56 protein-coding genes (1 of these 56 running past the window's edge) are annotated in these 56,495 nt (G+C 69.9%); 34 read left to right on the forward strand and 22 right to left on the reverse strand.

The genetic code is table 11. The features are described 5' to 3' along the window. The coding region (locus IEY60_RS30260) for an SRPBCC domain-containing protein (RefSeq protein ID WP_229740264.1) at positions 1-573 on the forward strand (573 nt) is incomplete at its 5' end. A 21-nt stretch (positions 574-594) separates the two neighbouring features. Here the strand turns inward: IEY60_RS30260 and IEY60_RS30265 are convergent. Genes IEY60_RS30265 through IEY60_RS30275 form a run of 3 tightly spaced genes read right to left on the reverse strand, consistent with a single transcriptional unit; the run spans position 595 to position 3,574 of the window. Then, complete coding sequence (locus IEY60_RS30265; RefSeq protein ID WP_189034118.1) at positions 595-1,626, reverse strand: ABC transporter substrate-binding protein; 1,032 nt, start codon at positions 1,624-1,626, stop codon at positions 595-597. Further along, entirely contained in the window at positions 1,626-2,546 is a 921-nt protein-coding gene (locus IEY60_RS30270; RefSeq protein WP_229740265.1) for an ABC transporter ATP-binding protein, read from the reverse strand. The genes IEY60_RS30265 and IEY60_RS30270 overlap by 1 nt, the downstream gene beginning before the upstream one ends. Beyond that, the gene (locus IEY60_RS30275) at positions 2,543-3,574 is read right to left on the reverse strand and encodes a FecCD family ABC transporter permease (protein ID WP_189033938.1); all 1,032 of its coding nucleotides are present in this window, start codon (positions 3,572-3,574) and stop codon (positions 2,543-2,545) included. Before IEY60_RS30275 ends, IEY60_RS30270 begins: the two co-directional genes overlap by 4 nt. A gap of 271 nt (positions 3,575-3,845) precedes the next feature. Here IEY60_RS30275 and IEY60_RS30280 point away from each other — a divergent pair, with 271 nt between their 5' ends. From IEY60_RS30280 to IEY60_RS30305, 6 genes are all read left to right on the forward strand, one after another. Next, a complete protein-coding gene (locus IEY60_RS30280; protein WP_189034120.1) occupies positions 3,846-4,937 on the forward strand; it encodes an ABC transporter substrate-binding protein in 1,092 nt (363 codons plus the stop codon). Beyond that, entirely contained in the window at positions 4,937-5,800 is an 864-nt protein-coding gene (locus tag IEY60_RS30285) for an ABC transporter permease (protein WP_189033939.1), read from the forward strand. The genes IEY60_RS30280 and IEY60_RS30285 overlap by 1 nt, the downstream gene beginning before the upstream one ends. Beyond that, entirely contained in the window at positions 5,776-6,537 is a 762-nt protein-coding gene (locus tag IEY60_RS30290; protein WP_189033940.1) for an ABC transporter ATP-binding protein, read from the forward strand. Before IEY60_RS30285 ends, IEY60_RS30290 begins: the two co-directional genes overlap by 25 nt. Next, positions 6,534-7,883, forward strand: coding sequence for an LLM class flavin-dependent oxidoreductase (locus tag IEY60_RS30295; protein WP_189033941.1), 1,350 nt, complete (start codon positions 6,534-6,536; stop codon positions 7,881-7,883). Before IEY60_RS30290 ends, IEY60_RS30295 begins: the two co-directional genes overlap by 4 nt. A 76-nt stretch (positions 7,884-7,959) precedes the next feature. Next, positions 7,960-9,177, forward strand: coding sequence for an MFS transporter (locus tag IEY60_RS30300; RefSeq protein ID WP_189033942.1), 1,218 nt, complete (start codon positions 7,960-7,962; stop codon positions 9,175-9,177). Positions 9,178-9,234: 57 nt separating this feature from the next. Next, positions 9,235-10,380, forward strand: a complete 1,146-nt coding sequence (locus IEY60_RS30305) for an alpha/beta hydrolase (protein ID WP_189033943.1) — start codon at positions 9,235-9,237, stop codon at positions 10,378-10,380. 1 nt (position 10,381) lies between these two features. On the opposite strand, the gene IEY60_RS30310 is transcribed toward IEY60_RS30305, so the two are convergent. Next, the gene (locus IEY60_RS30310; RefSeq protein ID WP_189033944.1) at positions 10,382-10,966 is read right to left on the reverse strand and encodes a TetR/AcrR family transcriptional regulator C-terminal domain-containing protein; all 585 of its coding nucleotides are present in this window, start codon (positions 10,964-10,966) and stop codon (positions 10,382-10,384) included. A 150-nt stretch (positions 10,967-11,116) separates the two neighbouring features. On the opposite strand from IEY60_RS30310, the gene bioB reads away from it, so the two are divergent. The 5 genes from bioB to IEY60_RS30335 all read left to right on the forward strand — a co-directional run bounded on the left by bioB (position 11,117) and on the right by IEY60_RS30335 (position 14,855). Beyond that, a complete protein-coding gene (gene bioB / locus IEY60_RS30315) occupies positions 11,117-12,130 on the forward strand; it encodes a biotin synthase BioB (RefSeq protein ID WP_019046302.1) in 1,014 nt (337 codons plus the stop codon). Between the two features lie 26 nt (positions 12,131-12,156). Then, positions 12,157-12,366 carry a biotin synthase auxiliary protein BsaP gene (gene bsaP, locus IEY60_RS30320; protein WP_189033945.1) on the forward strand — a complete coding sequence of 70 codons (210 nt, stop codon included), beginning with the start codon at positions 12,157-12,159 and terminating at the stop codon, positions 12,364-12,366. Then, the gene (locus IEY60_RS30325) at positions 12,366-13,013 is read left to right on the forward strand and encodes a DUF2567 domain-containing protein (protein WP_189033946.1); all 648 of its coding nucleotides are present in this window, start codon (positions 12,366-12,368) and stop codon (positions 13,011-13,013) included. The genes bsaP and IEY60_RS30325 overlap by 1 nt, the downstream gene beginning before the upstream one ends. Before the next feature lie 71 nt (positions 13,014-13,084). Continuing rightward, positions 13,085-13,618 carry a DUF1353 domain-containing protein gene (locus IEY60_RS30330; protein WP_189033947.1) on the forward strand — a complete coding sequence of 178 codons (534 nt, stop codon included), beginning with the start codon at positions 13,085-13,087 and terminating at the stop codon, positions 13,616-13,618. A gap of 124 nt (positions 13,619-13,742) precedes the next feature. After that, the gene (locus IEY60_RS30335) at positions 13,743-14,855 is read left to right on the forward strand and encodes an AI-2E family transporter (protein ID WP_189033948.1); all 1,113 of its coding nucleotides are present in this window, start codon (positions 13,743-13,745) and stop codon (positions 14,853-14,855) included. A 267-nt stretch (positions 14,856-15,122) separates the two neighbouring features. Here IEY60_RS30335 and IEY60_RS30340 read toward each other — a convergent pair whose 3' ends face one another. From IEY60_RS30340 to IEY60_RS30350, 3 genes are read right to left on the reverse strand one after another with little or no spacing between them, the layout of a single operon-like run. Then, positions 15,123-15,614, reverse strand: coding sequence for a nitroreductase/quinone reductase family protein (locus IEY60_RS30340; RefSeq protein ID WP_189033949.1), 492 nt, complete (start codon positions 15,612-15,614; stop codon positions 15,123-15,125). 34 nt (positions 15,615-15,648) lie between these two features. Beyond that, complete coding sequence (locus tag IEY60_RS30345; RefSeq protein WP_189033950.1) at positions 15,649-16,455, reverse strand: ABC transporter permease; 807 nt, start codon at positions 16,453-16,455, stop codon at positions 15,649-15,651. Further along, positions 16,452-17,405 carry an ATP-binding cassette domain-containing protein gene (locus tag IEY60_RS30350; protein ID WP_189033951.1) on the reverse strand — a complete coding sequence of 318 codons (954 nt, stop codon included), beginning with the start codon at positions 17,403-17,405 and terminating at the stop codon, positions 16,452-16,454. Before IEY60_RS30350 ends, IEY60_RS30345 begins: the two co-directional genes overlap by 4 nt. Before the next feature lie 95 nt (positions 17,406-17,500). Between IEY60_RS30350 and IEY60_RS30355 the strand changes: the two genes are divergently transcribed. Beyond that, positions 17,501-18,175 carry a TetR/AcrR family transcriptional regulator gene (locus IEY60_RS30355; protein ID WP_229740267.1) on the forward strand — a complete coding sequence of 225 codons (675 nt, stop codon included), beginning with the start codon at positions 17,501-17,503 and terminating at the stop codon, positions 18,173-18,175. 10 nt (positions 18,176-18,185) lie between these two features. On the opposite strand, the gene IEY60_RS30360 is transcribed toward IEY60_RS30355, so the two are convergent. Next, positions 18,186-18,914: an NUDIX hydrolase gene (locus IEY60_RS30360; protein ID WP_189033953.1), complete on the reverse strand. Its 729-nt coding sequence runs from the start codon at positions 18,912-18,914 to the stop codon at positions 18,186-18,188. A gap of 78 nt (positions 18,915-18,992) precedes the next feature. On the opposite strand from IEY60_RS30360, the gene nadA reads away from it, so the two are divergent. From nadA to IEY60_RS30380, 4 genes are all read left to right on the forward strand, one after another. Then, complete coding sequence (nadA, locus tag IEY60_RS30365) at positions 18,993-20,030, forward strand: quinolinate synthase NadA (protein ID WP_189033954.1); 1,038 nt, start codon at positions 18,993-18,995, stop codon at positions 20,028-20,030. 37 nt (positions 20,031-20,067) lie between these two features. Continuing rightward, positions 20,068-21,756, forward strand: coding sequence for an L-aspartate oxidase (locus IEY60_RS30370; RefSeq protein WP_189033955.1), 1,689 nt, complete (start codon positions 20,068-20,070; stop codon positions 21,754-21,756). Positions 21,757-21,853: 97 nt separating this feature from the next. Further along, positions 21,854-22,714 (forward strand): carboxylating nicotinate-nucleotide diphosphorylase, encoded by an 861-nt coding sequence (nadC, locus tag IEY60_RS30375; protein ID WP_189033956.1) that lies wholly within the window; start codon positions 21,854-21,856, stop codon positions 22,712-22,714. Between the two features lie 47 nt (positions 22,715-22,761). Next, on the forward strand, positions 22,762-23,559 hold the full coding sequence (locus IEY60_RS30380; protein ID WP_189033957.1) for a phosphotransferase: 798 nt from the start codon (positions 22,762-22,764) through the stop codon (positions 23,557-23,559). A gap of 93 nt (positions 23,560-23,652) precedes the next feature. Here the strand turns inward: IEY60_RS30380 and IEY60_RS30385 are convergent, their stop codons facing one another. After that, on the reverse strand, positions 23,653-24,831 hold the full coding sequence (locus tag IEY60_RS30385; protein ID WP_189034121.1) for a winged helix DNA-binding domain-containing protein: 1,179 nt from the start codon (positions 24,829-24,831) through the stop codon (positions 23,653-23,655). A 157-nt stretch (positions 24,832-24,988) separates the two neighbouring features. On the opposite strand from IEY60_RS30385, the gene IEY60_RS30390 reads away from it, so the two are divergent. The 10 genes from IEY60_RS30390 (at position 24,989) to hisH (ending at position 38,655) form a co-directional block, all read left to right on the forward strand. Then, complete coding sequence (locus IEY60_RS30390; protein WP_189033958.1) at positions 24,989-27,115, forward strand: TRAP transporter permease; 2,127 nt, start codon at positions 24,989-24,991, stop codon at positions 27,113-27,115. 34 nt (positions 27,116-27,149) lie between these two features. Next, positions 27,150-28,139, forward strand: a complete 990-nt coding sequence (locus tag IEY60_RS30395; RefSeq protein WP_189033959.1) for a TAXI family TRAP transporter solute-binding subunit — start codon at positions 27,150-27,152, stop codon at positions 28,137-28,139. Between the two features lie 82 nt (positions 28,140-28,221). Beyond that, entirely contained in the window at positions 28,222-29,085 is an 864-nt protein-coding gene (locus tag IEY60_RS30400; protein ID WP_189033960.1) for an arylamine N-acetyltransferase family protein, read from the forward strand. Positions 29,086-29,216: 131 nt separating this feature from the next. Next, positions 29,217-31,298: an acyltransferase family protein gene (locus tag IEY60_RS30405; protein WP_308426143.1), complete on the forward strand. Its 2,082-nt coding sequence runs from the start codon at positions 29,217-29,219 to the stop codon at positions 31,296-31,298. Positions 31,299-31,306: 8 nt separating this feature from the next. Beyond that, complete coding sequence (locus IEY60_RS30410; RefSeq protein WP_229740268.1) at positions 31,307-33,088, forward strand: penicillin-binding transpeptidase domain-containing protein; 1,782 nt, start codon at positions 31,307-31,309, stop codon at positions 33,086-33,088. An 88-nt stretch (positions 33,089-33,176) separates the two neighbouring features. Then, positions 33,177-34,775, forward strand: a complete 1,599-nt coding sequence (locus IEY60_RS30415; RefSeq protein WP_229740269.1) for a serine/threonine-protein kinase — start codon at positions 33,177-33,179, stop codon at positions 34,773-34,775. Between the two features lie 153 nt (positions 34,776-34,928). Next, on the forward strand, positions 34,929-36,266 hold the full coding sequence (hisD, locus tag IEY60_RS30420) for a histidinol dehydrogenase (protein ID WP_189033961.1): 1,338 nt from the start codon (positions 34,929-34,931) through the stop codon (positions 36,264-36,266). Next, positions 36,263-37,390 carry a histidinol-phosphate transaminase gene (locus tag IEY60_RS30425; RefSeq protein WP_189033962.1) on the forward strand — a complete coding sequence of 376 codons (1,128 nt, stop codon included), beginning with the start codon at positions 36,263-36,265 and terminating at the stop codon, positions 37,388-37,390. Before hisD ends, IEY60_RS30425 begins: the two co-directional genes overlap by 4 nt. An 18-nt stretch (positions 37,391-37,408) precedes the next feature. Further along, complete coding sequence (gene hisB, locus IEY60_RS30430) at positions 37,409-38,023, forward strand: imidazoleglycerol-phosphate dehydratase HisB (RefSeq protein ID WP_189033963.1); 615 nt, start codon at positions 37,409-37,411, stop codon at positions 38,021-38,023. Next, positions 38,020-38,655, forward strand: coding sequence for an imidazole glycerol phosphate synthase subunit HisH (gene hisH, locus IEY60_RS30435; RefSeq protein ID WP_189033964.1), 636 nt, complete (start codon positions 38,020-38,022; stop codon positions 38,653-38,655). Before hisB ends, hisH begins: the two co-directional genes overlap by 4 nt. Positions 38,656-39,421: 766 nt before the next feature. On the opposite strand, the gene IEY60_RS30440 is transcribed toward hisH, so the two are convergent. Beyond that, positions 39,422-40,660 (reverse strand): DUF2786 domain-containing protein, encoded by a 1,239-nt coding sequence (locus tag IEY60_RS30440; protein WP_189033965.1) that lies wholly within the window; start codon positions 40,658-40,660, stop codon positions 39,422-39,424. Between the two features lie 222 nt (positions 40,661-40,882). Here IEY60_RS30440 and IEY60_RS30445 point away from each other — a divergent pair, with 222 nt between their 5' ends. The 4 genes from IEY60_RS30445 (at position 40,883) to hisF (ending at position 43,946) form a co-directional block, all read left to right on the forward strand. After that, the gene (locus IEY60_RS30445; RefSeq protein ID WP_229740270.1) at positions 40,883-41,485 is read left to right on the forward strand and encodes a maleylpyruvate isomerase family mycothiol-dependent enzyme; all 603 of its coding nucleotides are present in this window, start codon (positions 40,883-40,885) and stop codon (positions 41,483-41,485) included. 78 nt (positions 41,486-41,563) lie between these two features. After that, a complete protein-coding gene (priA, locus tag IEY60_RS30450) occupies positions 41,564-42,295 on the forward strand; it encodes a bifunctional 1-(5-phosphoribosyl)-5-((5-phosphoribosylamino)methylideneamino)imidazole-4-carboxamide isomerase/phosphoribosylanthranilate isomerase PriA (protein ID WP_189033966.1) in 732 nt (243 codons plus the stop codon). A gap of 8 nt (positions 42,296-42,303) precedes the next feature. Then, positions 42,304-43,125 carry an inositol monophosphatase family protein gene (locus tag IEY60_RS30455; protein ID WP_189033967.1) on the forward strand — a complete coding sequence of 274 codons (822 nt, stop codon included), beginning with the start codon at positions 42,304-42,306 and terminating at the stop codon, positions 43,123-43,125. Positions 43,126-43,130: 5 nt separating this feature from the next. Further along, entirely contained in the window at positions 43,131-43,946 is an 816-nt protein-coding gene (hisF, locus tag IEY60_RS30460) for an imidazole glycerol phosphate synthase subunit HisF (protein ID WP_189033968.1), read from the forward strand. 6 nt (positions 43,947-43,952) lie between these two features. Here hisF and IEY60_RS30465 read toward each other — a convergent pair whose 3' ends face one another. The 8 genes from IEY60_RS30465 to IEY60_RS30500 form a co-directional block, all read right to left on the reverse strand. Beyond that, a complete protein-coding gene (locus IEY60_RS30465) occupies positions 43,953-44,495 on the reverse strand; it encodes a YcxB family protein (protein WP_189033969.1) in 543 nt (180 codons plus the stop codon). Between the two features lie 60 nt (positions 44,496-44,555). After that, the gene (locus IEY60_RS30470; protein ID WP_189033970.1) at positions 44,556-45,713 is read right to left on the reverse strand and encodes an acyl-CoA dehydrogenase family protein; all 1,158 of its coding nucleotides are present in this window, start codon (positions 45,711-45,713) and stop codon (positions 44,556-44,558) included. A gap of 83 nt (positions 45,714-45,796) precedes the next feature. Next, complete coding sequence (locus IEY60_RS30475; protein WP_189033971.1) at positions 45,797-46,549, reverse strand: DUF8020 domain-containing protein; 753 nt, start codon at positions 46,547-46,549, stop codon at positions 45,797-45,799. A gap of 66 nt (positions 46,550-46,615) precedes the next feature. Beyond that, positions 46,616-47,866, reverse strand: coding sequence for an ABC transporter substrate-binding protein (locus IEY60_RS30480; protein ID WP_189033972.1), 1,251 nt, complete (start codon positions 47,864-47,866; stop codon positions 46,616-46,618). Next, positions 47,856-48,833 (reverse strand): branched-chain amino acid ABC transporter permease, encoded by a 978-nt coding sequence (locus IEY60_RS30485; protein WP_229740271.1) that lies wholly within the window; start codon positions 48,831-48,833, stop codon positions 47,856-47,858. Before IEY60_RS30485 ends, IEY60_RS30480 begins: the two co-directional genes overlap by 11 nt. A 56-nt stretch (positions 48,834-48,889) precedes the next feature. Beyond that, positions 48,890-49,768, reverse strand: a complete 879-nt coding sequence (locus IEY60_RS30490) for a branched-chain amino acid ABC transporter permease (RefSeq protein ID WP_189033973.1) — start codon at positions 49,766-49,768, stop codon at positions 48,890-48,892. Then, entirely contained in the window at positions 49,765-50,490 is a 726-nt protein-coding gene (locus IEY60_RS30495; protein WP_189033974.1) for an ABC transporter ATP-binding protein, read from the reverse strand. Before IEY60_RS30495 ends, IEY60_RS30490 begins: the two co-directional genes overlap by 4 nt. Then, positions 50,487-51,245 carry an ABC transporter ATP-binding protein gene (locus IEY60_RS30500; protein WP_189033975.1) on the reverse strand — a complete coding sequence of 253 codons (759 nt, stop codon included), beginning with the start codon at positions 51,243-51,245 and terminating at the stop codon, positions 50,487-50,489. Before IEY60_RS30500 ends, IEY60_RS30495 begins: the two co-directional genes overlap by 4 nt. A gap of 202 nt (positions 51,246-51,447) precedes the next feature. On the opposite strand from IEY60_RS30500, the gene IEY60_RS30505 reads away from it, so the two are divergent. Both IEY60_RS30505 and hisI read left to right on the forward strand, forming a co-directional pair. After that, a complete protein-coding gene (locus IEY60_RS30505) occupies positions 51,448-52,755 on the forward strand; it encodes a PucR family transcriptional regulator (RefSeq protein WP_229740272.1) in 1,308 nt (435 codons plus the stop codon). Further along, positions 52,752-53,096, forward strand: a complete 345-nt coding sequence (gene hisI, locus IEY60_RS30510) for a phosphoribosyl-AMP cyclohydrolase (protein WP_189033976.1) — start codon at positions 52,752-52,754, stop codon at positions 53,094-53,096. The genes IEY60_RS30505 and hisI overlap by 4 nt, the downstream gene beginning before the upstream one ends. Here the strand turns inward: hisI and IEY60_RS30515 are convergent. The 4 genes from IEY60_RS30515 to IEY60_RS30530 form a co-directional block, all read right to left on the reverse strand. After that, the gene (locus IEY60_RS30515; RefSeq protein WP_189033977.1) at positions 53,093-53,560 is read right to left on the reverse strand and encodes a MarR family winged helix-turn-helix transcriptional regulator; all 468 of its coding nucleotides are present in this window, start codon (positions 53,558-53,560) and stop codon (positions 53,093-53,095) included. The two genes, hisI and IEY60_RS30515, sit on opposite strands and share 4 nt — an antisense overlap. 171 nt (positions 53,561-53,731) lie before the next feature. Further along, the gene (locus tag IEY60_RS30520; protein WP_189033978.1) at positions 53,732-54,295 is read right to left on the reverse strand and encodes a permease; all 564 of its coding nucleotides are present in this window, start codon (positions 54,293-54,295) and stop codon (positions 53,732-53,734) included. Between the two features lie 67 nt (positions 54,296-54,362). Further along, positions 54,363-54,833, reverse strand: coding sequence for a peroxiredoxin (locus tag IEY60_RS30525; RefSeq protein ID WP_189033979.1), 471 nt, complete (start codon positions 54,831-54,833; stop codon positions 54,363-54,365). A 119-nt stretch (positions 54,834-54,952) separates the two neighbouring features. Then, on the reverse strand, positions 54,953-55,228 hold the full coding sequence (locus IEY60_RS30530) for a hypothetical protein (protein ID WP_189033980.1): 276 nt from the start codon (positions 55,226-55,228) through the stop codon (positions 54,953-54,955). A 133-nt stretch (positions 55,229-55,361) separates the two neighbouring features. On the opposite strand from IEY60_RS30530, the gene IEY60_RS30535 reads away from it, so the two are divergent. Beyond that, a protein-coding gene (locus tag IEY60_RS30535; protein ID WP_189033981.1) for an anthranilate synthase component I crosses the window boundary here: on the forward strand, positions 55,362-56,495 show its 5' portion. Its footprint extends 405 nt past the window's final position; only the first 1,134 of its 1,539 coding nucleotides appear in the window; it begins with the start codon at positions 55,362-55,364; its stop codon lies beyond the right edge, outside the window.

Genomic DNA, 56,495 nt, shown 5'->3' on the forward strand with positions numbered 1-56,495 from the left:
CCGCCGGAACATCATTGCGAAAGGCCCTCCAACCTATGGTTGGAGGGCCTTTTTGCGTTCGTGCCATACCGACCACTCGGCGGGTTCTGGGGCTACCGTGGAGCTATGGCGACCACGAAGATCGGCACGCACATCAATGCGCCCCGCGCGACCGTGTATCGGCTGCTGGTCGATCCCGATTCCGTCAAAGCCTGGATGGTGCCCGACGGGATGGTCAGCGAGGTGCATCGGTTCGAGCCCGAGGAGGGCGGGGTCTTCTCGATCACCGTCACCAAAGACGAGACGTCCGATGCGGCGAAGACGGTGCCGCCGCACCATGCCTACTACGGGCGGTTCCTGACACTCATCCCGGATGAGCGGGTGCGGGAGGTCCTGGAGTTCGTCACCGAGACACCGGATATGGCGGGCGAGCAGACCATGACCTTCGTGTTGGCCGACGCAGCAGGAGGGACCGATCTCGAAGTGCTGCACGAGGGTGTGCCGCCGGGCATGACCCTCGACGAGAACACCAGGGCCTGGCAGGTGGCGCTCGCGAAGATCGTCGCGCTGGCCGAGCGCGGCACGGTCGACTGACCGGCCGCACCCGGCGCCGGGTCAGCGCACCGCGTCGTCGGCGCGGGGCGTGATAGTCGATGCGGGCACGAGGTTCCATGCCTCGAGCTGCTTGCGGATCTGCTCGGCGGCGTCGATATTGAGCGGGCCGCTGGTCCACAGCGCGTACGGCAGGTTGAAGAACCGGCCGTCGCGGACCGCGCGCAGGCCGTTGATGCCCGGTTTGGTGCGCAGCAGCTCGACCTTCTGGGCGTAGGACTGCCCGGGGTAGTCGACGAACATGATGGCGTCCGGGTCGGCGGCGGCGAGCCGCTCCCAGGAGACCTTGGTCCAGGTGTCGGCGACGTCGTCGAGGATGTTGCGGGCGCCCGCGGCTTCGAGGATCGCCTGCGGCGCACCGAATTTCCCGCTGGAGTAGATGGTGTCGGTGCCGCTGTCGAACAGGAACACGGTCGGCGCCTTCGCCGGTTTCGGTGCCGCGGACAGGGCGGCGAGCCTGCTGTCGAGGTCGGCGGTGACCTCCGCTGCGCGGCCGGGTCGGCCGGTGATCGCGCCGAGATCGGTCAGGTCGGTGCGCAGCGCGGTCCACGGTTCGACCGTGCCGCGGGCGGCGGCGCCGTCCTGCTGACGGCAGCTCTCGGTGAGGATGTAGGCCGCGACGCCGTCCTTCTGCAGGGAGGCGGGAGTGAGGTTGCTAGCCTCGTCGTAGCCGTAGCTCCAGCCCGCCACCATGACGTCCGGGCGCTGCGCGAGCACGGTTTCGCGGGACGGGTATTCGGGGGCGACGGATTTCAGCCCGTCGACGACGGCGGCGCCGTAGTGCTTGCGCAGGGTGTCGGCGTCGCGCTGGATGCTCGACACGGCGGTCACCTGGTCCTGCGCGCCGAGGGCAAGCACCATCGAGATGAGGTTGCCGTCGTTGACGAACAGCCGCTGCGCCGGCGCGGGGAACGGAGTGTCCTTGCCGCAGTTGCGCACGCTGATCGTCGTCGCGGTGTCTGCCGTGGTGCCGGTGCAGGCCGCCAGGACGGCGGCGAGTGCGGTGGTGGCCAGGATCCGGCCGGTGTTCTTCATCATCGCGCCTTTCGCGGGGTGATCAACAGATGGTCTTCGCCGGTCGCCGGATGTTTGACGCGGGTGGCGTCGACACCGAACACCTCGGCGAGGACCTCGGGGGTCAGTGCTTGCGCGGGCGGTGCCGGTGGTCGGGTGGAGCCGTTGTGCAGCACGATGATCCGATCGCAGTAGCGGTCGGCCAGCGACAGATCGTGCAGGGCGGCGACGACGGTGCGCCGCAGTCCGCGCACCAGGTCGAGGAGCGCGAGCTGGTGGGTGACGTCGAGGTGGTTGGTCGGCTCGTCGAGGAGCAGCACCGGGGTGTCCTGGAGCAGCGCGCGGGCCAGCAGTACTCGCTGCCGCTCGCCACCCGACAACTGCTGCACCGGCCGGTCGGCGAAGCCCGAAAGGTCCACTGTTGCCAGTGCTTCCCTCACCTGCTTCTGCTCGCGCGGGGCACCGAGCCCCCACGGCGGTAGATACGGAGTCAGGCCGAGGGCAACCGCCTCGCCGACGAGCATGTCGGCGGGTGGGCTCTCGTCCTGGGCCACCAAGGCCACCGCGGTTGCCCGCTGTCGTGGCCGTAGCCCGTGCAGCATCCGGCCGTCGACGAGCACGCGGCCCCGCGCGGGTTTCCGGATACCGGCCAGAGTTCGGAGCAGCGTCGTTTTGCCGCTGCCGTTGGGCCCGACAATGCCCACGGTCTCGCCGGGTTCGATCGAGAAGTCCGCGCCGACAACGATGTTCCGTCGGCCGGCGGAACACGTCAGCTCGACCGCCCGCACCGCCCCGGACGGCGCGGCGCTCGATCGGGCCGCGCTGTCGACGGTCGCGTGGGCTTCAGCACTGCCGACATCGCCGTGCTCGGTGCCGTTCGCCCGGTCGTCGAGGGGATCGTCCGGCGCAGGACGACGTGCAGTGTGTTCGTGCGCGGTCACGAGGTGCCGAACTGGTAGCGCCGTCTGCCCATCAACAACAGGAAGGTCGGTGCGCCGATCAGACCGGTGAGGACGCCGACGGGGATCTCGGTGGGCCGCACCAGGACCCGGGTCGCGGCGTCGGCGACGACGAGAAACAGCGCGCCGCACAGGGCGCAGGCGGGGAGCAGGTTGCGGTGGCGTGGACCGACGATCATGCGCGCGGCGTGGGGGACGACCAGCCCGACGAAGCCGATCCCGCCCGACACCGCGACCAGCACGCCGACGAGGACCGCCAGCAGGACGAACAAGCCGATGCGCAGTTCCTTCACCGGAACACCGATCGACGACGCGGTGGTCGCGCCGAGCGTGAGCGCGTCGAGCCACCCGGCGATGGTCATCAAGACGGCACCCGCGACCAGCACGACGACCAGTGGCACCGCGAGTGTCGTCCAGTCCGCTCCGGCCAGGCTGCCGAGCAGCCAGAACAGCACGGACTGCGCGGCGGCCGGGTCGGTACTGCGGAACACCAGATAGCTGCTGAACGCAGCGAAGGCCGAGCCGAGCACGGTGCCGGTGAGGACCAATCGCAGTGGCGTCAGACCGCCCTGGGCGAAGGCGACGAGGAAGACGAGGGTGGCCGCGCCGAACGCACCGGCCAGCGCGCCACCCGAGAGCGCCCAGATGCCCGCGCCGGCGAACAGGCCCGAGGTGATCACCGCGGCCGCACCAACGCCCGCGCCGGAGGAGACACCGAGCAGGTAGGGATCGGCGAGTGGATTGCGCACCAGTGTCTGCATGGCCGCGCCCGCCAGCGCGAGGCCGGCGCCGACCACGGCGGCCAGGACCGTGCGTGGCACCCGGAGCTGCCAGACGATGGTGTCGATGCCCAGGTCGGTGGGTGTCGTGCCGGTCAGGCGGCTGCCGAGGGTGTCGAGCACCGCGGACACGGGGACGATCTCGGCGCCGAATCCGGTCGCGCCGAGCATGGCGATCAGCAACAGCGCCCCGAGCAGGGGCAGGGCGAGCGAGATCCGAGCACGGATCATCGCGGATTCTCCACAGGCAAGGCGCGGCCCTTTCAGAGGGTGCCCGGCGAGGGAGGTCTGACTCTCGCCGTGAGGCGATCACAGTGGCGCGACCGTCCCGGAATTGCACCGGATTCCCGCACCCGCCGGGGATGACACATCGACTCTAGCGCGGCACCCGGTGCCACAGAGCTACCGGGGACGGCGGCGGATGGCGACGCGCCCGGCCCGGTTTCCAATCACGGTAAGGCTAAAGCTGTTCGGCGAATCGCCCGATTGCTTCAATCCGTACATGCACCGACCGAACACCTTCCTGCCCGGCCTGCGTGGCCGAGCCACCGCCGCGCTCCTCGCGGTGGCAACCGTGGCGACGCTCGGCCTGAGCGGCTGCTCGAACGGCAGCGACGCACCGGTCGGCACACCCGACGCGCCGCTGCCGACCGAGGTGCCGCCGGGCACCACCCTCATCGTCGCCGATCAGCAGGAGCGGTTGCAGTCGGCCCTGCGGCTGTCCGGGGAGCTGGACAAGCTGCCGTTCAAGATCGAGTTCGCCAACTTCATCGGCGGGCCGGCCATTCTCGAGGCGTTCCGGGCCGGCGCCGCCGATGTGGGCCAGGTGGGTGACGTCCCGCCGATCCACGCGCTGGCCGCCGGGCAGGACGTGCCGATCATCGGCTCGTACCAGACCAATCCGCAGGCGCTGAAACTCGCTGTCGCGCCGGGACGCGCGATCACGAAGCTCACGGATCTGAAGGGCAAGAAGATCGCCTACGCCGAGGGCACCGCGCAGCAGGCGGCGGTGCTCAAGGCGCTGACCAAGGCGGGGCTGAAGCCGGCCGACGTGCAGCTGGTCCGGTTGCAGCTGGCGGAATTCCTCGACGCCGTGCGCACCGGTCAGGTCGACGTGGCTCCGCTGATCGAACCCAATGTCACCCGCCTGCTGCGCACCCAGGGCACGTCGCTGATCCCGGACTCGGAGACCACCGGCATCTACAGCGGTCTGGCCTACCTGTACGCGCGCCGCGCGGTGGTGCAGGATCCGGCGAAGGCGGCGGCCACCCGTGCCCTCGTCGGCGCGTTCGTGCGGGCCTGGAACTGGACCAACACCCATCGCGAGGAATGGGCGACCAAGTACTACGTGGAGATTCAGAAGGTCAGCGCCGACGACGCGAAGCGGATCATCGACTCGCTGGGCACCTACACGTTCCCGCACCTGGATCAGCAGTTGATCGCCCGCCAGCAGACCACCATCGACGCGATCGACGCCGTCGGCGAGCTGCCGAAGAAGATCAAGGCCGCCGACGGCTTCGATCTGCGCTTCGACGCCGCGGTCACCGAGGCTGTCACCGCCGGCGGGGCGGCGTTCGCGCCGGCGACGAGCTGATGGCCACCATCGACGCGGGTGTGCTGCGACGCATCCGCACCGGCACCGCCGCCCCGGTCGAAGCGCTCGCACCGCGCGGGCGGGGCAGGCGCAGGCTCGGGCCGGGTAAGCCGATTCCGTTCGGGTTCGCGCTGGGACCGGCATTGCTCATCGGCGCGTGGGTGCTCGGATCGGCCACGGGCGCACTGGAGCCGGAGACGCTGCCCGCGCCGTGGACGGTCGCGCAGACCGCGGGTGACCTGATCGCCGACGGCCGCTTGCAGTCCAACCTGCTGACCTCGCTACAGCGCGCGGCGATCGGGCTCGGACTCGGTGTGGTGATCGGCGTGGTCCTCGCGCTGGTGGCGGGGTTGAGCCGGATCGGGGAGGCGGTCGTCGACGGCCCGGTGCAGATCAAGCGCTCGATTCCGACGTTGGCGCTGATCCCGCTGTTCATCGTCTGGTTCGGCATCGGCGAGGAAATGAAGCTGATCGTCATCACGACCAGCGTGCTGATCCCGGTCTACATCAACACCCACGCCTATCTGCGCAGCGTGGATGCCCGGTATGTGGAGCTCGCCGAGACGGTCGGGCTGTCGCGATGGGAATTCCTGCGGCGGATCGCGCTACCAGGGTCGCTGCCCGGCTTCTTCCTCGGGCTGCGGCTGGCGGTGACCATCTCGTGGCTGGCGCTGGTCGTGGTCGAACAGGTCAACGCGACCAGCGGCATCGGCTATCTGATGACGCAGGCGCGCACCTACGGACAGATCGACGTGATCGTCGTCGGTCTGGTGATCTACGGACTCCTCGGGCTCTTCGGCGACCTCGCCGTGCGGGCGGCGGAACGGAAGGCGCTGGCATGGCGACAGACACTGGGCGATTGAACGAAGAGCGGATCGTGGTGCGCACCGGCGCACTCACCCGTGGCTTCGGGGATCGAATCGTGTTGAACGGCATCGACATCGAGATCCGGCGCGGCGAGTTCGTCGCTCTGCTCGGCCGTAGCGGTTCGGGCAAGAGCACGCTGCTGCGGGCGCTGGCCGAACTCGACGCCGACGTGCCGGGTTCCGGCGAGCTGACCGTGCCGACCCAGCGGGCGGTGGTGTTCCAGGATTCGCGACTGCTGCCCTGGGCGCGGGTGCTCGATAATGTGGTGCTCGGGCTCACCGGGCGCGACGCCGCCGAACGGGGGCGCTCGGCGCTGGCCGAAGTCGGGCTGGCCGGACGCGAGAAGGCATGGCCGCGTGAGCTTTCCGGTGGCGAGCAGCAGCGGGTGGCGCTGGCCAGATCGTTGGTCCGCGAGCCGGAACTGCTGCTGGCCGACGAACCGTTCGGCGCGCTCGACGCACTGACCCGGATCCGCATGCACGCCCTGTTGCAGGCGCTGTGCGAGCGGCACCGGCCCGCCGTCCTGCTGGTGACCCACGACGTGGACGAGGCCGTGTTGCTCGCCGACCGCGTGCTGGTCCTGGACGAGGGCCGGATCGCCATCGATCAGCGCATCGACACGCCGCGCCCGCGCAGGCACGCGCACCCGGAGTTCGTCCGGCTGCGCGAGGTCCTGCTGGCCGGGCTCGGCGTGGACACCACCGAATTCGAGGAAGTGAAAGCAGCGTCATGAGTGCACCGCGGCAACTGAGTCTCAACGCGTTCATCTATCCGTCGGGGCACCACGAGGCCGCCTGGCGGCATCCCGACAGCAGGCCCGAGCGCATCTACGACGTCACCTACTACCAGGAGATCGGGCGCACCGCCGAGGCGGCGAAGCTGGACGCGGTGTTCTTCGCCGACGGGCCCGCCCTGCGCACCGATGTGCGCCACAATGCGGCGCCGGGACTGGAGCCGATCACGCTGCTGACCGCGATCGCGGCGGCCACAACACATCTCGGCCTCATCGCGACCGCATCGACCACCTACTACGAGCCCTACAACCTGGCTCGCCTGTTCTCCTCGCTCGACCACATCTCCGGTGGGCGGGCGGGCTGGAACATCGTCACCACGGGAACCGACCTGGCGGCGGCCAACTTCGGGCTCGACCGGCACCCCGATCACGCCGAACGATATGCCCGCGCCCGGGAATTCGTCGACGCGGTGGTTGCCCTGTGGGACAGCTGGGAGGACGACGCGATCCTGCTCGACCGGGCGGCGGGCATCTACGCCGACCCGGACAAGATCCATCCGATCGACTTCGTCGGCGAACATCTGCGCGTGCGTGGGCCGTTCAATGCCGCGCGGACGCCACAGGGTCATCCGGTGCTGGTGCAGGCGGGCGCCTCCAATGAGGGGCGGGCCTTCGCGGGCAAGTACGCCGAGGCCATCTTCACCGCGCACCAACGGCTTTCGGATGCGCAGACCTTCTACGCCGATATCAAAGCCAAGGCCGCGGAGTACGGGCGCGATGCCGACGAGGTGAAGATCCTGCCGGGGATCAGCCCGTTCATCGCCGACACCGAGGCCGCCGCGCTGCGGCTGGAGCGGGAGTTCAACGAGCTGACCGTGCCCGAGTACGGGATCAAGCAGCTGGAATCGATCACCGGCACCTCGCTGCGCGCCCTCGCGCTCGACGAACCGGTGCCGGTGGAGGTCTTCGCCGGGGCCGGTGATGTCACCGACAATGCGCGCAGCAGGTTGCAGGTGGTGGCGGGCATCGTCGAACGGGAACGGCCGACCCTGCGTGGGCTGCTGCACCGGCTGGCGGGCGCCCGCGGACACCGGGTCTTCGCCGGTACGCCGGAGCAGGTCGCGGACACGATCGAGGAATGGTTCACCCAGGGCGCGGCCGACGGTTTCAATGTGATGCCGCCGTACTACCCCGGCGGGCTCGAGGTGTTCACCGAGACGGTGGTGCCGATCCTGCAGGAGCGCGGGCTGTTCCGCACCGAGTACACGGGAACCACCCTGCGCGACCACTTCGGCCTCGCCCGTCCGCGGAGCCGGTTCGCGCCGGAACCCGTGACCGTCGGATGAGGGTGCCGGACGACGAAAACTGTTGTACTGCTCGGCGACTGGATAGCCGTCGGCGGGCCTGTATCGGGCAGGCACGATGACCGCGGAGGTGGTCGATCCCGGTCCGGTGCTACTGCGGTCGCTGGTGTGGCCGGTCTTCGCGCCGATGGCGCTGTACGGCATCGGGGTGGGGGCCGCCGCGCCGATGTACGCGCTGCGTGCGCTGGATCTCGATGCGTCCGCGGGTGCGGCGGGGTTGATCGTCGCCCTGGGTGGGCTCGGGATGGTGCTGACCGATCTGCCTGCGGGGCGGATCGTCGCGCGGATCGGGGAGCGGGCGGCGGTCGGGGTCGGCAGTGTGCTCGGCACGGTCGGGGTGCTGGCGGCGATCTTCGCGCCGAATCTCGGTGTGCTGGCAGTGGGTTTGCTGCTCAACGGGGCGGCGGGTGCGGTGTGGGGATTGGCGCGGCAGACCTATCTGGTGTCGGTGGTCGCGCCGGAGCAGCGGGGCCGGGCCATGTCGACGTTGGCGGGTGCGCATCGGCTCGGGTTCTTCTGCGGGCCGTTTCTCGGTGCGGCGCTGGTGCACGGGTTCGGGCCGGTGGGCGCGTTGTGGCTGCAATTGGTCACCACGCTGCTGGCCAGTGCGGCGATGGTGACGATCCGCTCCGGTGAGATCGGCCAGGCGACGCTGCGCCCGCTGCACACCGTGCTCTCCGAAAACCGCAGGGCGCTGGGCACTCTCGGGCTCGCCGCGGTGGCGGTCGGTGCGGCGCGGGCGTCGCGTTCGGCGCTGTTGCCGCTGTGGGCGGCGCATCTGGGTATCGACGCCGCGACCACCAGTCTGCTGTTCGGCCTGGCGGGCGCGGTCGATGTGCTCATGTCGTATCCGGCCGGGGTGTGGCTGGACCGGGCGGGCAGCCGCGTCACCGGCATCGCCTGCGGCATCTGCTTCGCCGCCGGTTACGCGGTGCTGCCGTTCACCTACTCGGCGCTCACCATGGGCGCGGCGACCATGCTGCTCGGCCTGGCCAACGGGCTGAGCAACGGTCTGATCATGACCGTCGGCGCCTTCGCGGCACCGGAGGACCGCCGCGCGGAATTCCTCGGCGCCTGGCGGCTGACCCACGACGTGGGCATGTTCGCCGGTCCGGTCGCGGTCGGTCTGGTCGGCGCGTTCGCCGGGCTGGCCGCCGCCGGAGCGTTGCTCGCGTGCGGCGTCGGCCTCGGCACGATCGCGATGTATCGCTGGTTCCCTGGCCCGGTACACCGACGGAAGTCCCGGTCCCTCTGCGGTGAACCGCCGACGCGGTGACCCTCCGTCACCGGATCGACACGAGCCGGGGCGAATCCGCGCTCCTACAGTGGAGGAATGTCGTCGATCGACAGACATCCGTCCACCGTCGCGGACTTCGACGATGCGCGACGGCGGACCCGGCTACGCGAAACCCGCCTGGGACACGGCTGGCGGCGGTGGCGCCGAACCAGACTGGTGGCGCTGCGAACCCTCGGAGTGCTGCTGGTCGCGCTGATGCTCTTCGTGCAGTACTGGGTGCACGACGTGTCGCCCGAACGCGAACGCCTGGCCCAGACCGATCCGGCCTTGCTGCCGGCCCACCTGCCCGCCGACGCGCGCGACTGGGACACCGCGGTCGTCGACCTGGTCGGGCTCGGCGGCCTGGACGCGGGGCCGACGGCCCGGGCACTGCCCTCGCTGAGCCGTTTCGGCGTGGTCTGGGCTGTGCGGTACGACAACGCGGGTATCGACACCAAGGTGATCGCCGAGATGATCGTGCGGGCCGCCAGATACGGCAACGTACGCAACATCGTGCTGGTCGGCCACAGCATGGGCGGGGTGATCGCGCTCGAGGTGGCACGACACATTCATCTGGGCAGCGACCGTCGCCTCGTCGCGGTGATGCTGGACTGCACGCCGATGGATCTGAACGCGGTCCGGCCCGAAAGCCGCAGCCGCGGTGCCGATCTGGCACGGTTGATGGGCTGGTTGCCGGGGGCCAGGGAGAGCAGGCTGTTACGTTTCGCCGTCGAGGTCGCCGCGCGGCGTGAACGCTTCGCGCACCGGGGTGCGCTCGTTCCCGACATCGACTATTCCACGCTGCGCGAGGTGGCCTCGGAGGTGTTGCGCGACAAGATCTTCTCGAAGGACGCCGCAAGCAACGGATTGATCGAGGCGCAGTTCCTCGCGATCGTCGCGGGCGGCAGCACTGCGGATCTGCGTGCCCTGTCCCGGCCGCACCCGGACAAAGAGCGTCCGGCCATCGTGTTTCTCCGGCCGCGTGAGGCCTGGCGCGATCGGATCGTCGACGTGGAGTATTCGCACGAGGTGCTGATCGAGCACGCCGGTGGGGTCGACGGCACCTTGCTGGTGGTGATGCCCCGCCGGACCGAGCACGCGAATCCGATCCAGCGACCCGCGGAATACAACGCGATCATCGAATCCCAGGTGTTGCCGTTCGTGCGCCGCTACCAGGAGCAGATCCGGAATCAACCGCCGTGAATCAGCGCACCCGCGTGCCGAGAATGGTGCGCACGCCCGCGAGGAACAACTGCAGACCGAAGTCGAAACGCGCGGTGGGGTCGGGGGTGTCGTGCAGGGGAGAGGCGTCCTCGGGCAGCGCGCCGACGGAGTCCATCTGCATGCGGGACTGCTCGTCGACGGTCTGGCCGAGCACGTAGTAGAGCAGGGTGTAGGCCGTGAGTTCGGCTTCCTCCCTTGTCATTCCGGCCCGGATGACGATGCCCGCGAGGCGTTCGCGCGCCTTGCTGGTGGTCAGGCGCGAGGCATAGGTGGCCGAGACCAGTTCGGCGCCGTCGCGGTAGGCGAGCAGGCAGTTGCGCAGGCGATGGGCGAGTTCGGTGAGCTGCTCCGGCCATCCGGTGGCCGTGATCGGCTCGTCCATCGGCGCCAGGATCCGGTCGGCGACCGCGCCGAGCAGCGACTGCTTGTCCTTGACGTGCCAGTACAGCGCGCCCGGCTGCACCTGCAGTGCACCGGCGAGCCTGCGCATCGTCAGATCGGCGAGTCCGTACCGGTCGAGAATGTCGACGGCGGCATCGACCACATCCGTCTTCCGCAGCTGCACGCGCGTCCTTCCGTTCGAATTCACCGACCCGGGTGTCGTGTCTCACCCTTAGCAGCTACCCTAGCCTGAACACCGTTCAAGTTGCACGGCTACGCCGGGTGGATCACACCCGTGCCACGTGCACGTACCCCGTCGAAGGGACATCACGTCGTGACACAGGCACCCGTCCAGACCGACATTCTGGCCATCGCCCGTGAGCAGGTGCTCGAGCGCGGCGAAGGCCTCACCGAGGCGCAGACCGTCGAGGTGCTGCGTCTGGGCGACGATCGCCTGGAAGCGCTGCTCGAGCTCGCCCACGAGGTGCGGATGAAGTGGTGCGGCCCCGAGGTCGAGGTCGAGGGCATCATCAGCCTCAAGACCGGCGGCTGCCCCGAGGACTGCCACTTCTGCTCGCAGTCGGGCCTGTTCCAGTCGCCCGTGCGCGCGGCCTGGCTCGACATCCCCAGCCTGGTCGAGGCGGCCAAGCAGACCGCCAAGACCGGCGCCACCGAGTTCTGCATCGTCGCCGCCGTCCGTGGTCCGGACGAGCGCCTGATGGCGCAGGTCGCCGCGGGTGTCGAGGCCATCCGCAACGAGGTCGACATCCAGGTCGCCTGCTCGCTGGGCATGCTGAACCAGGAGCAGGTCGACCAGCTCGCCGCGATGGGCGTGCACCGCTACAACCACAACCTCGAGACCGCCAAGTCGCACTTCCCGAAGGTCGTCACCACGCACACCTACGAGGAGCGCTGGGACACGCTGCGGATGGTGCGCGAGGCGGGCATGGAGGTCTGCTGCGGTGGCATCCTCGGGATGGGCGAGACCATCGAGCAGCGCGCCGAATTCGCCGCGCAGCTGGCCTCGCTCGAGCCCGACGAGGTGCCGCTGAACTTCCTCAACCCGCGTCCCGGCACCCCCTTCGGTGACCTCGAGGTGCTGCCCGCCGCCGACGCGCTGCGCGCCATCGCCGCGTTCCGCCTCGCGCTGCCGCGCACGATCCTGCGCTTCGCCGGTGGCCGCGAGATCACCCTCGGTGACCTCGGCGCCAAGCAGGGCATGCTCGGCGGCATCAACGCCGTCATCGTCGGCAACTACCTGACGACTCTCGGCCGTCCCGCCGAATCGGATCTCGATCTGCTGGGTGAGCTGAAGATGCCGATCAAGGCGCTCAACGAAACCCTCTGAGGCATCGGCACAGTAGGGTGACTGACATGGACGAGCGCTATAACCCGTTCACCGGCAAGCGGATCGTGCCCGGACTCGACGACGCGATGCCCGCGGCCGCCGCGCTCGGGCTCGAGCCGCCGCGGTTCTGCGAGCAGTGCGGCCGGCGGATGATCGTGCAGGTGAGCCCCGACGGCTGGTGGGCCAAGTGCTCCCGGCACGGGGTCATCGAATCGGCGCAGCTGGAACGCCGGTAGTGGTCGCCGAGGTCGGTGCCGCTCCGCGCCCCGAGGTCCTGCGCCGTGAACTGATCGGCGTCGGTGTCGTCGCGGCCGTCGTGCTCGCGGTGAGCGCGGCGGCGGGCGTGGCCTGGGGACTGCTCGCGCCGACCGAACGGCTGCGGGTCACCCAGCCCGGTCGTGCCGCCGTGCTCACCGGCGAGAGCCTGCACCTGTTCGATGCCGTCGGGATGTTCCTGTGCCTGGGTGCGGTGGTCGCGGTGCTCAGCGCGGTCGCCGCCTGGCGGGTGCGGATCGTGCGCGGCCCGTTGCTGGTCGTCGGAATCCTGCTCGCCTCGGGTCTCGGTGCCGCGGTGATGATGTGGGTGGGTGAAGGGTTCGCCGAGCTCAGGCATCCGCGTCCGGACGATCCCGCGGTCGGGCAGATCGTCGCGTTGCCCGCCGAGGTGGGCACCGATCTCGCGCTGCTGGTGCAACCGTTCCTGGCCGCGCTCGTGCTGTTGTTCCTCGCCGCGCTGCACCCGCGCACCGATCTCGGTTCCGGCACTGCGGGTTTGCTCGGCGACCTGCGCCCGGCCGAGATCGACGACTATCCGCTGCCGGTCCAGGCCACGGAGTATCGGCCCAGCGGCGATTTCGATTCGAGTCCGCAACCGCGCGCCTGAGCGCGATTCCGCTTCGTCCCGACCTCTACCATCGTCTATAACGGCAGGTAGACGGCTCGAGAGGGGCGGTCGTGGCATTCATCGGTGGTGGTCCGGTCGTCGAGGAACTGGACGCGAAATTCTGGCGACTCACCGAGCCGCTCACGTATCAGGGTGCGGTCCAAACCTTTACGATCCCCGCCGGTTTCCGCACCGACTTCGCGTCGGTGCCACGTTCGCTGGTCTGGCTGATCCCGCGCTACGGCGCCTACACCCGGGCCGCGATCCTGCACGACTACCTGTGCCGCTCGGACACGATCAGCCGCGCCGACGCCGACGGTATCTTCCGTCGCTGCCTGCACGAGTTCGCGGTCTCGACGCCGCGGCGCTGGATGATGTGGGCCGCAGTGCGTCTGGGTAGCAGGCTGCGTGGCGCGACACCCGGTGACATCGCGCGCTGGGTCGTGATCGCGGTGCCGTCGGTGGTGTTCCTGACGGTGCCCGTCGTGGTGGTGACGTTGTCGCTGTGGCTGTTCTGGGCGGTGGAGCTGGCCTTCTGGGCCGTCGGCAGACTCGGCAAGCGGACGACTGAGCCGCCGCCCACCCCGCAGATGAAGACGGCCTAGCCGAACTTCACCCAGAACGGGCGATGCGCGACGCCCGCGACCTCCCTAGCGTCGGTCCCTGGAGGACTGGGCGGCATTGCGCGAAGTCCTCTCCGGCTGTGTTCACCAGACCGAGGGAGTGTCGATGTCCGAGCCGAGCACGAGCGCCGCAGCGCCGCCGTCCTGGTCGATTCCCCGCGGACTGATCGTCTTGTTGTCGCTGGCCGCGGGTGTGGTCGCGATCGCGGGACTGAAAGTCTTCTCGGGCATCGTCGGGCCGTTCTTTCTCGCCCTCATGCTCACCATCGCGGTGCAGCCGTTGCAGGGCTGGGCGCAGCGCCGCGGGTGGTCCGCGTGGGTGGGGATGGTCATCGCCCTGTTGGCGGTGGTGGGGATTCTGCTCGGGATCGGCCTGGCACTGGCGGTCTCGGCCTGGCAGCTGGCCTCGCTGCTCCCGGAATACGGCGACAAGCTGAACGCGCTGCTCGACAATGCCCGCGGGCTGCTCTCGGATCTGGGCATCAGCTCCGACCAGATCCAGAAGGTGCTCGACGGCATCGATGTCGGCAAGGTGGCCGAGTTCGTCGAGCAGCTGCTCGGCGGGGTGCTCGGAGTGTTCTCGAATCTGTTCTTCGTCCTCGCACTGCTGCTGTTCATGGCCGTCGACGGGATGACGATGGACAAGCGGATGACCGTGGTGCAGGGGCAGCGGCCCGCCATCGCGGGCGCGCTGCTCTCCTTCGCCGAGGGCACCCGCAAATACCTCGTCGTGTCCACCGTGTTCGGCGCGATCGTGGCGGTGATCGACGGTGGCGCACTGTGGTTGATGGGGGTGCCGCTGCCGATCCTGTGGGCGCTGCTGTCGTTCATCACCAACTACATCCCGAACATCGGCTTCGTCATCGGTGTCATCCCGCCGGCGCTGCTGGCCCTGCTCGACAGCGGGCCGGTGCTGATGATCTGGGTGATCGTGGTCTATTCGGTGATCAACTTCGTCATCCAGTCGATCATCCAGCCCAAATTCGTCGGTGACGCCGTCGGTTTGAGCGTGACCGTCACCTTCCTGTCCCTGGTGTTCTGGGCATGGGTGATCGGCGCGCTCGGTGCCCTGCTCGCGATCCCGCTGACCCTGCTGGTCAAGGCGCTGCTGCTCGATATCGATCCGTCGACGCGCTGGGCCGATGTGCTGATCGGCGCGCCGCTGCCGAAGAAGGTGCCGGAAGAACAGGCGCGGGAGCGAGAAGCAGAGCGACCATGACGACGTGCTGCGGCGCCCCCGGAAAACCTGTGGCGCCCACCGGCGCGGCTCGCCTACCGTCGACACCTCAGATCCACACCGGGGGAGGAACGGCCGTGCGCGCCACCGAGAAGACCGAGACCCAAGCACCGACCGAGCGACCCGATCTCGCCGCGTGGCGCCGCCGCCACGCATTGCGCAGTTCGTCCGCCGCCACCGCGGTACCCAGCGGACGGACGTATCGGCGATCGTCGAAGCATCGCGATCGCCGATACGAATCCTGAGCTCCTACTCGGTGTTTCGGGTCAGCACCACCAGCGGCAGCGGTTTGTCGACCTTGGCCTGATACTCGGCCAGCAGTGGGTTCTCCGCCAGCGCCCAGGCGGCGAACTCGTCGTACCTGGCGCCGGTGAGCACCTCGGCCGTCGCCGCGAACTTCTCCCCGCCCAACTCGATCGTCACCCGCGGGTCGGCCTTGGCGTTGTGGACCCAGGCCGGATACCGATCCTCGATGAACGAGCTCACGTACAAGACGTCGCCGCGATACAGGGCACCAAGTGGAACCACATGCTGCTTACCGCTTTTGGCGCCGGTGGTCGTCAACAGCAGCAGCGTTGCCCCCGCGTAGTCGCCACCGACCTGACCGTTGTTCTCCCGGAATTCCCGGACGACGCCGTCGTTCCACCCGGCCATCTCCTCGGCCGAGTACTCCCGGTTCCACGGTGCGTCCGGGTCGTCGTACGAAGTGATCTCTTTCGCGTCCGCCGCGTTGTTGTCCATGCGAGCAGTGTGACAGCGACCACCGACAACCAGCTCAGGCCGAACTCGCGTAGCGGCGGATCGCGAGGGGTGCGGACAGGGCGAACAGAGCCGCGATCCACAGCCATGCGGCCAGGACCGGATGCTGGGTCCGCCACGCGCCCGCCGACGCGGCCGGATCGGACCCGAGCAGCGTGCGCAGTGCTGCGACGATGGCGCTGACCGGATTCCACTCGGCGATGGTCGCGACGCCGGTGGGCATGGTGGCAGCGGGGACGAAGACGTTGGAGAACATCAGCGCGCCGAAGATCATCGGCGCCGCCTGCTGCAGCGCTTGTTCGTCCTTGATCGCCGTGCCGAGCGCGATGCCGAGCCAGGCCAGGACCCAGCGGAACGCCAGCAGCAGTGCGATCGCCGCCGCGACCTCGCCGAGCGTGGCGTCCACCCGCCAGCCGAGCAGGTATCCCGCGCCGGACATCAGCGCGAGCGCGAGCACACCGACCACGGTCTCGGCCAGCGCGAACCCGGCCGGTGCGGCGGCAGGCGACAGCGGCAGCGCGCGGAGCCGGTCGGTGAATCCGCTGTGCAGGTCGGCGTTCACGGTCGACGCGGTGGAGGTCAGTCCCATGGCCGCGACCAGGACCAGCACACCGGGTACCAGGTAGGCGCGGTAGGCCGTGGCGTCGCCGCCGCCGGCGAGCGCGCCGCCGAAGACGAAGCCGAACAGCAGCATCATGCCCAGCGGCGCCGCCAGGGTGATCGCGAACAGGCCGGGGGAGTTGCGGTAGTTCGTCAGCACCCGCCCGAACAGGATCGACGCACCGGCGTAGACGGACACCTCGCGGGTGTCGGTCGCGCTCATGCCGCGATCCGATCGTGACCGGTGAGCGCGAGGAACGCGTCGTCGAGAGTGGTCGCGCGGGTGCCGATATCGCGGACGGTGATATCGGCTGCGTCGAGCGCGCGCAGGACCGTGAGCAGACCGGGGGCCTCGCCGGTGAACGTGAAAGACAGTTCCAGTGGCGAATCAGGTTGTGCTGGTAGGGGATCCACCGGCGAGCCGCCGAAGCTGCCGAGGATCGCCAGCACCTCGTCGTGGCGGCGCGGATCGGCGACGACCAGGTCGAGGCCGGCGGGCACGGCCGCGAGGATCTGCTCCGGTGTTCCGGTCGCAATCACCTTCCCGGCTTCCAGGATGGTGATCGCGTCGGCCAGGCGCTGCGCCTCGTCGAGGTACTGGGTGGTGAGCAGCACGGTGGTGCCCTCGGCGACGAAATCGCGGACGTAGGTGTAGATCTCGTTGCGGCTGTGCGGATCGAGTCCGGTCGTCGGCTCGTCGAGGAACAGCACGGCGGGGCGCACGATCATGCCCGCGATGATGTCGAGCCTGCGGCGCATGCCGCCGGAATAGGTGCCTGCCGTGCGATCGGCGGCCCCGGCCAGTTCGAATCGATCCAGCAATTCCGCCGCGTGACGGCGGGCCGCGACGGCGCGGAAGCCGTTGAGGCGGGCCAGCAGCACGAGATTCTGCCGTCCCGTCAGGCGCGGGTCGACGGCGTGGAACTGGCCGACCAGGCCGAGCTGCCGCTTCGCGTCGTCGGCCTGGCCGACGGTGTCGAAACCGCGGATCGCGGCCCGGCCCGACGTGGGGCGCGCCAGGGTCGCCAGCATGCGCACAGTGGTGGTTTTGCCCGAGCCGTTCGGGCCGAGCAGGGCGTGCACCTGGCCGGTCGGCACCCGCAGATCCACCCCGTCTACCACGGTGTTCTTGCCGTATGTCCTGGTCAGTGCAGTGGCTTCGATGGCGTGCACGGCGTTCTCCCTCCATTGCTAACAGCGTTCGCAATTGCAGGATACGCATCTGCTAACACTGTTCGCAACTGGCGTTCTGCGGCATGCTGGCACCTATGACGCACACCGGATCCTCGTTGTGGTCGCGCGGCGGTGCGCCCCGCCCTGGGCCGCGCCCGGCGTACACGCTCGACCAGCTCGCCGACGCCTGCGTGCGGCGCGCCGACGCGGGCGGACTGCGGGCTGTCTCGATGCGCGGGGTCGCCGACGAACTCGGCACCGCCGCCGCCTCGCTGTATCGCTACGTCGACGGCAAGGATGACCTGATCGCGCTCATGGTCGACCGGGTGGCGGGCGAATACGACTACCCGGCCACCACCGGCGATGTGCGCACCGACGTGCTCGCCCTCGCCGAACAGTCCCGCGCGCTACACCGCAGGCATCCATGGCTGGCGCAGGCGGGCCCGACGGCCATGGGCCCCAATTCGGTGCGCTACCTGGACCGGATGGCCGGTGCGCTGGCCCCCGCCGGGCTCGCCGCAGGCGCGACCATGATGGGCATCGCCCTGCTGTCCGGCTGGGGCGCGACCTTCGCGGCGCAGGAAGCAGCCGGTCTGTCCGCCGCGCAACTCGGTGCGGGCCTGACCGCACCGCCGGGCGATTTTCCGCACCTCGCAGCGTTGTTCGCGACCGAGCCCGCCTCCGCGCAGGGCCCGATCACCAACGACGAGGTGTTCGTCGCCGGCGTCGACGCCCTGCTGTTCGGCATCCTCGCCGACACCGGGAGATGAACGGCGCCGATCAGGTCGGCGGGCGCAGGGCGGCGAATTCGTCGGTGACGCGGAGGCCGGAGTCGGTGAAGCGGTAGAGGGCGGCGGGGCGGCCGCCAGCGCGGCCGGAGGGGGCGGTGTCGCCGGTGGGCGTGATCACCTTGCGGCGGGAGAGGACTCGTTGGAGGTTGGTGGTGTCCACGTCGTAACCCAGTGCCGCGCAGTAGATTTCGCGGAGTGTGGACATGGTGAAGGTGTCGGGGGCCAGGGCGTAGGCGATGTTGGTGTAGGAGAGTTTGGCGGCCAGGCGGGTGCGGGCGTGGTCGACGACGGTGCGGTGGTCGAAGGACATGTCCGGGAGTGCCGAGACCGGGTGCCAGGTGGTGTCGGGGGGTAGTTCGGGTTCGGTGGTCAGGGGGACCAGGCCGAGGTAGGCCGAGGCGATGCGGCGCGGGGCCGGGACGCGGTCGGGGTCGCTGAACACCGAGAGCTGTTCCAGGTGGGCTAGCTCGCGGACGTCGACCTTCTCGGCGAGCTGGCGCCGGGCCGAGGCGTCGAGGTCCTCGTCGTCGCGGAGCCGGCCGCCGGGTAGCGACCAGGTGCCCTTCTGTGGGTCGAGTGCCCGCTCCCACAGCAGCACCGCCAGTTCCGGGTGCCTCGAACGGCCCGCGGCGCCGCTACCTGCGGAAACCTCGGCGGGGAAGCGGCGAACCTGGAACACCGCGGTGAGCGATTCGTGGATGGTGTTACTATGGGGCACGTTTTCGATTCTAAGTCGAAAACCTGGTTTGGTGCGAATCGAGGCGATGGCGCCGTTCGCACGAGGAAGGGAGCCACCATGGCGACGACGACTACACAGCCGACGCTGATGGGTTCGGTCTTCGACGGACCCACGGGGTACACGGGTGTCGAAGCGACGCCGGAGTGGGCGCAGGAGGTGCGGCGGCTGGCGCGTGAGCGCAACGCCACGATCCTCGCGCACAACTACCAGCTGCCCGAGATCCAGGACGTGGCCGACCACGTCGGCGACTCGCTGGCACTGTCGCGAATCGCGGCCGAGGCCGAAGAAGACACCATCGTGTTCTGCGGCGTGCACTTCATGGCCGAGACCGCCAAGATTCTCAGCCCCGCCAAGACGGTGCTGATCCCGGATCAGCGCGCGGGCTGCTCGCTGGCCGATTCCATCTCCGCCGAGGAGTTGCGGGCCTGGAAGGCCGAGCACCCCGACGCGATGGTGGTGTCGTATGTGAACACCACCGCCGAGGTGAAGGCGCTCACCGACATCTGCTGCACGTCGTCGAACGCCGTGGACGTGGTCGCTTCGATCGACCCCGATCGCGAGGTGCTGTTCCTGCCCGACCAGTTCCTGGGCGCGCACGTCAAGCGTGAGACCGGCCGGGAGAACATGTACATCTGGGCGGGCGAGTGCCACGTGCACGCGGGCATCAACGGTGACGAGCTCACCGAGCAGGCGCGCACCCACCCCGACGCCGAGCTGTTCGTGCACCCGGAATGCGGCTGCGCCACCTCGGCGCTGTACCTGGCCGGCGAGGGCGCGTTCCCGGCCGAGCGGGTACACATCCTGTCCACCGGCGGCATGATCGACGCGGCCAAGGCCTCGACGTCGAACCAGGTGCTGGTGGCGACCGAGGTCGGCATGCTGCACCAGCTGCGCAAGGCGGCGCCCGGCATCGACTTCCAGGCCGTCAACGATCGCGCCTCCTGCAAGTACATGAAGATGATCACCCCGGCCGCGCTGCTGCGCTGCCTGGTCGAGGGCGCCGACGAGGTGCATGTCGACCTGGCGATGGCCGAGGCAGGTCGCGCCTCGGTGCAGCGGATGATCGCGATCGGCAACCCCGGCGGTGGGGAGTGACCGCGCCCTTCGCCGCGCGGTCGAGCCGGTAACGACCATGACGGCGACGGTTCCGGTCTCCTGGGAGGCCGAGGTCGACCTGGTGGTCATCGGTGGTGGCGTCGCGGGGCTGACGGCCGCGCGCACGGCGTCGCTGCGTGGGCTGCGGGTGCTCATCCTCAGCAAGGGCGGGCCCACCGACACCTCCACGCAGTACGCGCAAGGTGGCATCGCCGTCGTTGCGCCACAGGGCGATTCGGTCGATTCGCACGTGCATGACACCGTCGAGGCCGGTGCCGGGCTGTGCGAGATCGACGCGGTGCGTTCGATCGTGGCGGGCGGGCAGGCGGCGGTGGCCGCGCTGACCGACCTCGGCGCGGTCTTCGATCTCGGTCGCGACGGCCAGATCTCGCGTACCCGCGAGGGTGGGCACAGCACCCGCCGCATCATCCACGCCGGTGGTGACGCCACCGGGGCCGAGGTGCAGCGGGCGCTCAACGCGGCCGGGCTGCCGGTGCTGTTCGGTGCCGCCGCGTTGCGGGTGATGACCGGGCCCGACGGTGTGCGTGGCGTTGTCGCGGTGTCGGACAACGGTTTCGGTGTCGTGCGCACGCCCGCGGTGCTGCTGGCTACCGGTGGGCTCGGACAGCTCTACGCCTCGAGTACCAATCCGCCCGGCGCGACCGGCGACGGTGTGGCGCTGGCCCTGTGGGCCGGGGCGGCGGTGGCCGATCTCGAGTTCGTGCAGTTCCATCCGACGGTGCTCTACACGCCCGGCGGAGTGGGCAGGCGGCCGCTGATCAGCGAGGCAGTGCGCGGTGAAGGCGCGATTCTTGTCGATACCGAGGGCGACTCGGTGATGGCGGGCGTGCATCCGCGGGGTGATCTGGCGCCGCGGGATGTGGTGTCGCGGGCCATCGCGGAGCGGATGCGGGCGACGGGGACCGATCACGTCTTCCTCGACGCGCGCCGGATCGACGGCTTCGCCCAGCGGTTCCCGACGATCACCGCTTCGTGTCTATCAGCCGGGATCGACCCTGTGGCGCAACTGATTCCGGTCGCTCCTGGCGCGCACTACCAGTGCGGTGGGGTGCTGACCGACACCCACGGCCGGACCGGCGTTCCCGGGCTCTATGCCGCGGGCGAGGTCGCCAGGACCGGGCTGCACGGTGCGAATCGGTTGGCCTCCAACAGTTTGCTCGAGGGTCTGGTGGTGGGCGGACGGGCCGGTGTGGCTGCGGCCGAACGGCTCGATGTGCGCGCGCGGATCGAGGAGATCCCGTCGTGGGCGGTGGAATTCGCCGACCGGGCGGTGGTTCAGCAGGCGATGACCGAGCACGCGTCCGTCGTGCGTGACGGTGCCGGGCTCGGTGGCGCACTGGCGCGGATCGAGGCGGCTAGGTCGGTGGCATCGCCACTGGACACCGCGGGGGGCGCAGCGGCCAGGTCGGTGTCGTCGCCACTCGACGCCGTCTCAGGTGCTGCGCAGTCTGACCAAACCGGTTCCGGTCCAGGAATTTTCAGTGCCACCCTGCGCCGGATCGAGGATGCCGCGCTGACGCTGACCGCCCGTGCGCTGCTGGTCGCGGCCGCCGACCGCGCCGAGAGCCGGGGCTGCCATACGCGGTCGGAGTATCCGGGCCCGACCGAGGACCGACGGCACAGCACCGCGGTGCGGCTGGGCGCCGACGGCACGGTCGAATTGTCCACCGTCGATGTCGTCGCGGTGCCGGTCTGTGCGCGATGAACACCGGGCACAGTCGCCTGAGCAAGACCGGCGGACGGATCATGTCCTCCGCCCAATCGAACCGGCGCACGGTGCGCCCGAGAACAGGAGTGCAGTGATGGCTCTGGATGCCGCCTTGGATCGTGACGAGCTGCTGGCGCTGATCCGCACCGCCCTCGACGAGGACCTGCGGTACGGGCCCGACGTCACCACGGTCGCGACCGTGCCCGCCGATGCGGTGAGCAAGGCTTCGGTGGTGTCGCGTCAGGACGGCACCGTGGCCGGGCTCGATGTCGGGCTGCTGGTGCTCGACGAGGTGATCGGTGCCGGGAACTACACCGTCACCGATCGGGTCGCCGACGGTACCCGGGTGGAGCCCGGCACCTCCGTCCTGAGCATCGAGGCGCCGACGCGTGGCCTGCTCACCGCCGAACGGACCATGCTGAACCTGGTGTGCCACCTGTCCGGTATCGCCACCGCCACCGCGGCCTGGGTCGACGAGGTCGACGGCACCGATTGCAAGATCCGCGACAGCCGCAAGACCCTGCCCGGGCTGCGTGCGCTGCAGAAGTACGCGGTGCGCGTCGGTGGCGGTGTGAATCACCGGATGGGACTGGGCGACGCGGCGCTGATCAAGGACAACCACGTCGTCGCCGCGGGCTCGGTCGTGAACGCCCTGCGCGCCGTCCGCGAGCTCGCTCCCGATATCGCCTGCGAGGTCGAGGTGGACAGCCTCGAACAGCTCGACGCGGTGCTGGCCGAGAACGTCGAGCTGGTCCTGCTCGACAACTTCCCGCTGTGGCAGACCCAGGCCGCCGTCCAGCGCCGCGACACCAGCGCCCCCGAGACGAAACTCGAGTCCTCGGGCGGTCTTTCGCTCGAACAGGCCGCCGACTACGCCCGCACCGGCGTCGACTACCTCGCCATCGGCGCCCTCACTCACTCGGTCCGCGTGCTCGACCTCGGCCTCGATATGTGACCAGGCGACCTGAGCTGCGGCGATCGCCGGTGTTCTACGGTGTGGTCGTGGAGTTCTCCGAAGGGTGGGACAGCGTCGCGGTGCTGGTCGACGGTCACTGGGTCGAGCGGCGACCGCGCCGTCCGGAGGTTGCCGATCAACTGCGGTGCGAAACCCGGTTGCTGCCCTGGCTGGCACCGTTGCTGCCGTTGGCGGTGCCGGTTCCACGGATCGTGGCGGAGGCGCCGCTGGTCGTGCGGCATGCTCTCGTGCCCGGCCAGGCGATCGAATCGCCTGATGCCGAGGACGGTCTCGCGATCGGGACGTTTCTCCGTGCACTGCATGACATTCCCGCGGCCGCGGCGGTCGGGCACGGATTGCCGCCGGCGGCGGAGGCCAGGAACGAACGGACAGCGACGATCAGCCGTTTCCGGGCCGAGGTTGTGCCGCTGATTCCCGTCCCGCGGCAAGATTCGGCGCTGGCGATCCTCGACGCCGCAGGGGGACTCCCCGCGGACACCCTCGTCCACGGCGACCTCGGGCCCGAACACATCCTGGTGGACGAAGGTCGTGTCAGCGGCGTGATCGATTTCGGCGATACTCATCTCGGCGATGCCGCGATCGACTTGGCGTGGCCACTGTTCGGTGCAGGGGTCGACTTCGCTGACGCGATCGCCGCCGCCTACGGCCTCACCGACGACCTACGCCGCCGCGCGCTGGTATGGCAACAACTCGGACCCTGGTACGAAGTGACCCACGGCTTGGACATCGGTGACGCCGAGACGGTCCGCAGCGGTCTCACCGGCGTGCTCGACAGGCTGGACAGTTCCGCAGCTGATGGTCCGGCGCACGGGTGGCCGACATGATGTCGAGCCGGAAGGCATGACACCGGTGTGCTGGGAATCCGGCCGCTGAAGTGCGGTGCGGTCAGGTCGATCCGCCGGACGGTGGTCCGATGTCTACGCGGTGAGTTCGCGTTGTAGCGGCGTCCGGAAGCGGGGGATGGTGCGGACGTCGCCGAACCAGGTTGTGGTGCGGTCTGTTTCGGCGTCGATCAGCTTCCGGGTGTCGGTGCCCACGTCCTCGAGGAGGCGGGTCACCACTTCGCCGTCGGGGCGTTGGGCCCAGCCGCCGACGATGCGGCCGTCGGCCCAGATGGTGGGGCCGATATTGCCGTTGCGGTCGAACAGGGCCTCGGCGTGCGGGCCCAGGAACCAGTCGCGGGACTGCCAGCCCATGGGAGTCGGGTCAAGGGCGGGAAGCAGGGCGGCCCAGGGCTCGGGGGCGGGGACCGGGTCGAGGTCGTCGGCGAGGAGGATGCCGGTGACTCCGTTCAGGTCGACCTCGACGGTTTCCAGGTGCGCCAAGGCTTTTCGGACCTCGCCGAGGGTCCAGCCGGTCCACCACTTCAGGTCGGTGACAGGGGCGGGGCCGAAGGCGCGCAGCCACTGCCGCACCAGTTCGACCCGGGCCTGCTCGGCCGGAAGGGGGGAGAACCCTTGTGGCAGCCAGGTTTCGACCGGCGCCCAGGTGTACTGGCTGCTGGCCCAGCTGCCGTTCGGTCGCCCGCGCACGATCCGGCCCTCGGCGCCGAGCACCACCAGGACCCAGGTGGTGATGCTGGTCGGCTTCGAATACGACTTGCCTGGCGACGTGTCGATCTGGGTGCGCAGGCGCGGCACGTCCTTGCTCAACTGCACGCCGGTCGCCGCCCCGCGGGCGAGCAGCGCGGCGTGCGTCTCGGCCTCGACATCGCTGAGCCAGGACTGGATGTCGCCGTCGACGACCCCGGCCTGTTCGATATAGCGGCCGTAGGCGCGGCGCTGCTTGTGGGCCAGCGCGTCGCAGGTGGAGGCCTGCAGGACCGGCAGCAACTCGGTCGGCGCGACGAACATGGTGCGGCGCATGGCGAGTAGCCGCAGCAGGGTTCGGTCGTCGTAGAGCGCCCTCTCGACATCCGCCGGGGTGAGATCGATGCCGCGGGCGCCGACCGACAGGTACACCGTCGCCGGATCGGTGGCGTGCAGCACGACCATCGAGCGGGCGATGTCGACGGGGTCGGTCGAGCGGGCCGAAGGCGCGAGGCGATGCCGGGTCGCCAGGCGTGCGCGTCGCTGCGCGACGTCGATCGAGAGCATGTCCGGATCGTAGGCGGGGGCACCGACGAACTTGCCGTGCGCGGGTTCGAGGCGCTGATCGACAGCCGAATCCACCGGCGCGAAATGTCCATTTTGTGCAGACCGTGCGGTCGTCGTTTTCGCTCCGACGCGCGAATCCCGTTGCTATGGTCCGCTCATGAGCGCAGCGCCACCGGTCGTCACTGCCGCTGATCTGGGTGTGGACGACGAGGAGCGGCCCGCGCGGGTGCTCTCGGGGTTCGCGGGGCGGTTGGTCGGCGTCGTCGCGCTCGGGCTGGCGCTGCTGGCGGTGTGGCAGGTGTTCCGGCCGCTGGCCCAAGGCAGTCAGTACTACCTGGTGGTGTTTCTCGCGGTCGCGCTGCCGCTGGTGTATCTGAGCTACCGGTCGTGGTGGGGCAGGCTCGATCGCGCCGACGGTCCCGCCGTGCTCGACTGGGTGCTGGCCGCGGTCGCGCTGCTGGTGTGCCTGTATCCGATCCTGCCGCTGCGCATCGGTGACGCGGGTGGCGGCTACAACGCGTTCCTCGACCGGCAGGGGATGCTGGCGCCACTGGATGTGGTGATGGGCGGGTTGCTGCTGGTACTGGTGCTCGAGGCATGCCGGCGCACCACCGGGATCATCCTGCCCGCGGTGTGCCTGGTGTTCCTCGCCTACGGCTACTACGGCGGACTGCTGCCGCAGGACTGGGCGATCGCGCACGCCGGACTCGACGTCGACCAGATCGTGGACGCCCTGTACAACTCCGGCAGCGGCTTCTACGGCACACCGCTGGACGTGGCGGCCAGCTACATCGTGTTGTTCACCCTCTATGGCGCCGTCCTCGAATTCTCCGGTGCCGCACGGTTCTTCGTCGATCTGTCGGTCTCGCTGTTCCGTCGCTCGCACAGTGCGGCGGGACGGACAGCGGTGGTGTCGGGGTTCCTGCTCGGCACGGTCTCCGGGTCGGGCACCGCGACCGCGGTGAGCACCGGCGCGGTCACCTGGCCGATCCTGCGCCGGGCTGGCTACCGGCCCGAACAGGCTGGCGGCATGCTCGCGGCGGCCGGTGTCGGCGCGATTCTGTCGCCGCCCACGCTGGGCGTCGCGGCGTTCATCGTCGCCGAATATCTCGACGTGTCGTATGTGACGGTGCTCGGCTGGGCATTGATCCCGACGCTGCTCTACTACCTCGGCATCCTGCTGTCGGTCGAGATCGACGCCCGCCGCATCCACGCCGAGGGACGCGCCCCGGCCGATCTCGCCGACGGACCGCTGCCGACGCCGTGGTGGAAACTGCTGGGGCGCTTCGGGTATCACTTCTCCTCGCTGATCGTGATCGTCGTGCTGCTGCTGGCCGGGATGAGCGCGACCCGCGCCGTCGTCTACGCCACGGTGCTCGCCCTGATCCTGGCCGTGCCGGATCGGATGCTGCGCGCGCGAGCGGAAGCTGCCGACGAACCGACGAAAGAGCCTGGCGAACACACTGTTCCGAGCGCCGACAGGCAGCGGTGGTCGAGCGAGGAGGTCGGGCAGTTCACGCTCGAGGCCCTGCGCGCGCTGTCGCTCGGCATGCGCTCGGCGCTGCCCGTGGTCGCGGTGTGTGCGGCGGCGGGCGTGATCACGGCGATGACCACCAAGACCGGCCTCGGCGCGCAACTGGCGTCGCTGCTGGTGCGGGCCGGTTCGGTGCTGTCCGACGACCCCGCTGTCGTCCTGGCGACCACCGCGGTGCTGGCGGCCATCGCGCTGTCGCTGCTGGGCCTGGCGGTGCCGGTGACGGCGTCGTTCGTCATCGGCTGGGTGATCATCGGGCCCGCCCTGCTAGACCTGGACGTCGCCGCGCCCGCGGCAGCGATGTTCGTCTTCTACTTCTCGGTGCTCTCGGAGGTGACGCCGCCGACCGCGCTGGCCGCCGTCGGCGCGGCCGCGGTCACCGGGGCGAAAGCCATGCCGACCATGTGGGCGGCGCTGCGGTACGCGCTGCCCGCGTTCCTGGTGCCGCTGATGTTCGTGCTCACCGACTCCGGCCAGCACCTGCTCGGCCGCGGCGCCCTGCTCGACGTGCTGTGGGTGAGCGCGGCCGCCTGTGTCGGCGTGGCGGCGCTGGCGGCGGCGACGGGCGGCTGGCTGTTCGGCATCGGCGCGGTCGGGCCGATCCCACGCGGGCTGGCCGCGGCGGCCGGTTTGACCTTGCTCTACCCGAATCCGGTCGCGACCGCCATCGGACTCGTGTTGCTGCTCGTCGCCGTGCTCGCGGGCGTCGTCGACCGGCTGCGACGCCGAACAGCCACGGACACACCGTGATCCGTGGACATCAGCTCCGACGAGAGGGGACCTCATGGTCAGAACAGTTGTCGCCGTGGTCGCGGTATCCGCCGCGGCCGCTTTGCTCACCGGATGCGGCGGGCGGCAGGACACCCCGACCGCCGACGCCGGTGGCGAGGTGACCTGTGAAGTGAAGCAGGACACCAGGATCGGCATCGCCACCGGCAATGCGACCGGCGTCTACTTCGCGCTGGGCAATGCCTACGCCGAGCAGATCTCGGCCGCCACCGGCGGCACGGTCAAGGCGACCGCCGCCGAAACCGGTGCGTCGGTGCAGAACATCCAGCAGGTCGTCGGCGGCACCTACCAGGTGGGCTTCTCGCTGGCCGACTCCGCCGCCGACGCCGTCCAGGGCAAGGGCAGCTTCACCAGCCCGCAGCCGGTGCGCGCGCTGGCCCGGCTCTACGACAACTACACCCAGGTGATCGTGCGCGCCGACGCGGGCATCAACTCGCTCGCCGATCTCCGCGGCAAGCGGGTGTCCACCGGATCGCCCAAGTCCGGCACCGAGGTCATCGCGCAGCGCGTGCTGCAAGCCGCAGGTCTCGACCCCGACAGCGATGTCTCCGCGCAGCGGCTCGACCTGACCAAGACGGTCGACGGGCTCAAGGACGGCTCCATCGACGCGATGTTCTGGTCGGGTGGCCTGCCGACGCCCGGCATCACCGACCTGTTCACCACCGCCAGGGACAAGGTCCGCTTCCTCGACATCACCGGGGTGCTGCCCAAGCTGAAGGAGATCAACCCGGTGTACGAGACGGCGGCCATCCCCGCCGCCACCTACGGCCTCGCCGCCGACGTGCCCACCATCGTGGTGCCCAACCTGCTCGTCGTCCGCGACGACCTCGACGCGAACCTGGCCTGCGTGCTCACCAAGACACTGCTCGACCGTAAGCCGCAGCTGGAGCAGGCGAATCCGGCCGCGAAGGGCATCAATGCCGACACCGCGAGCAAGACCGCGCCGGTGCAGCTGCACCGCGGGTCGGAGGTCGCGCTGGGCTGAGTGCGGGACCGTCGCGTCCGCGGGTGCGGTCGCGACGGTCACGGCCGGGAACAAGGGTCGCCGCCGCGCGGTTGTGCGAGGCATGACCGAGGCTACTGTGCGACGCGACGACCGCTGGCTGGGCGAGGACCTGGACCTGGACGCCTACCTGGACCGGATCGGCTACGACGGACCGCGCACCGCCTCCGTCGAGACGCTCCGCGCACTGGTTCACGGCCACACCACGACGATCCCGTTCGAGAATCTCGAGATCATCCTCGGCCGTGGGATCCCGCTCGAGCTGGAGGCGTTGCAGGACAAACTGATCCGGCGCCGCCGGGGCGGCTACTGCTTCGAGAACGTCGGCGTGTTCGCCGCCGTGCTGGAACGTTTCGGTTTCGGGGTCACCGGGCTGAGCGGCCGTGTCACCTACGGCGCGCTCGCCGACGGGGCGATCCGGCCCGCCACCCACGCCCTGCTGCGGGTGACGACACCCGACGACGATCGCGTCTGGATCTGCGATGTCGGCTTCGGCTTCGGCCCGCTCGAACCCTTCGAATTGGTCGACGGGCGTGGCGAATTCACTCTCGGCGACTGGCGCTTCCGGCTCGAGCGCCGCGTCGGCGACCTGTGGGTGCTGTTCCAGTTCGGCCGTGACGGCTGGATCGATCGCTACACGTTCACCGAGAACCCGCAGTACCGGATCGACTACGCCGTCGGCAACCATTTCGTCTCGACGTCGCCGCGATCCCCGTTCACCACCCGGCCCTTCCTGCAGCGGTTCCTGCCCGAGGTCCATCACGTGCTCGACGATATGACGCTGACCACCGAATATCCCGACGGCACCGGGCACTCGCGGGAACTCGAACCGGGCGAACTGCCCAAGGTGCTGACCGAGGTATTCGACATCGACCTCGACGAATCCGACGCGGCAGCCCTGGTGACGATGCCCTGGCGAAGGGACTAGCGGCCCACATCGCGGGCCTCCACCACGGCTCGGCGGTTTGCTTCCCACGTGACGCTACGGCAAATTGATGGTTACTTGCCGGGAAACAACCCCCGCTGCGTGCTGTGGGGTCCGAATCGTTGGGGTCGTTCGTGCCGAAAGTTCAGCCCGCGTCCGCGGTTGCGCCGGAGACGGCGATCCTTCGTCGACCCGTCGTCGCCTCGTCCGGGCGGCGGCAGGACCTGGACGGGTTGCGTGGCGTCGCGATCGCGCTGGTCGTGGCGTTCCACGTGTGGGCGGGCCGGGTCTCCGGCGGGGTCGACGTGTTTCTCGTGCTGTCGGGGTTCTTCTTCACCGGCGCGGTGGTCCGCGGGGTCGAACGTCGTGGGGGTGTGTCCGCCCGGGTGACCGCGCGGCGAACCGTGCGCCGGTTGATGCCCTCGCTGGTGGTGGTGCTGGCGGCCATCGTGCTCGCCACGGTCGCCCTGCGGCCCTACACCCAGCTGGGTGAGACGGCGGCGCAGACGCTGGCCTCGATGTTCTATGTCCAGAACTGGTATCTCGCGACCGCCGAACTCGACTACCTGGCGCCCGACCCGTCGGTCAGCCCGTTGCAGCACCTGTGGTCGATGTCGGTGCAGGGCCAGTTCTATCTGGTGATCCTCGCGGTCCTGGCCGGGTGGGCGTGGCTGCGACGGCGCGGCGCGGCAGGTCGGCCCGCGTTGCTGATGGTGCTGACCGGGGTGGGACTGCTCTCGTTCTGGTACGCCGCGTCCGGCTCCGCGCAGCATCAGGCGTGGACCTACTACGACAGCTTCGCGCGCGGCTGGGAACTGCTGGCCGGTGCGGCGCTGGCCGTGGCCGCGCCGTGGCTGCGGTTGCCGCGACGGATGCGTGGACTCGCCGCCGCGGTGGGTCTGCTGATGGTGCTGTCGTGCGGTCCGATCTTCGACGGCGCCATCCAGTTTCCCGGGGAGGCGGCGCTGTGGCCGGTGGCCGCGGCCTGCCTGGTGATCGCCTCCGGATTCGGTGTCGCGGGGGTGGCGGCGTGGCCGAACCGGGTACTGGCCGGGCGCGTCTGCACCGAACTCGGCGCCATCGCCTACCCGCTGTATCTGTGGCACTGGCCGATTCTCATCTTCTATCTGGCCGAATCCGGCCGCGCGCACGCCGGATTGGCCGACGGGCTGATCGTGATCGGTGTCTCGCTGGTGCTGGCGTACGCCACCACCCGCCTGGTCGAGACGCCGCTGCGGGTGCCACCCACCGGTCAGGACAGCCCGGTCGTCCGGCAGCGGCCGACGGGGGTGCTGGTCAACGCGCTGGCCGTCGCCGTGCTCGCCTCGGCGCTGGGCTGGCAGCTGGTGCTGCGGGCCAATCCGGCGGTGCCGCCGCAGGCACTCGACGTCGACCGGTATCCGGGGGCGGCCGCCCTGCTGTCGGGCGCGGAGTACTCGCCGGAACCGATGCGCCCTACCGTGTTCGAAGGGCAGGCCGACTCGCCGCCGCCGACGACCGACGGCTGCATCACCCCCAACCGCGAGGTCCGCACCTGCGTCTACGGCGACCACACCGCGACCCGCTCGATCGCGGTGGTCGGCGGATCGCACTCCGAGCACTGGATTCCCGCGCTGGAACTGCTCGGCGTCGAGCACGGCATCCGGGTGGTCTCCTATCTCAAGGAGGGGTGCCCGGTCACCCTCGCCGATCAGCCGTCGTATGGCGAATGGCCGTTCCCCGAATGTCACGAATGGTCGGTGGAGGTGCTCGACCGCCTGGCCGCCGAGCCGCCGGACTGGGTGCCCACGCTGTCGACGCGGTATCGCACGGACGGTCTGGGTGACGAAGTGCCCGGTGAGTATCTCGAGGTGTGGTCGGCGATGCAGGACCGCGGCCTGAATGTGCTGGCGCTGCGCGATACTCCGCGACTGCGCCGCGACGGGGTCCTCTACCGCGCCACCGACTGCCTGGCCCACCGCGGCGATCCCGACAGCTGCGGCCTGGACCGCGCCGACGCGCTCGACGCCGTCGACCCGGCCGCGGAACCGGCGGCCGGCTACCCGAACGTCTACCTGCTCGACCTCTCCGATGCCGTGTGCAGACCGCAACGGTGCCGGGTCGTCGAGGGCAATGTGCTCATCTACCGCGACGAACACCACCTGACCGCCAGCTACGCGCGCTCGCTCGCCCCCGAGCTCGGCCGCCAGATCGGGGCGATCACCGGCTGGTGGTAACGAGCGAGATGCGTACCGACGCCGCGACTCCGGCTACCCTCGGTCGCGTGCGCATCTCCCGCAAGACACCGGTCCTGCTCCTCGCGCTCGCCCTGTTGCCGGTCGCGTGCTCGTCGGGACCCGATCAGCCACAGACCGTCGCCGACGCTTTCGCCGCCGCCCTGAGCAGCGGTGACGCGTCCGCCGCCGCGGCACTCACCGACGAGCCCGAGCAAGCCCGTCCGGTCCTGACCACCCTGTTCGAGAACCTCGGAAAGAACGACTCGGTCCGGGTGTCGGCTACCGACGACAGCTCCTTCACCCTCGAATCCACCTGGAAATTCGGCCCGGAGGGCCGCAACGAGTGGACCTACACCAGCACCGGCACCGCCGCCGACACCGACGGCTGGAAGATCGACTGGAATCCCGCGACCGTCGCGCCCGGGCTCGAACTCGGACCGCTCAGCTACAGCCCCGTCTACCCGAAACCCGCGCGCGTGCTGGACTCCTCGGGCGGTGACCTGATGACCCAGCAGGTGGTGACGCTGGTGACCGTCGCACCCGACGCCGATCTGGCCGCCGCGGCCGCGCTGCTCGCGCCGCACGGTGTCACCGAGGCCGCATTGCAGACGGATCTGGCTGCGGCGCAAGGTAAACCGATCACCGCGGTCGCCCTGCGCGAAGCCGACATCGCCCCGGTCCAGCAGGCACTGAGCGGAGTGCGCGGTGTGACGCTCGCACCGCAGACCCGGCTGCTCACCGTCGACAAGACCCTGGCCGGACCCACGACCTCGGGTCTGGCCGAACTCTGGCAGCAGCAGGCCGACAGCGCGGCGGGGTGGGCGGTGCGCGCGCAGACCGCACAGGGCACCCAGCGCATCGCCGGACCCGACGCGACCCCGACCACCGACATCGCGACCACCGTCGACATCGACCTGCTGAACGCCGCCGAGGCTGCCCTGACCCCGCTGACCCAGCCCGCCGCGATCGTCGCCCTGCGGCCGTCGTCCGGGGAAGTCCTCGCCGTCGCCCAGAACGCACCGGCGGACGCGCAGGGACCGATCGCGCTCACCGGCCTCTACCCGCCCGGCTCCACGTTCAAGACCGTCACCGTCTCGGCCGCGCTGCAGGCGGGCGGGGTGAACATCGACACCGTGCTGCCCTGCCCCGGCCGCGCGACCATCGAGGGCCGCACGATTCCCAACGACAACGGCTTCGATCTCGGCCCGGTGCCGCTGCACACCGCGTTCGCGCGTTCCTGCAACACCACGATGGCCGAACTCGGCGTGCGATTACCCGCCGACGGGCTCACCGCGGCCGCCGCGCAGCTCGGTCTGGGGGTGGATTATGTGACACCCGGCTTGACGACTGTCACCGGGAAGGTTCCGCCCGCGCAGAACCCGGCCCAGCAGGTGGAGTCGAGCATCGGGCAGGGCAGTGTCACCGCCTCACCGTTCGGGATGGCGCTCGTCGCCGCCTCGCTCGCGCACGGCTCCGCGCCGGCGCCCGCCATCGTGCGCGGGCGGCCCGGCACCGCGGATCGGGCGTCCGCGCCGGTGCCCGCCGACGTGACGTCGCAGATAGAGACCATGATGGGAGAGACGGTGTCCGCCGGAACCGCCACCGCGTTACGCGATATTCCGGGGCTGCTCGGCAAGACCGGCACCGCCGAATACCTCGACGACAAGCACGCGCACGGCTGGTTCGTCGGCATCGACGGCGACCTCGCGTTCGCGGTCTTCGTCGCCGACGCGGGAAGTTCGGGGCCCGCGGTGGAGGCGGCCGGACGGATGCTGCGAGCCAAACAATGATCTATGTCACCCTAGGTGGGCGGGCAATCCCCCCGCTGCCGCACGCGGTCCGCACCGGGCCAGCTACACTCGTCGACGGACCATATCCATGGTCAATACGCGGGATGTCACAATTTCGAGAAGGTTCGGAGTAGGCGCCATCGATACCGGTCAGAAGATCGCGGAGCATTACCGCCTGGTCGAGCGTATTGGTAGCGGCGGCACAGGCGTTGTATGGCGTGCTGTCGACGAACGCCTCCAACGCTCCGTGGCTGTAAAGCAGATCCACATCAAACCCAGCCTGCCCGAGGGCGAGCGGGATGTCTTGCGCCAGCGTGCGATTCGGGAAGCCCGCAACGCGGCGCGCTTCCAGCATCCCAACGCCATCGTCGTTTTCGACATCACCGAGCACAACGGTGATCCGTGCCTGGTGATGGAGTACCTCAAGTCGGTCAGCCTGGCCGCCGAGCTGGGACAGAAGGGTCCGCTGCCGCTGACCGAGGTCGCCCGCATCGGTGAGCAGGTCGCGTCCTCGCTGATCGCCGCCCACCAGGCCGGACTCGTGCACCGTGACGTGAAACCGGGCAACATCCTGCTCGGTGAGCACGGTGAGGTGAAGATCACCGACTTCGGCATCTCCCGCGCCGCCGGTGACGTCACCCTCACCGAGACGGGCCTGATCTGCGGCACCGCCGCCTACCTGGCGCCGGAGGTCGCGCGCGGTTCCGATCCGACGCCGGCCGCCGACGTGTTCGCGCTGGGTGCGACGCTGTTCCACGCGCTCGAGGGTGAGCCGCCCTACGGCGCCAACTCCAACCCACTAGCCGTGCTCTACGCGGCGGCCAACGGTCAGGTGCGCGAGCCGCGCAACGCCGGTCCGGCCACCGACTTCCTGCTCGACCTGCTCAGCCCGGACCCGCTGGACCGGCCGACGATGACCGAGTCCCGCGACGCGCTGGCCGCCTTCGCCGACGCCGACGCCGTGCCCGCCGGATTCGTGCCTGCCAGCGAGGCCTACGGCCGTCGCAACTCCGCTGCCGCGACCCAGGTGATCCGGCAGTCCGGGCACCGGACCTCGCACGCGGGCGCGTCCACCGCGACGACCAGGCAGATCCGGTCGAACCCGCGTCCGCCGGCGCGCCACGACACCGCCGCGCACCCGCCGACGGCCGCCCAGCCCGCACCCCTGCCGCGCAAGCAGGCGGGCAAGGGCCGTGCGGTGTTGATCGGTTCCGGTGTCGGCGCCGTGATCGCCGCCATCGCCGTCGGGATCAGCGCGATGAACAGCTCGGACTCGAATTCGCCGCAGGTGCAGGCGAATCCGTCGACCTCGGTGCAGGCCTCGGCCGGTCCGGCCTCGCCCAGCGCGGTCCCGGCCGCGCTCGGCCAGACCGCCAATGTCGGCACGGTGGACATCGGCTCGGCGGGCCTGCTGGTGGAGGACTTCTTCTCCAACCCGGCCGGTTCGTGGTCGCTGCTGACCCCGGCCGCGCAGAAGGTCTACGGCAGTGAGGCCGCGTTCCGCGAGTACTGGAACGACCGCACCGTCGACACCTTCGCCAGCATCACCGCGGTCAAGGGCAACAACGCCGACGGCTCGACCGACATGCGCCTGGCCAGCATCACCATCAACGGCCAGACCAAGGCCATGGTCATGCGGGTCGTGAACTCCGGCGGCAGCCTGCGAATCGACGGCGACACCCGCTGACAGCCGGCTCGGACAACGGATTGTCGACGGACCCGGCAGGGACAACCCTGCCGGGTCCGTCGTCTTCGGCGGGATGTGCCGGAAAAGCGATGGCGGGCGCCCATTAGGCTGGTACCTGACCTGAGCCACGCACAGACAGGACTGCACCCCGATATGACTTCCCGCATCGAGCTCGCCCGCGTCGATCTGCGCGGTCGTACTCCCTCCGCTGCCGAGCTGCGCACCGCGCTGCCGCGCGGAGGGGTCGACGTCGACTCGGTGCTGCATCATGTGCGGCCGGTCGTCGAGGACATCCGCGACCGGGGCGCCGAGGCCGCGCTGGACTACAGCGAGAAGTTCGACGGCGTGCGTCCCGCCGCGGTGCGCGTGCCCGTCGCCGAGCTGGCCAAGGCACTCGAGGAGCTGGACCCGGCCGTGCGCGCCGCGCTCGAGGTCGCCATCGAGCGGACCAGGAAGGTGCACGCCGATCAGCGCCGCACCGACACCGTCACCGAGGTGGTGCCCGGCGGCACCGTCACCGAGAAGTGGGTGCCGGTCGAGCGGGTCGGGCTGTACGTGCCCGGCGGCAATGCCGTCTACCCGTCCTCGGTCGTGATGAACGTCGTCCCGGCCCAGGCCGCGGGCGTGGAGTCACTCGTCGTGGCCTCGCCGCCGCAGGCCCAGTTCGGCGGCCTGCCGCACCCGACGATCCTGGCGGCCGCCGCGCTGCTCGGCGTCGACGAGGTGTGGGCGGTCGGCGGTGCCCAGGCTGTGGCGCTGCTGTCCTACGGCGGCACCGACACCGACGGCGCCGCCCTGGAACCGGTCGACCTCATCACCGGTCCCGGCAACATCTATGTCACCGCGGCCAAGCGGCTGTGCCGCGGCCTGGTCGGCATCGACGCCGAGGCGGGCCCCACCGAGATCGCGGTGCTCGCCGACGCCACCGCCGACCCGGTGCACGTGGCGGCTGACCTGATCAGCCAGGCCGAGCACGACGTGCTCGCCGCCAGCGTGCTGGTCACCGACTCCGTCGCGCTGGCCGACGCGGTCGACGCCGCGCTGAACACCCAGCTCACCGTGGTCAAGCACGACGCGCGGGTGCGGGAAGCGTTGAGCGGCAAGCAGTCCGGGATCGTCCTCGTCGACGACATCGCCCAGGGCCTGCGTGTCGTCGACGCCTACGCCGCCGAGCACCTCGAGATCCAGACCGCCGATGCCGCGGCCGTCGCGGCGCGGGTGCGCAGCGCCGGCGCGATCTTCGTCGGCCCGTGGGCGCCGGTCAGCCTGGGCGACTACTGCGCGGGTTCCAACCATGTGCTGCCCACCGCGGGCTGCGCGCGGCACTCGTCCGGTCTGAGCGTGCAGACCTTCCTGCGTGGCATCCACATCGTGGAGTACACCGAGGCCGCGCTGAAGGATGTCGCCGGACACGTCGTCGCCCTGGCCGATGCCGAAGACCTGCCCGCCCACGGCCAGGCCGTGCAGGCGCGTTTCGAGGCACTGTCGTGAGTACTCCGACCGTGCCCGGCGCCTCGGCGACCCTGGACCAGCTGCCGCTGCGCGACAACCTGCGCGGCAAATCCCCGTACGGCGCACCGCAATTGACGGTGCCGGTGCAGCTCAACACCAACGAGAACCCGCACCCGCCGAGCAAGGCGCTGATCGACGACGTCGCCGAATCGGTGCGCGCCGCCGCCGCGGACCTGCACCGGTACCCGGACCGGGACGCGATTGCCCTGCGCGCGGACCTCGCCGCGTACCTGACCCGCCAGACCGGCGTCGCCGTCGACACCGCCAATGTGTGGGCGGCCAACGGCTCCAACGAGATCCTGCAGCAGCTGTTGCAGGCCTTCGGCGGACCGGGCCGCAGCGCACTGGGTTTCGTGCCCTCGTACTCGATGCACCCGATCATCTCCGAGGGCATCGACACCGAGTGGATCGAGGCCAAGCGCAGCGGCGACTTCTCCCTCGACATCGACTACGCCGTCGCGCAGATCACCGAGCGCCACCCCGACGTGGTGTTCGTGACCAGCCCGAACAACCCGACCGGGCACAGCATCCCGATCGACGAGCTCGAGCGCCTGCTCGCGGCGGCGCCCGGCATCGTCGTCGTCGACGAGGCCTATGGCGAGTTCTCGGCCGCGCCCAGCGCGATCACGCTGATCGACCGGTTCCCGACCAAGCTCGTTGTCACCCGCACCATGAGCAAGGCGTTCGCCTTCGCCGGCGGGCGCCTCGGCTACCTGGCCGCCTCGCCCGCGGTGATCGACGCGATCCTGCTGGTTCGCCTGCCCTACCACCTGTCGGTGGTCACCCAGGCCGCCGCGCGCGCCGCCCTGCGGCACGCCGACGAAACCCTGGGCAGCGTCGCGGAACTGGCGGCGCAGCGCGACCGGGTCGCCGCCGCGCTGGCCGAGCAGGGCTTCGAGGTGATTCCCAGCGACGCCAACTTCATCCTCTTCGGCCGGTTCACCGACGCCGCACGCGCCTGGCAGCACTACCTCGACGCCGGTGTGCTCATCCGCGACGTCGGCATCCCCGGCTACCTGCGCGCCACCGTCGGGCTCGCCGCGGAGAACGACGAGTTCCTGCGCGTGAGCCGCGACATCGCGGGCACCGACCTCACCCACTGACCGCTGGAGGCAAGAGATATGAGCAGAACAGCGCGGGTGGAGCGCGTCACCAAGGAATCCAGCATTCTGGTCGAGCTGAACCTCGACGGCACCGGGCAGACCGAGATCTCCACCGGTGTCCCGTTCTACGACCACATGCTGACCGCGCTGGGCGCGCACGCGGGGTTCGACCTGGTCGTGCGGGCCGAGGGCGACATCGAGATCGAGGCACACCACACGGTCGAGGACACCGCGATCGTGTTCGGCCAGGCGCTGGGCAAGGCGCTGGGCGACAAGAAGGGCATCCGCCGCTTCGGCGACGCGTTCATCCCGATGGACGAGACCCTCGCGCACGCCGCCGTCGACGTGTCCGGCAGGCCGTACTGCGTGTTCACCGGCGAGCCGGAACACCTGGTGCACACCATCATTCCGAGCGCTGGCCCCGGCGCCTCGTACTCGACCGTGCTCAACAAGCACGTGTTCGAGTCGATCGCGCAGAACGCGCGGATCGCGCTGCACGTGCGGGTGCTCTACGGCCGCGACCAGCACCACATCACCGAGGCCGAATTCAAGGCGGTGGCGCGGGCGCTGCGCGCGGCCGTCGAGATCGACCCCCGGGTGAGTGGTGTCCCGTCCACGAAAGGCGTGCTGTGAGTTCGAAATCCGTCGTCCTGCTGGATTACGGCTCCGGCAACCTGCACTCCGCCGAGCGCGCGCTGGTGCGGGCCGGCGCGCAGGTGGAGGTCACCGCCGACCCGCAGGCCGCGCTCGCCGCCGACGGGCTGGTCGTCCCCGGTGTCGGCGCGTACGCGGCCTGCATGGCCGGGCTGCGCGAGGTGCGCGGTGAGCGGATCATCGGCCAGCGCCTCGCCGGTGGCCGCCCGGTCCTCGGCATCTGCGTCGGCATGCAGATCCTGTTCGACCGCGGCGTCGAGTTCGACGTGGAGACCGAAGGCTGCGGCGAATGGCCGGGCACCGTCGCCCGCCTCGACGCCCCCGTCCTCCCGCACATGGGCTGGAACACGGTCAAGGCTCCCGCCGACAGCACCCTGTTCGCGGGCCTCGACGCGGACACCCGCTTCTACTTCGTCCACTCCTACGCCGCCCAACAGTGGGAACTCCCCGAGAACGAGCACATCGCGCCCCCGAAGCTCACCTGGGCCGAACACGGCGTCCCCTTCCTCGCCGCCGTCGAGAACGGTGTCCTCTCGGCCACCCAGTTCCACCCGGAGAAGTCCGGCGACGCGGGTGCGCACCTGCTGCGCAACTGGATCGGGTCGCTGTAGTCCGGACGCTGCTCTTCCCCGATCGGCTCAGCGGCTCTACGCGCGGTGGTTTTCTCCCTCGGGTCGAACGCGCACCGGAACCGGACCACCATCGCGGCACGTTTGGGTGTCACCCCGACCTGTGTGGTGAATCTCGACCACACGCGTTTGCGACTCCATCCGGTGAGCTCGGCCAGGTCCCGCACCCGCACGTCACCGTTGCTCGCGACGATGCGATGCCAGCAGGCGGCGACTTCGGGATCGGCTGTCCTGGTCGAGGTCCGGTCGGTGAGGAACCGGGTCGTCACAGCGAATCGTTCTGCCCACGTTGCCTTTTCGGCCAGTTGCTCGCGGAGCAGCGTCGCCGCCGGGCCCCAGACATCGCCGATGTCGGCCACCGTGTCGCGCAGATCGCCGGGGAGGCCACCGAGCAGTCGGTAGGCGGCGATCGGCGACAACCGCGCCTCGAGACATTCGAATCGTCGCGTGCCGACACGGTGCGGTCCCGGTGACAGACCGGCGACCACGCCACCGAATATGTTCTGCCCGAGGGCATTTCCCACAGCGAGTCGGCTCTCGCCGAACTGGATGACCACAGTGACTTCCGGCCGGGCGACGACCTGCATATCCGCCCCGCCAGCCACCCGATCACGAAAACCGCCTATCGTCACCCCGTCGATCGAGGGTGCGCACGGTAGGGCCACCTCCCAACCCGTGAGCTCGCGTTCGGACATGATCGGCCGCACGCTTCGAGACTACGAGCGTGGTGGCGGGACCGGCAACGGCCTCAGTAGGTGTCGAAGCGGGCGCGGTCGGCGGCTTCGGTGCCTGCGTCCCAACCCTGCTCGCTGCGGATCGTGATGCCCTTGGTGCGGACGGTGGGGAAGTAGGTGTCGAAGGCCTTGTCCACTCGTTGCTGGTGGGAAGCGAGGACGGGGAGCAGGCGTGCGGGGTCGGGGGATTCGGCGATCGTCGCCTCGGTGGCCTTGGTGAGGCGCTCGCCGATTCTGGCGGCGTAGGCGGTGAGGAAGGCCTTGCGGTAGTGGCGGGAGCGGGATTCCTCGGTGGTCGTGGTCTCGATCATCGCGCGGGTGGCCTGGACCAGGAGCGAGGTCGACAGGAGTTCGACGGCGTCGAGGTCGGTGTCGTCGCCGACGATGGTGACGAAGCCCCAGTCGGCGAGGAAGATCGCGCGGCAGCGGTTGGCGCGGGTGACCATGTCGACCAGGAGGGCCTTGGCGTCGGTGTAGGGGGTGTCCAGCCAGAGGCGGCGGGCGGCGGGGAGGTCGTGGTCGGTGGTTCCGTGGTCGAGCAAGGCGCGGTCGATCGCATATTTGGTCATGAGTTCCTGCGCCTTGGCGGAGAGGGCTTCCGCCTCCTCGGCGAAGGAGGTCGACTCGGCCTTCGCGAGGAGCCCGCGCACTCGGCCGAGGGTCTTCTCGTCGACGTGGTGGTGCGCGACCCTGGGCGCGGTGCCGGGCAGCGGCAGGATCTGTTCGAGTTTCGGCAGGCGGATGAGCAGGGCGAGGGCGGTCAGCGCGGCAGTGAGGGCTTCCGGCGCGGTGAGCAGGGTGCGGTCGGTCCACTGCGCGAGGTGCGAGCGTTCCGCTGTCCACCACACCGTGGCACCCAGCTCGTCCAACTGCGACTGCCAGATCTCGTCGACCGCTTCGGCGGCGAATTCGAGACGGTGCGCGGCCATCAGATCGGTCAGATAACCGGCCGCGAACTCGTCGACCCGTCTGCGTGCCGCCTCGTGGATGTCCGCGGGCAACCACCCGAACTCGAAGGCGCGGGCGAGGATCCGCGCACCGGCGAGCTGAACCCCCGCGGCCAGGTCCGCACCGGCCACCTGCTCGGCGAACCGATCGAGGGCGGTGGTGTCGCCCTGCGCAGCGAGGAAGGCGACCGTCGCGATCGCGTCGGCGACCTGCGGCAGATCGCCCGACAGCGCGGCGTCGACCGGAAGTCCGCCTGCGGCTGCCGGTCGTCGTCCGGTACGACGTCGACGATTCTGCTTGGCCACGAGCTACGCAATCCTGTTCCGTGGAGGAACCGCCCCGAGGGGCGGCAGCGAATTGTTCGCGTCGTCCATTGTCGCGTATCGACTCGGCGATTCGGCGTGCTCACCCGGTCCACCGGCAAACTCCGGCAGCGGCGGACAGCCACGCATCGTATTCGTTTCTCGCCCAAGGAGATCCGAGCCGATCCGGTTCCAGAATGGGACGGGCTGGCCTAGGGTGACGACATGAGCTATCGGGGGATGCTGGCCGACGAACGTCGCGAACTGATCGAACTGCTGCGTGGGTTGACCGAGCAGGAGTGGGAGACGCCGTCGCTGTGCGCGGGCTGGCGGGTACGCGATGTCGTCGCACATCTGCTCACCGACACGCTCGGTCCCATGGCCTACGCCACCGCCATCGCCAAGAACCGCGGCTCGGTCGACCGCGTCAACGGCGCACTCGCCGAGTCCTTCGCGGCACTGCCGACCGCCCAGCTGGTGGACAAGTTCGACCGCGAAGGCGGCCGCCTGTCGAAGTACTCGCCGCGCCTGGCGCTGTCGGACCTGATGGTGCATCAGCAGGACATCCGCCGTCCCCTCGGCCGCCCACGGACGATTCCCGCCGACCGCCTGATCGCGGTCCTGTCGTACCCGGATCCGTTTGCTTTCCCTGGCAAGCGGACCAGGGGCCTGCGGTTCGTGGCCACCGATGTCGGCTGGTCGTGGGGTGACGGCCCGGAGGTTCGCGGCCCGGGCGAGGCCATCGCCCTCGCGGTCGTCGGCCGCACCGTCGTCCTCGATGAGCTCACCGGCGGGGGTGTCCCCGAACTCCGCCGCCGCTGCGTGTGACCCGGGCGGGAGTGACACGGGCCGCAGGGGCGTGGACCGGTGCGGTGACCGAGGGTCCAGACCTACTAGTCTGATCATGTGAGTCTTGTGCTGTTGCCCGCTGTCGATGTCGCCAATGGTGAGGCCGTGCGCCTCGTGCAGGGGGAGGCCGGTAGCGAAACCAGCTATGGATCGCCTCGGGACGCGGCGCTGGCATGGCAGCAGGCCGGCGCCGAGTGGGTCCATCTGGTCGATCTGGACGCGGCCTTCGGCAAGGGGAGCAATCGGGAGCTGATCGCCCAGGTCGTCGGTGAGCTCGATGTCAAGGTCGAGCTGTCCGGCGGTATCCGCGACGACGAGTCGCTGAAGGCGGCGCTGGCAACCGGGTGCGCGCGAGTCAACATCGGTACCGCGGCGATCGAGAACCCGCAGTGGTGTGCGCGGGTGCTCGGTGAATACGGCGACCGGATCGCGGTCGGACTCGACGTCAAGCAGATCGACGGTGAATGGCGGCTGCGTGGTCGCGGCTGGGTGACCGACGGCGGCGATCTGTGGGAAGTGCTCGAACGCCTCGAGCGCGACGGGTGCGCGCGCTATGTCGTCACCGATGTCTCCAAGGACGGCACGCTGACCGGTCCCAACCTCGAGCTGCTGAGCGAGGTCGCCAACGCCGCCGAGGCACCGGTGGTCGCCTCCGGCGGTATCTCGGTGCTCGACGACCTCGTCGCCATCGCCGGACTGGCCGAAGAGGGCGTGGAGGGTGCGATCATCGGCAAGGCGCTCTACGCGGGCCGTTTCACCCTGCCCGAGGCACTGGCCGCGGTGCGCTGATCCCCACGATGACCGCCGCACCGAGCACCGCCGAACTGACCGACCTGCTGGCCGTCGCCACCCAGGTGCTGGACGGGGTCGTCCCGCGCTTCGTCGAGGGGATCGGTGCGCCGAGCGCGGTCATCAAGGGCCGCAACGACTTCGCCACCGAACTCGACCTCGAGCTGGAACGCACCATCACCGTCGAGCTGCAGCAGCGCACCGGCATCGCGGTGCACGGCGAGGAATTCGGCGGCCCCGCGCTCACCTCGGGCACGGCCTGGGTGCTCGATCCGATCGACGGCACCTTCAACTACTCCTCCGGCCACCCCATGTCGGGCACCCTGCTCGCGCTGGTGCACGAGGGCGAACCGGTGATCGGCCTGACCTGGCTGCCCCTGCTCGGACAGCGCTACTCCGCGGTCGCGGGTCGTCCGCTGCTCGTCAACGGCGTCGCGGTGCCGCCGCTGGAACCGGGCAAGCTCGCCGACTCGATGATCGGGTTCGGCGCGTTCAACCTCGACTCGGCGGGCCGCATCCCCGGCCAGTTCCGGTTCGACCTGCTCGGCGCGCTGAGCAGGCTGTCGTCGCGGGTCCGCATGCACGGCGCTACGGGCATCGACCTGGCGTATACGGCGTCCGGCGTGCTCGGTGGCGCGGTCGTGTTCGGGCACCATCCGTGGGACAACGCGGCCGGTGTCGCGCTGGTACGGGCCGCGGGCGGCGTGGTCACCGACCTGGCGGGCGCGCCGTGGACGATCACCTCCGGTTCGGTGCTGGCCGCCGCGCCCGGGGTGCACGAAGAACTCCTGGACATGATCTGCACGGTCACCGAAGAAGAACGAGGGTGAACACCATGACACCGCGCACCGAGGAACGGCCGGACACGACGGCGCCGAGCACCTTGGCCGTCCGCGTGATCCCCTGCCTGGACGTCGACGCGGGCCGGGTGGTCAAGGGCGTCAAGTTCCAGAACCTGCGCGACGCGGGCGATCCGGTCGAACTGGCCGCGACCTACGACGCGCAGGGCGCCGACGAACTGACCTTCCTCGATGTCACCGCCTCCACCGGCGATCGCGGCACCATGCTCGACGTGGTGACCCGTACTGCCGAGCAGATCTTCATCCCGCTCACCGTCGGCGGTGGCGTGCGCACCGTCGAGGACGTCGACCGGCTGCTGCGCGCCGGCGCGGACAAGGTGTCGGTGAACACCGCCGCCATCGCCCGCCCCGAGGTGCTGTTCGAGATGTCGCAGCGCTTCGGCGCCCAGTGCATCGTGCTTTCGGTCGACGCCCGCACCGTGCCCGACGGCCAGCCCGACACCCCGTCCGGCTGGGAGGTCACCACCCACGGCGGCAAGCGCGGTACCGGCATCGACGCGGTCGAGTGGGCCATCCGCGGCGCCGAACTCGGCGTCGGCGAGATCCTGCTGAACTCGATGGACGCCGACGGCACCAAGACGGGCTTCGACCTGCCGATGATCGCCGCGGTCCGCGCCGCGGTGAGCGTTCCGGTGATCGCCAGCGGCGGCGCGGGCGCGGTCGAGCACTTCCCGCCCGCCGTGCACGCGGGCGCCGACGCGGTCCTGGCCGCCAGCGTGTTCCACTTCGGCGACCTCACCATCGGCCAGGTCAAGGACGCGATGCGCGCGGACGGCATCACCGTCCGCTGACACGTCTCAGGCCCGGCCGCCACGCAGCCGGGCCAGCGCGGCGTCGGGCACGACCTCGCCGGGGACGACGAATCCCTGAGTGCCCTTGGGCTGCAGGAACACTACGTCGCCCTGGGTGATCACCCGTTTGATGTCGGCGTAGCGGATGGTGACCTGTCCGGTGGTCTGCTGCAGGTGCATCGCGTCGTGGGTGTAGTGCGCGCTCATCCGATGGCCGGGGCCCGCGATGGCCGTGAACTTCGGATTCACCTTGGCCAGCTGCACGCCGGTGGCCAGGGTGATGACCACCAGTTCGAAGGCGACCACGATCAAGAACGCGACCGCCATCTCGCCGATCACCGCATCGCCACCGTCGGAGAGCACCGAAATCGTGCCTCGTGCCAGCAGGAACGCCGGAAGTACGAGCAACACAGCCCATTTGGCGGGTAGCCGCCAGTTGACCAGGGCGGCGCCCCGGTTCAGGCGCGGGGCCGTGTCGCCGTCACACACATAGGCGACATCGATCGGTACGCCCGGGTGCGCGAAACCCCCTTGCTGCTGCGGATTCATCAAATCCCCCCTCGTATGAAAAATGTCGGACCGATTGTAGACAACCGCCGATGTCGGGAACTACAAACCCATTTCGGTGGCGATGATCGTGCGCAGGACGTCGCTACTGCCGCCCTGGATGCGGTCGATGCGGTGGTCGGCGTAGAGGCGGGCGATGGGGGAGTCGGTGAGATAGCCTGCGCCGCCGTGCAATTGCAGGCAGCGGTCGATGACGCGGCCCGCGGTTTCGGTGGCGAACAGTTTCGCCGATGCGGCGTGGGCGGCGCCGAGTTCGCCGCGGTCGTGCGCGGCGAGCGCGCGATCGACGACCGCCTCGACGGCGTCGACCTCGGTCTGGCAGGCGGCGAGTTCGAACTTCGTGTTCTGGAAGGCCGAGACGGGGTGGGTGAACGCGATGCGGTCCTGGGTGTGCTTGCGCGCGAAGCGGATCGCGGCCTTGGCCTGGGCGTAGGCGCCGACGGCGATGCCGAGGCGTTCCTGGGGCAGCTGACCGGCGAGGTGGGTGATGGCCTGGTGCGGCGTGCCGAGCAGGTCGGTGGCCGGCACCCGCACATCGGTGAAGGTGAGTTCGGCGGTGCCGCTGACCTTGCGGCCCAGCGTGTCGAGCTGGCGGCCGACCCGGAAGCCGGCGGCCGTCGCGTCGACGGTCAGCAACGACAGCCCGTAGGACGGGTCGTCGGGACGCGGGGCGGCCGTGCGCGCGCACACGATGACCCGGTCGGCGTGCACGCCACCGGTGACGTAGGTCTTCGATCCGTTCACCACATACGTGCCGCCGTCGACGGACAGCGGTGCGGTGGTGCGCATCTCGCCGGGTTCCGCACCGGTGCCCGGCTCGGCCACCGCCAGCGCGAACATCAGGTCGCCGGTGACGATCCCGGGCATCCACCGCGCCTGCTGCGCCGGGGTGGCCAGCGTCTTGACCAGCGGCAGGCACCGGGTGACGTGGGCGCTCGAACCACCGAAGGAGACGGCAGCTCGCGCGATCTCCTCGGCGAGCACGGTCCGGTACCCGAACGACTCGCGCCCCGCCCCGCCGAACTCGACCGGCGCCTCCAGCCCGAAAACGCCGAGTTCGCCCAGCCGGTAATAGAACTCGCGCGGCACGAGACCGTCCTCGTACCACTTGCCGAAGCTCGGCACCACCTCGGCTTCGATGAACGCGCGCATCGTCGCCCGGAACGCGGCGTGATCGGCGTCGAAAACTGTTCTGCGCATCAGGAATTCCTTACCGGCCGGAAACGGCCACGAGCCGGCCCGCCCGAGCGTGGTTCGGGCGGGCCGGCGGAGTGCGGACAGTACTACTTCGCGGGGGCGGGCACCGCGGGGTCCTTGCAGTACGCGCCGAGTTCGGCCGGGCACGGCGCGACGATCGTCGAGAAGTACTGGTAGGCCGCGAACAGCGCCAGCGGCCCGCCGACCGTGACCAGCCCGACCATGCCGCCGACCGCGCCGAGCGTCGCGGCGCCGAGCACACACCCGGCGACCGTGGCGCCGACCCACGGGACCAGCAGCACGATCACCGGGCTGGCGATGGCCGCACCCGCCGCGCCACCGACCAGGCAGCCGACACCGCCGCCGAGCACGGCGCCGATGATGGCCGCCACGGCGCTGCCGATGGTCAGGCGCTGGGCGAAGATGCCGAGCGCCGTCTGGTCACGCGGGGTGAAGGATTCGGCGACCTGCTGCACGGCCGAGTCCTGGGTGATCACGTTCGTCGCGGCGGCCGCCGGGGCGCCGCCGTCCTTGGACGGGGTCAGGGTCGCCTTGCCGCCGTCGATCGTGGCGGCGATCGGAAAGACCTTGTCGTCCATGCGGTAGGACAGCGGCAGCGCGGCGACCGGCACCTCGGCGCCGGTGGTGAGCACCAGCTGGTCGCCGACGACCTGGAGTTTGCCGTCAGTGGTGGTGAGGACGGCGGCATCGCCCTGCCTGCTGACCTCGTAGTGCACGTCGGTCTGCGCCGGTGCCGGGTCGGCGTGGCCGGTGCCCGCGCCGACACAGAGGGTCAGCGCCGTCAAGGCGGCGGTCGCGAGCGTGGTGGACATCTTCATCGGTGATCCTCATCGATCGGGGGTGTACTTCGGGTGTTTCGCGGCGTGCGCGCAACATTCGGGGGGCTACTTGCCGGTGTCGATCAGGCCGTCGGTGAGCGACCAGTGGTTGCCGGAGAAGGTCTGGATGCCGACGGCTTCGAGCGGATAGCCGTCGCTCGCACCGGTTTTCATCGTGATGCCGGGCAGCAGCAGGTCGACCGCGACGTTGTCGAGCGAGCGCATGGCGTCGCGCAGGCCCTCCCTGGTCGGGCAGGTCGCCGCTTCCATCGTCTTGCGGAAGCTCTCGGCCATCGCCCAGCCGGCCATGGCGTGCTGGTTCTCCGGATCGGCGCCGGGCGCGTACTTGGCCAGGTTCGTCTTGTAGGTCCGCATGCCCGCGTCCTGCGCCCAGCGCGGGTCGGCCGGGTCCTTGAGGAAGGCCGCGGTGACCACGCCCTGGACGTTCTCCAGGCCGACCGGCCGCAACGTGGCCATCGTGTTCGACACCTGGGTCACGATGTGCAGCGGATTCCAGTCGGTGTTGCGGACGTCGGCGGCCAGTGCCTGCGAGGCGAACTTCGGGGTCGAGAAGTTCAGCAGTACATCGGCTTTGGAGTTCGCCAGATTGCGGACCTGCGCGTCGACGGTGGGGTCGGTGACCTCGAAGCTCTGGTGCGCGACCACCTTGACGCCGCTGCCGGCGACGCCCTCGGTGAAGGCGGCGAGCAGGTCCTTGCCGAAGTCGTCGTTCTGGTAGAGCACCGCCACGGTCGCGTCGGGGCGCTGTGTCTTCACATGCTGGGCGTAGGCCAGGCCCTCGGTGCGGTAGCTGGGCTGCCAGCCCATGGTCCACGGATGCTCGGTGTCGGCGCCGAACTTGGTCGCGCCGGTGGCGACGAAGACCTGCGGCACCTTGCGCTGGCCGAGGTAGTCCCAGACCGCCGAGGACGTCGCCGTGCCGAGGGTCTGGAAGACCGCGAACACCTGATCCTGTTCGACCAGGCGGCGCGTCTCCTCGACGGTCTTGGGCGGCTGGTAGCTGTCGTCGCGCACCAGGTACTCGACCTTGCGCCCGTCGATGCCGCCCTGTTCGGCGTTGACGTAGTCGAAGTAGGCCTTGATGCCCTTGGGGACTTCGCCGTACGCCGAGGCCGGACCCGACAGCGGGTACACCCCGCCGAGTTTGATGGTGGTGTCGGTGATGCCGGTGGTCTGCTGACCCTTGCAGTCGCCGACGGCCGCGGTACCGGTCTCCTCGCCGCGGCCACCGCAGGCGGTGAGGGTGGCGAGCAGCGCTGCCGCCACGCCGAGGGAGCGAATTGCCTTAGTGCGCATGATTCTTTCCTTTCCGGACGCGATGTCCGAGCCACTGCGACCACTGGGTGACCAGGCCGGCCAGTCCCGTCGGCGCGAGGTACATGACCGCGATGATCAGCAGTCCGAAGATGACGCCGGGCGCCGCCTGATTGACGTCCTGGGCGAAGCTGGGCACGAACATCACGAACAACCCGCCAAGCACCGGGCCCCACGTGGTGCCGAGCCCGCCGACGACCAGCCCGGCCAGCAGCGTCACCGACAGGGTCACCGCGAACGAGTCAGGCGAGACGAACGCGATCACCCAGGTGTAGACACACCCCGCGACACCGGCCAGCAACGCGCTCCAGGCGAAAGCCAGGGTCTTGTAGTGGGCGAGGTTCACGCCGAGAACCTCGGCGGCGATCTCGTTGTCCCGCACGGCATGCAGCGCGCGCCCCACCCGGGACCGCAGCATCCCGGCGACGAGCACGAAGCTCAGGACGGTGGTGACCAGGGCAAGGAAGTACAGCCACTGGTCCTCGGCCAGCCCGGTCCAGGCGGGCGGCACCGGCTTGGTGACGGTGAGACCCATCGAGCCGCCGGTCAGTCCGTCGAACCGCTTGAGCAGCGGGACCAGGAAGATCGCGATCGCCAGGGTGACCAACGCCAGATACAGGCCGCGCAGCCGCAGCGCCGGGATGCCGAGCGCGAAGCCGAGGGCGAAGGTCACCGCGGCCGCGAGCGGGATGGTCGCGAAATACGGTGTGTCCCACCGTTCCATCGCGATGGCGGCGGTGTAGGCGCCGACCGCGAAGAACGCGCCGTGGCCCAGCGAGATCTGTCCGGTGTGGCCGACCAGCAGGTTCAACCCGAGCAGGGTGACCGCGTAGACCATGGCCATGGCGAGCTGGAAGGTGTGGAAGGGCACCAGCTGGAAGGGAGCCGCGCAGGCCAGTAGTACGACGGCCGCGGTGGCGATCAGTGGCCAACGGAGGCGGGCTACCACCGAAGTAGCTGGTGGTGCAACGGAAGTCGCCGGCTTGGTTACAGTCTTCAACTCGCTCATACCCGTTCCACCGCCGCGTGTCCGAACAGACCTTGCGGGCGCAGCAACAGCACGCCCAGGATGATCACCAGCGGCACACCGATCTTGAGTTCGGTGCCGATCGCGTCGACGTAGGCGCCGGTGAGGGTTTCGGCGACGCCGACGATCAGGCCACCCGCCACCGCGCCGCCGGGGGAGTCGAAGCCGCCCAGGGTCGCCGCGGCGAAGGCGTAGATGAGGACGCCGCCCATCATGTTGGGCTCGAGGAACAACAGCGGCGCCGACAGCACACCGGAGACCGAGCCGACCAGCGCGGCCAGTCCCCAGCCGAGCGCCAGGACGGTGCCGACCCTGATCCCGACCAGCCTGGCCGACTGCGGATTACACGCCACGGCGCGCATCGCCAAGCCGATCCCGGTGTAGCGGAACAGCAGATACAGCAGACCCATCACCACGCCGACGACGGCGAGCACGCCGAGGCTGCCGAAGCCGACACTGACGCCACCGCCGCGGAAAGCGCCGTCCGGGAAGGGATTCGGGAACGACTTCACCTGGTAGGACCAGATCCAGCCCGCCACCGCGTTGACGGTGAAGAACAACCCGACCGTGACGATCACCAGGGTGATCTCGGGGGCGCCCTCGACTGGGCGGATGACCACCCGCTCGATCACCATGCCCGCGGCGAAGGAGATGGCCAGGGTGAGGATCAGCGCCGCCCAGAACGGGAGCGTCTGGCTCAGCTGCCAGGCCAGGAACGCCGAGAACATGGCCAGCTCGCCCTGGGCGAAGTTGACGATCCCGGTGAACCGGTAGATCAGGACCAGCGCCAGCGCGAGACCGGCGTAGATCGCGCCCGCCGAGAGTCCCTCGACGAGTTGCTGCACGAGATCGGTCACGGCTGCACCCGGATTCCCAGGTAGGAGCGGGTGACCTGCTCGTCGGCCCTGATCTGTTCGGCGGTGCCGGACAACACGATGCGCCCGGTCTCCAGCACATGCGCCTGGTGGGCGACACCCAGTGCCAGATGCGCGTTCTGTTCGACGACGATCACGGTGGTGCGCTCCTGTTCGTTGATGGTGTGCACGATCCCGAACAGCTCCTGAGTGACCAGCGGGGAAAGGCCGAGCGAGGGTTCGTCGAGCAGCAGCACCCGGGGCCGCAGCATCAGCGCCCGGCCGATGGCGAGCATCTGCTGCTGACCGCCGGACAGGCCGCCCGCCGGATCGCGGCGCTTGTCGCGCAGGATCGGGAAGTAGTGGTAGATGCGGCGCAGGTCGGCCTCGGTGCCCGCGCGGTCACGCCGGGTGTAGGCGCCGAGGCGCAGGTTCTCCTCGACGGTGAGCGGCGCGAACGTGCCGCGGCCCTCGGGGACGTGGGCGACACCGAGGCGGGCCATCGCCTCCGGGGCGCGGCCGGTCACCTCGGTGCCGTCCAGCCGCAGGGTGCCGCGCACCTTGACCATGCCGCACAGGGCACGCAGCAAGGTCGTCTTGCCCGCGCCGTTGGGGCCCAGGATCGCGCAGACTGCGCCCTCGGCGACCGAAAAGCTCACGCCGTGCAGCACTTTCGCCGCGCCGTAGCCGGCGTGCAGGTCGGTGATCGACAGGAAATCGCTCATGCCGCAGCTCCCAGATAGGCCCGGATGACGGCCGGATCACGTTGCACCGCTTCGGGTTCGCCCTCGGCGATGACCTGCCCGAACTCGAGGCACACCACGCGATCGCAGGTGCCCATGACGAAACCCATGTGGTGTTCGACCACCACGACGGTGAGGTCCAGATCGGCTTGCAGCGCGCGCAGGCGGTCGGCGAATTCGTCGACCTCGCCGTGGCTGAGGCCGTTGACCGGCTCGTCGAGCAGCAGCAGCCGTGGCCGGACCGCGAGCGCCCTGGCCAGCTCGATGCGTTTGAGCGTGCCGAACGGCAGGCCCGAGGCCGGATGGTCGGCCACCGCGGTCAGGTCGAGCCGCTCGAGCAGATCATCGGCTTCGGCGCGCAGCGCCCGTTCCTCGCGGCGGACCTTCGGCAGCCGCAGGCCTGCGGAGACGAAACCGGCAGTGGCCCGGTGGTGCGCGCCGACGAGGACGTTGTCGCGCACCGACAGCCGGGGGAACAGGCCCAGGTTCTGGAACGTGCGGGCGATGCCGAGGCCGGCCAACGCGTCGGGCCGGACGGTCGACAGATCGGTATCGCGATAGCGCAGGGTGCCCGAGGTCGGGCGGTTGCGCCGGGTCATGCAATTGAACAGGGTGGTCTTGCCCGCTCCGTTCGGTCCGATCAGGCCGACCATCTCGCCGGGAGCGACCGCGAACCCGACCTCCCGCAGGGCGGTGATCCCGCCGAAGCGCACCGTCAGGTTGGTTATTTCGAGCATGCGACGACGGTAAGTTCGCAGGTCACCGGCCACATCGGACGTTGCGGACCAAATTCTGCGCGCGATCTCGTCCGCTGCGGACATGGTCCCGGCATGAGCGGCCGGAGGCGGTAGCGGAGCGTGACCACGGAGGCCGCCCGAGCATGCCGATCGGACACAGCCTGGTTGACACCGGGAAATCGGACATGCAAACTCCCCGGACATGTCGGCTGGATCACATTTGCTCACCGCGTCGATCTCGGAACCGGTGCACGCCGAGCGCGCCCGGATCGTCGGCTGCGCCTACGACCACGCCGACGACATCGCCGACGACGTGATGACCAAGCTGCGCGCCGAGCTGCCCGGCTACGGGACCGCCGACCCCGGCTTCCTCGCCGACGTGCACGACCAGCTGGCCCGGCTCAGCCGCACCGGCCTCGGCGCGCTGCTCGAGCGCAAGCGGGTCACCCCGGCCGATGTCACCTACGCCAGGCAGGCCGCCGCGCGGCGGGCGCGCTCGGGTCTGCCGCTGGTCGACTACATCGCCGCGTTCCGGCTGGGTCAGCGCGCCATCTGGAAATCGCTGCTCGCCCACGCGGGCGACACCGAGGCGGGCCGCGAGGCCGTGTTGTCGCTGGCCGGTCCGCTGGCCCGCTACACCGACCTGATCAGCACCCAGGCCACCGACGCCTACCTGGAGTTCCAGCAGTACGTGGCGGCCGAATCGGGCCGCGACAGCCAGGCGCTGATGGACACGTTGCTCGAGGGAACGCTGCCCGCGGGCGGGCCGCACCTGTCGGTGGCCACCGCGCACGGGATCGGCGCCGATCGCACCACGCCGCTGGTTGTCGTGACCGCCGTCGTGCTCGACGGGTCCGCCGACGGAGGCGCTGAGACAAGGCAATTGGTGTCGGCCGCCGCGGCGCGGGTCGGCGTCAACGGGTTGCGCACGCTCTCGGTGGTGCGTGGCGGGGAGATCGTGGCGATTCCCGCGCTGGGGCGTGACGGTTCCGCCGAGCACCTGTGCGAACGACTGCGCGCGATGCGCGAGGAGCTCGCCGCCGAGGGCATCGCGCTCGCCGTCGGCGTGAGCACCGCGGTCACCGAGGTCGCCCAGATTCCGCGCGCCTACCGGCAGGCCCAGGCCGCGCTCGCTCTGCTGCCCGAGGACGGCGGCGTCCTCGCACTGCCGCAGATGACGCCGTTCCGGTACCTGCTGCTGCGGGCCGACGACACCACCCGCCAGCTCGTCGACCCGCGCATCGGCAGCGCGCTGGCCGACGACCGCGCCCGCGGCGGCTCGCTGGCCGAGACCATCCGCGCCTTCGCCGCCGCCGACATGAACCTGCGCGAGGCCGCCGACACCCTGCGGATCCACCTGAACACCGCCAAGTACCGGCTCGGGCGGATCCAGGAGCTCACCGGCCGCAATGTGCGCAGCGTCAACGACCTGGTCGAACTGCTGGTGGCGATCGAGCTGCAGACCGGGCAGTCGGGTCGGCACGGTGCGGCTGTTATAAACGAGGCATGAGCCTGGATCCCGCCATCGCCGCACGCCTCAAGCGCAACGAGGCGGGTCTGGTCGCCGCCGTCGCCCAGGAGAAGTCGACCGGCGACGTGCTGATGATGGCGTGGATGGACGACGAGGCGCTGGCCAGGACCATCGAAACCCGCAAGGGCACTTACTATTCGCGCTCGCGTCAGCAGTACTGGGTCAAGGGCGAGACCTCCGGCCACACCCAGTACGTGCACGAGGTGCGCCTGGACTGCGACGGCGACACGATCCTGCTGATCGTCGACCAGGAGGGCGCGGCCTGCCACACCGGCACCCACACCTGCTTCGACACCGACGTGCTGCTCGCCGCCGACTAGTCGCCGTCCTCGGCGAGCACCCGGTTCAGCCGGTCCGACAGGGTCTCCCCGAGCTCGGCCAGCTGGGCGGTCTGCTCGGCGTCGAGACAGTCCAGGACCAGTCTGCGCACGGCGTCCACATACCCGGGCGTAGCCTCGAGCACCTTCTCGAAACCGGCATCGGTGAGCACCGCATGCACCCCGCGCCTGCCCGCGGTCGAGTCGCGGCGGGCCCACCCCAGCCGCTCCAGCTTGGAGACCACATGCGACAGGCGCGATAGCGACGCATTTGCTTTGTGGGCGAGGTCACTCAATTGCAGGCGATGGCCCGCTTCCTCGGAGAGCAGGCTCAGCACCCGGAACTCGAAATGGGTCAGCCCGGACTCCCGCTGTAAGCGGGTGTCCAATGCGCCCGGGATCCGGGCCATGAGCGCCACGATCGCCTGCCACGCGCGCTGTTCGACGGGGTCGAGCCACTGGGTCATCGCCTGCACTGCCTCGCGGTCGGACGGCAGGGCTGATGTACTGGGGCGCGCACCGAACCGAGTTTGCCACGACGTCGCTGTGGCGTCCGCGAGTTGGTGGCGGTCGTGAGGTCACTCACAGCGTCGTGAGCGAACTATCGCGCGGGCGCTAGGGTTTCGTGCGCCGCTGTCCTACCGCTCGTCCGTGACGAGCGGTGACTGCGACGTCGTGGCGGACTTGGCCGCCTTGCGGCGGGTGAGGCCCCGCTTGCCCATCAGGGCGAGGATGAGCAGGAAGATCACCCCTGCCACGATGGCGCCGACGAGGCAGGCGCCGCGGAAGGCGGGGGCGTCGACGTCGAGGATGCGCTGACCGGCGTGGGCGGCGTTGTTGCCGCCGAGCACGATCGTGAGGGTCATCAGGTTGGGCAGCGCGGCGAGCAGGGCGATGATCACCGCTGCGCCCGCGATGAACTTGCCGCCCTTGCGTTTCCACATCCGCACGGCGAGCAGCAACAGCAGCAGCGGCACCAGCGTGAACACCAGGCCGTAGACCAGGCCCCACCAGATGCCCTGGCTGAAGCTGCCGTGCACAGTGCTCGCCAGCCGCTGTGCCCACCAGCGTGGGATGAACGCCGCCAGGACGAAGTAGGCGATCACCAGGACGGCGGCCGTGGCGACCGTGATGATCGCCCGATTGCGCCACACGATCGCCGTGGGCTTCTGACCGCTCGACTGCACCTCGCCGGTTGTCATGGCCCCAGCGTAGATGCGGTCACGGTGCCGGACGCCGATCCGGCGCCCGGCGTTTCCGGATCGGTTGCTACTCGCCTGTCGTCGCGCGGGCGCGCAGGAAGGCCAGCGCCTCGTCCGCGTGCACGGCCGCGCGGAGTTCGCCGGTCACGACCTTCAGGATCGTGCGGTCGGTGTCGATGACGAAGGTGTGCCGCTTGACCGGGGCGAGTTTGCCGAGCAGGCCGCGCTTGACGCCGAACGCCGCGGCGACCGCGCCGTCGGCGTCGGAGAGCACCGGGTAGTCCAGGCGCTGCTTGGTGGCGAAACCGGCCTGCACCTCGGTGCTGTCGGTACTGATGCCCGCGCACGAGGCGCCGATGGCGGCGAACTCCGCGCTCAGATCACGGAAGTGGCAGGCCTCGGCCGTGCACACCGGGGTGTTGGCCGCCGGGTAGAAGAACAGCACGAGCGGGCCGTCGGCGAGCAAGCCGTCGAGCGAGCGGAGCTGGGCGGACTGGTCGGGGAGCTCGAACTGCGGAGCGCGCTGGCCTGGCTGCATGACCCGACCCTATCGACCGGCCGCCGAGCGCGAAAGATCCCCGTCCGCCGAGGCGAACGGGGACCGGGTTCGTGATCGGCAGGTACCGCCCCCGACGGACCGCACCCGCCGGGCGGTGCCTAGCGCTCGAGCAAGGCCGCGATCGCCGGGTTACGGATCTCCATCACGTCGAGAATGCCGTGGACACGCAGCATCGGCTCCAGTTGCCGGATCCGGTGGCAGTGCGCGGCGTACTCGTCCGGGTAGGTCTTCTCGTCCAGGTCCTGCATCTCTTTGGCGTAGGTGACGAACGACGTGAGCGCGCTGGCCGTCGACTGCTGGCCGGGACCGTAGTGCTGCTGCGACGGGACGACCGACCGGCCGTCCTGTGCGCCCTGATGCGAGTGGTACAACATTGCTCCTCTCGGGGAAAGGGATACCGCATGCGACATGGAACGCGCGCGAGTGTAGTGATGGCGATCACCCCGTCTGACGGCGCGGGGTCGGGTCAGCGCACGGGTGCCGCGGCACGCCTGGGATGATGGGCTCATGCAGGGCGCGTCGATACCAACCACCACGACCCGCGACCAGTTCCGGCTGCTCGCCGCCGAGCACCGGGTCGTCCCGGTGACCCGAAAGGTGCTGGCGGACTCCGAAACTCCGCTTTCGGCCTACCGCAAGCTGGCCGACGACCGGCCGGGCACCTTCCTGTTCGAGTCCGCCGAGAACGGGCGGTCGTGGTCGCGCTGGTCGTTCATCGGCGCGGGCAGTCCGTCGGCGCTGACCGTCGTCGACGGCGAGGCGACCTGGCTCGGCGCGGTACCGGCCGACGCCCCCTCCGGCGGTGATCCGCTGCGCGCGCTGCACGAGACCCTCGAGGTGCTGCGCACCGAACGCCTGCCCGGCCTGCCGCCGCTGACCGGCGGCCTGGTCGGCTACCTCGGCTACGACGCGGTGCGCCGGATCGAACGGCTGCCCGAGCTGGCCGCCGACGATCTGCAGCTGCCCGAACTCGTCCTGATGCTGGCCACCGACCTGGCGGCGTTCGACCACCACGAGGGCGCGATCACCCTCATCGCCAACGCGGTGAACTGGAACGGCACCGACGAGAACGCCGACGCCGCCTACGACGACGCCGTCGCCCGGCTCGACCGGATGACCGCCGCGCTGGCCACCCCCGCGCCGTCGACGGTGTCGGTCTTCGACCAGCCGGAGCCGCAGTTCCTGCGCAGGCGCACCACCGAGGAATTCGGTGCCGGTGTGCTGCGGCTGATCAAGGAGATCGAGGCGGGCGAGGCATTCCAGGTGGTGCTCTCGCAGCGCTTCGAGATGGACTACACCGGTTCGCCGCTGGCGGTCTACCGGATGCTGCGTGCCTCGAACCCGAGCCCGTATATGTACCTGATGCACATCCCCGACGGCGACGGCGGCACCGCGTTCTCGATCGTCGGCTCCAGCCCCGAATCGCTGGTCACCGTGAAGGACGGGGTCGCCACGACCCATCCGATCGCGGGCACCCGCTGGCGCGGGCACAGCGCCGAGGACGACATCCTGCTCGAGAAGGACCTCCTGGCCGACGAGAAGGAGAACGCCGAGCACCTGATGCTCGTCGACCTGGGTCGCAACGACCTGGGCCGGGTCTGCCGCCCCGGCACCGTGCGGGTCACCCAGTACCGCCACGTC

The sequence above is a fragment of the Nocardia rhizosphaerihabitans genome (assembly GCF_014646295.1).
GTDB classification, from domain to species: domain Bacteria; phylum Actinomycetota; class Actinomycetes; order Mycobacteriales; family Mycobacteriaceae; genus Nocardia; species Nocardia rhizosphaerihabitans.

Coding starts and splice junctions, on each gene's coding strand:
- IEY60_RS30305 (WP_189033943.1), top strand. CDS start 9,235: ATGTCGTCGATCGACAGACATCCGTCCACCGTCGCGGACTTCGACGAT.
- hisI (WP_189033976.1), top strand. CDS start 52,752: ATGAGCCTGGATCCCGCCATCGCCGCACGCCTCAAGCGCAACGAGGCG.
- IEY60_RS30370 (WP_189033955.1), top strand. CDS start 20,068: ATGACGGCGACGGTTCCGGTCTCCTGGGAGGCCGAGGTCGACCTGGTG.
- IEY60_RS30275 (WP_189033938.1), bottom strand. CDS start 3,574: ATGATCCGTGCTCGGATCTCGCTCGCCCTGCCCCTGCTCGGGGCGCTG.
- IEY60_RS30410 (WP_229740268.1), top strand. CDS start 31,307: ATGCGTACCGACGCCGCGACTCCGGCTACCCTCGGTCGCGTGCGCATC.
- nadA (WP_189033954.1), top strand. CDS start 18,993: ATGGCGACGACGACTACACAGCCGACGCTGATGGGTTCGGTCTTCGAC.
- IEY60_RS30335 (WP_189033948.1), top strand. CDS start 13,743: ATGTCCGAGCCGAGCACGAGCGCCGCAGCGCCGCCGTCCTGGTCGATT.
- IEY60_RS30520 (WP_189033978.1), bottom strand. CDS start 54,295: ATGACAACCGGCGAGGTGCAGTCGAGCGGTCAGAAGCCCACGGCGATC.
- IEY60_RS30470 (WP_189033970.1), bottom strand. CDS start 45,713: ATGCGCAGAACAGTTTTCGACGCCGATCACGCCGCGTTCCGGGCGACG.
- IEY60_RS30475 (WP_189033971.1), bottom strand. CDS start 46,549: ATGAAGATGTCCACCACGCTCGCGACCGCCGCCTTGACGGCGCTGACC.
- IEY60_RS30495 (WP_189033974.1), bottom strand. CDS start 50,490: ATGAGCGATTTCCTGTCGATCACCGACCTGCACGCCGGCTACGGCGCG.
- IEY60_RS30295 (WP_189033941.1), top strand. CDS start 6,534: ATGAGTGCACCGCGGCAACTGAGTCTCAACGCGTTCATCTATCCGTCG.
- IEY60_RS30265 (WP_189034118.1), bottom strand. CDS start 1,626: ATGAAGAACACCGGCCGGATCCTGGCCACCACCGCACTCGCCGCCGTC.
- IEY60_RS30395 (WP_189033959.1), top strand. CDS start 27,150: ATGGTCAGAACAGTTGTCGCCGTGGTCGCGGTATCCGCCGCGGCCGCT.
- IEY60_RS30285 (WP_189033939.1), top strand. CDS start 4,937: ATGGCCACCATCGACGCGGGTGTGCTGCGACGCATCCGCACCGGCACC.
- IEY60_RS30465 (WP_189033969.1), bottom strand. CDS start 44,495: ATGAATCCGCAGCAGCAAGGGGGTTTCGCGCACCCGGGCGTACCGATC.
- hisB (WP_189033963.1), top strand. CDS start 37,409: ATGAGCAGAACAGCGCGGGTGGAGCGCGTCACCAAGGAATCCAGCATT.
- IEY60_RS30385 (WP_189034121.1), bottom strand. CDS start 24,831: ATGCTCTCGATCGACGTCGCGCAGCGACGCGCACGCCTGGCGACCCGG.
- IEY60_RS30455 (WP_189033967.1), top strand. CDS start 42,304: ATGACCGCCGCACCGAGCACCGCCGAACTGACCGACCTGCTGGCCGTC.
- hisD (WP_189033961.1), top strand. CDS start 34,929: ATGACTTCCCGCATCGAGCTCGCCCGCGTCGATCTGCGCGGTCGTACT.
- IEY60_RS30525 (WP_189033979.1), bottom strand. CDS start 54,833: ATGCAGCCAGGCCAGCGCGCTCCGCAGTTCGAGCTCCCCGACCAGTCC.
- IEY60_RS30500 (WP_189033975.1), bottom strand. CDS start 51,245: ATGCTCGAAATAACCAACCTGACGGTGCGCTTCGGCGGGATCACCGCC.
- IEY60_RS30480 (WP_189033972.1), bottom strand. CDS start 47,866: ATGCGCACTAAGGCAATTCGCTCCCTCGGCGTGGCGGCAGCGCTGCTC.
- IEY60_RS30290 (WP_189033940.1), top strand. CDS start 5,776: ATGGCGACAGACACTGGGCGATTGAACGAAGAGCGGATCGTGGTGCGC.
- IEY60_RS30300 (WP_189033942.1), top strand. CDS start 7,960: ATGACCGCGGAGGTGGTCGATCCCGGTCCGGTGCTACTGCGGTCGCTG.
- IEY60_RS30280 (WP_189034120.1), top strand. CDS start 3,846: ATGCACCGACCGAACACCTTCCTGCCCGGCCTGCGTGGCCGAGCCACC.
- IEY60_RS30340 (WP_189033949.1), bottom strand. CDS start 15,614: ATGGACAACAACGCGGCGGACGCGAAAGAGATCACTTCGTACGACGAC.
- bsaP (WP_189033945.1), top strand. CDS start 12,157: ATGGACGAGCGCTATAACCCGTTCACCGGCAAGCGGATCGTGCCCGGA.
- IEY60_RS30505 (WP_229740272.1), top strand. CDS start 51,448: ATGTCGGCTGGATCACATTTGCTCACCGCGTCGATCTCGGAACCGGTG.
- IEY60_RS30445 (WP_229740270.1), top strand. CDS start 40,883: ATGAGCTATCGGGGGATGCTGGCCGACGAACGTCGCGAACTGATCGAA.
- IEY60_RS30515 (WP_189033977.1), bottom strand. CDS start 53,560: ATGACCCAGTGGCTCGACCCCGTCGAACAGCGCGCGTGGCAGGCGATC.
- nadC (WP_189033956.1), top strand. CDS start 21,854: ATGGCTCTGGATGCCGCCTTGGATCGTGACGAGCTGCTGGCGCTGATC.
- IEY60_RS30530 (WP_189033980.1), bottom strand. CDS start 55,228: ATGTTGTACCACTCGCATCAGGGCGCACAGGACGGCCGGTCGGTCGTC.
- IEY60_RS30415 (WP_229740269.1), top strand. CDS start 33,177: ATGGTCAATACGCGGGATGTCACAATTTCGAGAAGGTTCGGAGTAGGC.
- IEY60_RS30345 (WP_189033950.1), bottom strand. CDS start 16,455: ATGAGCGCGACCGACACCCGCGAGGTGTCCGTCTACGCCGGTGCGTCG.
- hisF (WP_189033968.1), top strand. CDS start 43,131: ATGACACCGCGCACCGAGGAACGGCCGGACACGACGGCGCCGAGCACC.
- IEY60_RS30355 (WP_229740267.1), top strand. CDS start 17,501: ATGACGCACACCGGATCCTCGTTGTGGTCGCGCGGCGGTGCGCCCCGC.
- IEY60_RS30400 (WP_189033960.1), top strand. CDS start 28,222: ATGACCGAGGCTACTGTGCGACGCGACGACCGCTGGCTGGGCGAGGAC.
- IEY60_RS30390 (WP_189033958.1), top strand. CDS start 24,989: ATGAGCGCAGCGCCACCGGTCGTCACTGCCGCTGATCTGGGTGTGGAC.